Annotated in this window: 51 protein-coding genes and 3 pseudogenes; 33 read left to right on the forward strand and 21 right to left on the reverse strand. The window is 65.2% G+C overall.

From position 1 onward, the window contains the following. The 5 genes and pseudogenes from QTI68_RS36720 to QTI68_RS36740 all read right to left on the reverse strand — a co-directional run. Nucleotides 1-156 (reverse strand): annotated as a pseudogene (locus QTI68_RS36720) (4-hydroxyphenylpyruvate dioxygenase); the annotation flags it as partial. 26 nt (nt 157-182) lie between these two features. Beyond that, nucleotides 183-707, reverse strand: coding sequence for a gamma carbonic anhydrase family protein (locus tag QTI68_RS36725; RefSeq protein WP_286529158.1), 525 nt, complete (start codon nt 705-707; stop codon nt 183-185). Nucleotides 708-732: 25 nt separating this feature from the next. Then, on the reverse strand, nt 733-1,713 hold the full coding sequence (locus QTI68_RS36730; protein ID WP_286529159.1) for a Bug family tripartite tricarboxylate transporter substrate binding protein: 981 nt from the start codon (nt 1,711-1,713) through the stop codon (nt 733-735). A 32-nt stretch (nt 1,714-1,745) separates the two neighbouring features. Continuing rightward, a complete protein-coding gene (locus QTI68_RS36735) occupies nt 1,746-2,900 on the reverse strand; it encodes a CaiB/BaiF CoA transferase family protein (RefSeq protein WP_286529160.1) in 1,155 nt (384 codons plus the stop codon). Between the two features lie 18 nt (nt 2,901-2,918). Then, the gene (locus QTI68_RS36740; protein WP_286529161.1) at nt 2,919-3,875 is read right to left on the reverse strand and encodes a hydroxymethylglutaryl-CoA lyase; all 957 of its coding nucleotides are present in this window, start codon (nt 3,873-3,875) and stop codon (nt 2,919-2,921) included. A 131-nt stretch (nt 3,876-4,006) separates the two neighbouring features. Between QTI68_RS36740 and QTI68_RS36745 the strand changes: the two genes are divergently transcribed. After that, nucleotides 4,007-4,924 (forward strand): LysR family transcriptional regulator, encoded by a 918-nt coding sequence (locus tag QTI68_RS36745; RefSeq protein ID WP_286529162.1) that lies wholly within the window; start codon nt 4,007-4,009, stop codon nt 4,922-4,924. A 12-nt stretch (nt 4,925-4,936) separates the two neighbouring features. Here QTI68_RS36745 and QTI68_RS36750 read toward each other — a convergent pair whose 3' ends face one another. Beyond that, nucleotides 4,937-5,416: an Lrp/AsnC family transcriptional regulator gene (locus tag QTI68_RS36750; protein ID WP_286529163.1), complete on the reverse strand. Its 480-nt coding sequence runs from the start codon at nt 5,414-5,416 to the stop codon at nt 4,937-4,939. 148 nt (nt 5,417-5,564) lie between these two features. Here QTI68_RS36750 and hppD point away from each other — a divergent pair, with 148 nt between their 5' ends. The 5 genes and pseudogenes from hppD to QTI68_RS36775 form a co-directional block, all read left to right on the forward strand. After that, nucleotides 5,565-6,653 carry a 4-hydroxyphenylpyruvate dioxygenase gene (hppD, locus tag QTI68_RS36755; protein WP_286529164.1) on the forward strand — a complete coding sequence of 363 codons (1,089 nt, stop codon included), beginning with the start codon at nt 5,565-5,567 and terminating at the stop codon, nt 6,651-6,653. A gap of 29 nt (nt 6,654-6,682) precedes the next feature. Next, the gene (locus QTI68_RS36760) at nt 6,683-6,988 is read left to right on the forward strand and encodes a 4a-hydroxytetrahydrobiopterin dehydratase (RefSeq protein WP_286529165.1); all 306 of its coding nucleotides are present in this window, start codon (nt 6,683-6,685) and stop codon (nt 6,986-6,988) included. Between the two features lie 22 nt (nt 6,989-7,010). Continuing rightward, entirely contained in the window at nt 7,011-7,943 is a 933-nt protein-coding gene (gene phhA / locus QTI68_RS36765; protein ID WP_286529166.1) for a phenylalanine 4-monooxygenase, read from the forward strand. A gap of 363 nt (nt 7,944-8,306) precedes the next feature. Beyond that, nucleotides 8,307-8,600: pseudogene (locus QTI68_RS36770) on the forward strand (LysR substrate-binding domain-containing protein); the annotation flags it as partial. Nucleotides 8,601-8,606: 6 nt separating this feature from the next. Continuing rightward, nucleotides 8,607-9,110: pseudogene (locus tag QTI68_RS36775) on the forward strand (tripartite tricarboxylate transporter substrate-binding protein); the annotation flags it as partial. On the opposite strand, the gene QTI68_RS36780 reads toward QTI68_RS36775, so the two are convergent. Both QTI68_RS36780 and QTI68_RS36785 read right to left on the reverse strand, forming a co-directional pair. After that, a complete protein-coding gene (locus tag QTI68_RS36780) occupies nt 9,091-10,449 on the reverse strand; it encodes a class II 3-deoxy-7-phosphoheptulonate synthase (RefSeq protein WP_286529167.1) in 1,359 nt (452 codons plus the stop codon). The pseudogene QTI68_RS36775 and the gene QTI68_RS36780 sit on opposite strands and share 20 nt — an antisense overlap. A gap of 145 nt (nt 10,450-10,594) precedes the next feature. After that, nucleotides 10,595-11,500 (reverse strand): LysR family transcriptional regulator, encoded by a 906-nt coding sequence (locus tag QTI68_RS36785; protein WP_286529168.1) that lies wholly within the window; start codon nt 11,498-11,500, stop codon nt 10,595-10,597. Nucleotides 11,501-11,701: 201 nt separating this feature from the next. Here QTI68_RS36785 and QTI68_RS36790 point away from each other — a divergent pair, with 201 nt between their 5' ends. After that, a complete protein-coding gene (locus QTI68_RS36790; RefSeq protein WP_286529169.1) occupies nt 11,702-12,247 on the forward strand; it encodes a VOC family protein in 546 nt (181 codons plus the stop codon). Nucleotides 12,248-12,322: 75 nt separating this feature from the next. Here QTI68_RS36790 and QTI68_RS36795 read toward each other — a convergent pair whose 3' ends face one another. After that, the gene (locus tag QTI68_RS36795) at nt 12,323-13,684 is read right to left on the reverse strand and encodes a DcaP family trimeric outer membrane transporter (protein WP_286529170.1); all 1,362 of its coding nucleotides are present in this window, start codon (nt 13,682-13,684) and stop codon (nt 12,323-12,325) included. A gap of 226 nt (nt 13,685-13,910) precedes the next feature. Between QTI68_RS36795 and pgaA the strand changes: the two genes are divergently transcribed. Genes pgaA through pgaD form a run of 4 tightly spaced genes read left to right on the forward strand, consistent with a single transcriptional unit; the run spans nt 13,911 to nt 19,591 of the window. Further along, nucleotides 13,911-15,959 (forward strand): poly-beta-1,6 N-acetyl-D-glucosamine export porin PgaA, encoded by a 2,049-nt coding sequence (gene pgaA / locus QTI68_RS36800; RefSeq protein ID WP_286529171.1) that lies wholly within the window; start codon nt 13,911-13,913, stop codon nt 15,957-15,959. Continuing rightward, nucleotides 15,956-17,749, forward strand: a complete 1,794-nt coding sequence (gene pgaB, locus QTI68_RS36805) for a poly-beta-1,6-N-acetyl-D-glucosamine N-deacetylase PgaB (RefSeq protein ID WP_286529172.1) — start codon at nt 15,956-15,958, stop codon at nt 17,747-17,749. The genes pgaA and pgaB overlap by 4 nt, the downstream gene beginning before the upstream one ends. 19 nt (nt 17,750-17,768) lie before the next feature. Further along, nucleotides 17,769-19,022, forward strand: a complete 1,254-nt coding sequence (pgaC, locus tag QTI68_RS36810) for a poly-beta-1,6-N-acetyl-D-glucosamine synthase (RefSeq protein WP_286529173.1) — start codon at nt 17,769-17,771, stop codon at nt 19,020-19,022. A gap of 14 nt (nt 19,023-19,036) precedes the next feature. Then, the gene (gene pgaD / locus QTI68_RS36815; RefSeq protein WP_286529174.1) at nt 19,037-19,591 is read left to right on the forward strand and encodes a poly-beta-1,6-N-acetyl-D-glucosamine biosynthesis protein PgaD; all 555 of its coding nucleotides are present in this window, start codon (nt 19,037-19,039) and stop codon (nt 19,589-19,591) included. A 36-nt stretch (nt 19,592-19,627) separates the two neighbouring features. Here the strand turns inward: pgaD and QTI68_RS36820 are convergent, their stop codons facing one another. From QTI68_RS36820 to QTI68_RS36850, 7 genes are all read right to left on the reverse strand, one after another. Next, the gene (locus QTI68_RS36820) at nt 19,628-20,830 is read right to left on the reverse strand and encodes a BamA/TamA family outer membrane protein (RefSeq protein ID WP_286529175.1); all 1,203 of its coding nucleotides are present in this window, start codon (nt 20,828-20,830) and stop codon (nt 19,628-19,630) included. Between the two features lie 89 nt (nt 20,831-20,919). Then, the gene (locus QTI68_RS36825) at nt 20,920-22,416 is read right to left on the reverse strand and encodes a hypothetical protein (RefSeq protein ID WP_286529176.1); all 1,497 of its coding nucleotides are present in this window, start codon (nt 22,414-22,416) and stop codon (nt 20,920-20,922) included. Nucleotides 22,417-22,961: 545 nt separating this feature from the next. Continuing rightward, the gene (locus tag QTI68_RS36830) at nt 22,962-23,882 is read right to left on the reverse strand and encodes an SMP-30/gluconolactonase/LRE family protein (protein ID WP_286529177.1); all 921 of its coding nucleotides are present in this window, start codon (nt 23,880-23,882) and stop codon (nt 22,962-22,964) included. A gap of 17 nt (nt 23,883-23,899) precedes the next feature. Next, a complete protein-coding gene (locus QTI68_RS36835; protein ID WP_286529178.1) occupies nt 23,900-24,868 on the reverse strand; it encodes a tripartite tricarboxylate transporter substrate-binding protein in 969 nt (322 codons plus the stop codon). A gap of 31 nt (nt 24,869-24,899) precedes the next feature. Beyond that, a complete protein-coding gene (locus QTI68_RS36840) occupies nt 24,900-25,883 on the reverse strand; it encodes a Bug family tripartite tricarboxylate transporter substrate binding protein (protein ID WP_286529264.1) in 984 nt (327 codons plus the stop codon). A 73-nt stretch (nt 25,884-25,956) separates the two neighbouring features. After that, nucleotides 25,957-26,952, reverse strand: coding sequence for a phosphoglycerate dehydrogenase (locus QTI68_RS36845; protein WP_286529179.1), 996 nt, complete (start codon nt 26,950-26,952; stop codon nt 25,957-25,959). After that, nucleotides 26,952-27,641, reverse strand: coding sequence for an RraA family protein (locus tag QTI68_RS36850; RefSeq protein WP_286529180.1), 690 nt, complete (start codon nt 27,639-27,641; stop codon nt 26,952-26,954). Before QTI68_RS36850 ends, QTI68_RS36845 begins: the two co-directional genes overlap by 1 nt. Nucleotides 27,642-27,776: 135 nt before the next feature. Here QTI68_RS36850 and QTI68_RS36855 point away from each other — a divergent pair, with 135 nt between their 5' ends. After that, nucleotides 27,777-28,679, forward strand: a complete 903-nt coding sequence (locus tag QTI68_RS36855) for a LysR family transcriptional regulator (protein WP_286529181.1) — start codon at nt 27,777-27,779, stop codon at nt 28,677-28,679. 259 nt (nt 28,680-28,938) lie between these two features. Continuing rightward, nucleotides 28,939-30,393, forward strand: coding sequence for an MltF family protein (locus QTI68_RS36860; RefSeq protein WP_286529182.1), 1,455 nt, complete (start codon nt 28,939-28,941; stop codon nt 30,391-30,393). Between the two features lie 63 nt (nt 30,394-30,456). On the opposite strand, the gene QTI68_RS36865 is transcribed toward QTI68_RS36860, so the two are convergent. Further along, the gene (locus tag QTI68_RS36865) at nt 30,457-31,260 is read right to left on the reverse strand and encodes a universal stress protein (RefSeq protein ID WP_286529183.1); all 804 of its coding nucleotides are present in this window, start codon (nt 31,258-31,260) and stop codon (nt 30,457-30,459) included. A gap of 311 nt (nt 31,261-31,571) precedes the next feature. Between QTI68_RS36865 and QTI68_RS36870 the strand changes: the two genes are divergently transcribed. The 5 genes from QTI68_RS36870 (at nt 31,572) to dctA (ending at nt 37,299) form a co-directional block, all read left to right on the forward strand. Then, nucleotides 31,572-32,432, forward strand: a complete 861-nt coding sequence (locus QTI68_RS36870) for an HTD2 family dehydratase (protein ID WP_286529184.1) — start codon at nt 31,572-31,574, stop codon at nt 32,430-32,432. A gap of 32 nt (nt 32,433-32,464) precedes the next feature. After that, on the forward strand, nt 32,465-33,655 hold the full coding sequence (locus QTI68_RS36875) for a CaiB/BaiF CoA transferase family protein (RefSeq protein ID WP_286529185.1): 1,191 nt from the start codon (nt 32,465-32,467) through the stop codon (nt 33,653-33,655). Nucleotides 33,656-33,665: 10 nt separating this feature from the next. Further along, nucleotides 33,666-34,496, forward strand: coding sequence for an HpcH/HpaI aldolase/citrate lyase family protein (locus tag QTI68_RS36880; protein ID WP_286529186.1), 831 nt, complete (start codon nt 33,666-33,668; stop codon nt 34,494-34,496). Between the two features lie 40 nt (nt 34,497-34,536). Further along, the gene (pcaB, locus tag QTI68_RS36885; protein WP_286529187.1) at nt 34,537-35,883 is read left to right on the forward strand and encodes a 3-carboxy-cis,cis-muconate cycloisomerase; all 1,347 of its coding nucleotides are present in this window, start codon (nt 34,537-34,539) and stop codon (nt 35,881-35,883) included. Nucleotides 35,884-35,964: 81 nt separating this feature from the next. Further along, nucleotides 35,965-37,299, forward strand: coding sequence for a C4-dicarboxylate transporter DctA (dctA, locus tag QTI68_RS36890; RefSeq protein ID WP_286529188.1), 1,335 nt, complete (start codon nt 35,965-35,967; stop codon nt 37,297-37,299). A gap of 39 nt (nt 37,300-37,338) precedes the next feature. Here dctA and QTI68_RS36895 read toward each other — a convergent pair whose 3' ends face one another. Beyond that, a complete protein-coding gene (locus QTI68_RS36895; RefSeq protein WP_286529189.1) occupies nt 37,339-38,268 on the reverse strand; it encodes a LysR family transcriptional regulator in 930 nt (309 codons plus the stop codon). Between the two features lie 211 nt (nt 38,269-38,479). Between QTI68_RS36895 and QTI68_RS36900 the strand changes: the two genes are divergently transcribed. Together QTI68_RS36900 and QTI68_RS36905 are read left to right on the forward strand one after the other, a co-directional pair. Continuing rightward, on the forward strand, nt 38,480-39,400 hold the full coding sequence (locus QTI68_RS36900; protein ID WP_286529265.1) for a Bug family tripartite tricarboxylate transporter substrate binding protein: 921 nt from the start codon (nt 38,480-38,482) through the stop codon (nt 39,398-39,400). Nucleotide 39,401: 1 nt separating this feature from the next. After that, nucleotides 39,402-41,426, forward strand: a complete 2,025-nt coding sequence (locus QTI68_RS36905; protein ID WP_286529190.1) for a 4-oxalomesaconate tautomerase — start codon at nt 39,402-39,404, stop codon at nt 41,424-41,426. A 68-nt stretch (nt 41,427-41,494) separates the two neighbouring features. Here QTI68_RS36905 and QTI68_RS36910 read toward each other — a convergent pair whose 3' ends face one another. Continuing rightward, the gene (locus QTI68_RS36910; protein WP_286529191.1) at nt 41,495-42,046 is read right to left on the reverse strand and encodes an OmpA/MotB family protein; all 552 of its coding nucleotides are present in this window, start codon (nt 42,044-42,046) and stop codon (nt 41,495-41,497) included. Nucleotides 42,047-42,201: 155 nt separating this feature from the next. Continuing rightward, nucleotides 42,202-42,432, reverse strand: coding sequence for a hypothetical protein (locus QTI68_RS36915; protein WP_286529192.1), 231 nt, complete (start codon nt 42,430-42,432; stop codon nt 42,202-42,204). Nucleotides 42,433-42,517: 85 nt separating this feature from the next. Here QTI68_RS36915 and QTI68_RS40405 point away from each other — a divergent pair, with 85 nt between their 5' ends. From QTI68_RS40405 to QTI68_RS36970, 11 genes are all read left to right on the forward strand, one after another. Next, nucleotides 42,518-42,892: a hypothetical protein gene (locus QTI68_RS40405; RefSeq protein WP_503011803.1), complete on the forward strand. Its 375-nt coding sequence runs from the start codon at nt 42,518-42,520 to the stop codon at nt 42,890-42,892. 115 nt (nt 42,893-43,007) lie between these two features. Next, complete coding sequence (locus QTI68_RS36925) at nt 43,008-44,834, forward strand: sensor histidine kinase (RefSeq protein WP_286529194.1); 1,827 nt, start codon at nt 43,008-43,010, stop codon at nt 44,832-44,834. Nucleotides 44,835-44,854: 20 nt separating this feature from the next. Continuing rightward, nucleotides 44,855-45,448, forward strand: coding sequence for a response regulator transcription factor (locus QTI68_RS36930; RefSeq protein ID WP_286529195.1), 594 nt, complete (start codon nt 44,855-44,857; stop codon nt 45,446-45,448). A 251-nt stretch (nt 45,449-45,699) separates the two neighbouring features. After that, nucleotides 45,700-46,086 carry a response regulator transcription factor gene (locus QTI68_RS36935; RefSeq protein ID WP_286529196.1) on the forward strand — a complete coding sequence of 129 codons (387 nt, stop codon included), beginning with the start codon at nt 45,700-45,702 and terminating at the stop codon, nt 46,084-46,086. Between the two features lie 85 nt (nt 46,087-46,171). After that, on the forward strand, nt 46,172-48,649 hold the full coding sequence (locus tag QTI68_RS36940) for an arylsulfatase (protein WP_286529197.1): 2,478 nt from the start codon (nt 46,172-46,174) through the stop codon (nt 48,647-48,649). A 14-nt stretch (nt 48,650-48,663) separates the two neighbouring features. After that, nucleotides 48,664-48,948, forward strand: a complete 285-nt coding sequence (locus tag QTI68_RS36945; RefSeq protein ID WP_286529198.1) for a hypothetical protein — start codon at nt 48,664-48,666, stop codon at nt 48,946-48,948. Between the two features lie 22 nt (nt 48,949-48,970). Then, nucleotides 48,971-49,297 (forward strand): hypothetical protein, encoded by a 327-nt coding sequence (locus QTI68_RS36950; protein WP_286529199.1) that lies wholly within the window; start codon nt 48,971-48,973, stop codon nt 49,295-49,297. A gap of 28 nt (nt 49,298-49,325) precedes the next feature. Continuing rightward, the gene (locus QTI68_RS36955; RefSeq protein WP_286529200.1) at nt 49,326-49,712 is read left to right on the forward strand and encodes a hypothetical protein; all 387 of its coding nucleotides are present in this window, start codon (nt 49,326-49,328) and stop codon (nt 49,710-49,712) included. Nucleotides 49,713-50,110: 398 nt separating this feature from the next. Continuing rightward, nucleotides 50,111-51,751, forward strand: coding sequence for a PEP-utilizing enzyme (locus tag QTI68_RS36960; RefSeq protein ID WP_286529201.1), 1,641 nt, complete (start codon nt 50,111-50,113; stop codon nt 51,749-51,751). After that, a complete protein-coding gene (locus tag QTI68_RS36965) occupies nt 51,748-53,013 on the forward strand; it encodes a PEP/pyruvate-binding domain-containing protein (protein ID WP_286529202.1) in 1,266 nt (421 codons plus the stop codon). The genes QTI68_RS36960 and QTI68_RS36965 overlap by 4 nt, the downstream gene beginning before the upstream one ends. A gap of 37 nt (nt 53,014-53,050) precedes the next feature. Continuing rightward, the gene (locus QTI68_RS36970; protein WP_286529203.1) at nt 53,051-53,611 is read left to right on the forward strand and encodes a dihydrofolate reductase family protein; all 561 of its coding nucleotides are present in this window, start codon (nt 53,051-53,053) and stop codon (nt 53,609-53,611) included. A gap of 145 nt (nt 53,612-53,756) precedes the next feature. Here the strand turns inward: QTI68_RS36970 and pdxR are convergent, their stop codons facing one another. After that, complete coding sequence (gene pdxR, locus QTI68_RS36975) at nt 53,757-55,199, reverse strand: MocR-like pyridoxine biosynthesis transcription factor PdxR (RefSeq protein ID WP_286529204.1); 1,443 nt, start codon at nt 55,197-55,199, stop codon at nt 53,757-53,759. A gap of 207 nt (nt 55,200-55,406) precedes the next feature. On the opposite strand from pdxR, the gene QTI68_RS36980 reads away from it, so the two are divergent. Together QTI68_RS36980 and QTI68_RS36985 are read left to right on the forward strand one after the other, a co-directional pair. Continuing rightward, complete coding sequence (locus QTI68_RS36980; protein ID WP_286529205.1) at nt 55,407-55,856, forward strand: VOC family protein; 450 nt, start codon at nt 55,407-55,409, stop codon at nt 55,854-55,856. Between the two features lie 4 nt (nt 55,857-55,860). Beyond that, on the forward strand, nt 55,861-56,145 hold the full coding sequence (locus QTI68_RS36985) for a DUF4287 domain-containing protein (protein WP_286529206.1): 285 nt from the start codon (nt 55,861-55,863) through the stop codon (nt 56,143-56,145). Nucleotides 56,146-56,333 lie beyond the last annotated feature (188 nt).

Consider the following 56,333-nt stretch of genomic DNA (forward strand, 5'->3'; position numbering starts at 1 on the left):
CTGCCGGTACAGCACCACGTCCTTGGAGCGGTGCTTCGCCACCAGCGTGAAGCCGAGCTTCTCGAAGAAGGGCTCCAGCGTGTCGGGCGTGGGCGAGGCGAACTCGACGAATTCGAAGCCCATCAGGCCCATCGGGTTGTCGAACAGATCGGTCATTGCATTCTTCCTTGAACAGTGAGGGTTCAGTCGACGCGCTGCAGCTCGCTGCCGTAGGTCGCCGCGCGATCCGCATAGCTGGCGGCGCTGGCCATCAGCTTGGCGACGTCTTCGTCAGTCAGCTCGCGCACGGCCTTGGCGGGTGCGCCAAGGATCAGCGAGCGGTCCGGAAAGACCTTCTTTTCGGTGACGATCGCGCCGGCACCCACGAGGCAGTTCTTGCCAATGAGGGCGCCGTTCAGCACGACCGCCTGGATGCCGATCAACGAGCCTTCACCGATCGTGCAGCCGTGCAGCATCGCCTGGTGACCGACCGTGACATTGCGCGCGATGTCCAGGGGGAATCCGGGGTCGGCGTGGAGCACGGCACCTTCCTGGATGTTGCTGGCTTCGCCGATGCGGATGGGTTCGTTGTCGCCGCGGATCACGGCGCCGAACCAGACGCTGACGCGTTCGGCGAGCTCGACCTGCCCGATCAGGCTCGCGCCCGGCGCGACGAACGCGGTTTGCGCAATGTGCGGCGCCTTGCCGCCGATGCTGTAGAGGGCCATGTCAGACTTTCAGAAGTTCGGCAGCTCAATCGGCCACGATGTTGGCCTTCTTGACCAGCTTGGCGTAGCGCTCCTGCTCGGACTTGAAGTACTGGGCCGAGGCCTCGGGCGTCATGGGCTTGATGATGTTCTCCTGCTTGGCCATCGCCTCCTTGGTTTCGGGCGTGTTGAAGGCGGCGACGATCGCTGCATGGAGGCGCTTCACCTCGGCCGGCGGCATCTTGGCCGGGCCGACGACGGCAAACCAGCCCCCGACGTCGACCGTCGGGAAGCCCTGCTCGGCGATGGTCGGCAGGTCGGGCAGGGAGGGGACGCGGCTTTTGCCCATGACGCCGATGGCGCGCAGCTGGCCGCTCTTGAGCTGACCCTGCACCGCGGGCAGGGCGACGACGCCCATTTCAACCTGGCCGCCGATGATGTCGGCCACCATCGGGCCCACGCCCTTGTACGGGATGTGGCGCACGTCGACGCCGGCCGCATCCATGAACATCGCGCCGGCCAGGTGGATGATGGTGCCGTTGCCCGAGGAGGCGTAGTTGTAGCCGTCGGGCTTGGCCTTGAGCAGCGCCTGCAACTCCTTGGCATTCTTCGCCGGCACCTTTGGGTTCACGACCAACACGAAGGGGGTTTCGCCAACGACCGAGATCGGGGTGATGTCGTTGATCGCATCGAAAGGCATCTTCTTGAAGACGCTGGGATTGACCACGTGGTTGTTCGAGACCACGCCGAGGGTCTGGCCATCGGGCGTCGCTCGAACGACGACGCTGGTCCCGGTGATGCCCCCCGCGCCGGGGAGATTTTCGATCACCACGGCTTGGCCGCCCAACGCCTTGGTGAACGAAGGCGTGGCCGCCCGCATGATGGTGTCTACGCCAGAGCCCGCACCCACTGGAAGGACCACGCGGAGCGGTTTGTCAGAGGCCTGTGCCAAGCTGCCCGTTGCGCTCAGCACCAAAGTGGCGGCGATGACTGCGGCGATGCCGCGGCGTTGGATCTTGAGGTTCATACTTGTCTCCGTAGGTCTTGGTTGGGTATCTGCTACGCGGCAACGCGAGTGGCCAGCCTGGCCAGAATCTCTTCGGTGTGCTGACCGACGCTCGGCAGCGCATGCCGCACCCCGGGGCGGCGGCCGCCCATCAACAGGGGTAGCAGCACCACGTCGGTGGTCTCGCCGTCGTCGCATTCCATCGGCACCAGGCCGCCGCTGGCCTTCAGGTGCGGGTCGTCAACCAACTGGTCGGGCCGCACGATTGGCGCGTAGGGGATGCCGGCGGCCTCGAGCTTCGGCGAAAGCTCTTCGACGCGGTGGTGCTGGAGGATCTCGCCGAGCTTCGCCAGCAGGGCAGGGCGTACCGCCACGCGCAGCGCGTTGTTGGCCAGCGCCGGATCGGCCGCGAGCTCGGGCGCCTCGATCACGCGGCACAGCGTCAGGAACTGCTTGTCGCTGACCGCGCCGATGAAGAGCTGCTCGCCATCGGCCAACGTGAAGACGTCGTAGACGCTCCAAGCCGAGACGCGCGAGGGCATCGGAGGCGGCGGTTCGCCGGTCATCGCGTACTGCTGCATGTGCTGCGAAGAGAGGAACACGCAGTTCTCGAACAGCGCGCTCTGCACCTCCTGGCCCTTGCCGGTCGTGTCGCGCTCTCGCAGCGCGGCCAGGACGCCGATGGCACCGAACATGCCACCCATGATGTCGTTGACCGAGGTGCCGGCGCGCAGGGGCCGCCCGACCGGGCCGGTCATGTACGAGAGGCCACCCATCATTTGCACCACCTCGTCGAGTGCCAGCCGGTTCTCGTAGGGGCCGGGCAGGAAGCCCTTGTGCGTGACGTAGATCAGGCGCGGGTACTTCTTCGAGAGGGTCTCGTAGTCCAGGCCGAAGCTGGCCATCAGCCCGGGACGGAAGTTCTCCAGCACCACGTCGCACTGGCCTGCGAGTTCAGCGGCAGTGGCGCGGCCTTCTTCGGTGCCGATGTCGATCACCACGCTCTTCTTGTTGCGGTTGAAGGAGCGGAAGAAGCCGATGCCCAGGCCCGGCAGCTTGCGGGTCTTGTCGCCGCCCGGAGGCTCGACCTTGATGACTTCGGCGCCGAGGTCGGCGAGGATCATCCCGCAGGTCGGGCCCATCACCATGTGGGTGAACTCGAGGACGCGGACGCCGGCCAGCGGCAGGGAAGAGGAGGTGGTGGTCATGTGGAGGTCTCTGGTTGATCAGGCTGAAACGGCTTGGGTGGTGAGGCCGAAGGTCTTGGGCAGGCCGGCCTGCCAGAGCGATCCGTGCAGCGTCTCTCCTTCCAGCCATCGGGCAACCTGCGCACGAAGTGCGAGCAACTTGTCGATGTCGATCCCTGTCTGGATGCTCATGCTGCCCAGCATGTAGGCCAGGTCTTCCGTCGAGACGTTGCCGCTGGCGCCCGGCGCGTGCGGGCAGCCGCCGATGCCGGCCAGGCAGGCATCGAAACGATTCACCCCGACTTCGAGCGCGGCATAGACGTTCGCCAGGCCAAGGCCGCGGGTGTCGTGGAAGTGGCCGCACCAGAAGTGGTCGCCGGCGAGCTTGACGGCATCCTCGAACAAGTCACGGACCATGCCCGGATCGGCGTAGCCCACGGTGTCGGCCATGCTCACGCGGTCCGCTCCGGCGTCGAGCAGTGCCTGCATCAGACGCAGCACCTCGCTCTTGTCGACCAGACCTTGCAGCGTGCAGCCGAAGGCGGTGCCGACCCCGCCCTCGATCAGGGTTCGAGATCCTGAGGCATCGCGCGCCGCGCGGATCCGCGCGACTTCAGCCACCACATCGTCCGGGGTCTTGCGCAGGTTGGCCAGGCTGTGGGCATGGCTGGCAGAGAGCGGGACGATCATCAGGTCGGCCTTTGCAGCGATCGCGCTTTCGGCGCCGCGGAGGTTGGGCACGAGGACGGACGTGAAGAGGTTCGGCAGCGTCTTGGCGAAGGCGACCAGTTCGGCCGTGTCGGCCAGTTGCGGCAGCAGTCGTGCAGGCACGAAGGAGCCGACCTCGATCTCGCGCTGGCCGGCCTCGTAGGCGGCGCGGATCCATTCGATCTTTTGCGCGGTAGGGAGGATCGTGGCGATGCTCTGCAGACCGTCGCGCAGGCCGACCTCGCGGATCACGGCGCTGCGCGGCAGGCGGGCGGAAGGAAGTGTCATGGGTTGTCTCCAGGCTCTCGACGTACGGTTTGCCGTCGTGGGGGAGACTGTAGGCATTCCATCTTCAATCGAAAAGCGGTAAATTGGAACGAACAACGTTCCATTTCGGAATCCCACACCACGGCTGCCCCATGCACGACCTCGATCTCACAAGTCTTCGGCTCTTCGTTGCGGTCTGCGAGACACGCAATATCGCGCGCGCCGCTGAACAGCATCACATCGTCGCGTCCGCCATCAGCAAGCGGATTGCACAGCTGGAGAGCACGTTGGGCAATGTGCTGGTGGAGCGGAATCGTCGCGGGGTCGCGATCACCGGCGCCGGCGAGATCCTGCTGGAACATGCACGCGGCATGCTGGCGGGCGCGGATCGCGTCGCGCGCGACATGGCTGCCTTCGGAAAGGGGATCAAGGGCCAGGTGCGTGTGCTTGCCACCGTCTCATCGATCGCCGAGTTCCTCCCTGACGACATCGCCTCGTTCCTGCAGGTCCCGGAACATCGGGAGATCCGGATCGACATCGAGGAGGCGCTCAGCCGTCATGTGGTCAGCGGGTTGCGGGAAGGGTTGGCGCCTCTTGCTGTCTGCTGGGACGCGGCGGACCTCGAGGGCTTGCAGACACGGCCCTATCGCAACGACCATCTTGCGATCATCGCCAGCCCGTCACACCCGATCGCGAGCAAGAAGCGCTGCGCGTTCGAGGAAACGCTCGACTACGACCATGTCGGTCTCCCCGCGTCGACGGCCGTGCACACGATGCTGGCGCGCGCTGCCGCCATCATCGGCAAGCCGATCAGCTATCGCGCCGTCGTTTCGACCTTCGATGCCTCGTTGCGCTGTGTCCGCGCCAACCTCGGGATCGCGGTGGTTCCGCGCGAGGTCGCGGAGCCGGTGGCTTCGACCTACGGACTGAAGGTACTGCCGCTGTCCGATCCATGGGCGCAGCGCAGCTTCGCCATCTGCTTTTACGACGAGAAGCGCCTGTCACCTGCGGCCAAGGCGTTGGCTGCGCATCTGCAGGCGTTGGCGACGACTCGCCGGGACGCCACGTGACGCGTGCGTCAGTCACACGAGTGTCATCGTTGCTTTGACTGGCCGCATCACGAAGCTAGTCTTGCAGTCCTGAACGCTCGGATGCTTGAGCAGCGTGTCCATCACAAAGCGTGTGTAGTGGTCCATGTCCGCCACGACGATGCGCATCAGATAGTCCATCTCTCCCGTCAGGGAGACACAGTCGATGACTTCCGGCCAGGTCTGCACGGCGGCCGCGAAGAGATCCATGGGGCTGCGCTTGTCGCCGCCCGTGTGCTTCTCCATCCGGACGTTGATGTAGGCGGTCAGGCCCAAGCCAATCCTCTTGGCCCTCACCAAGGCCACGTAGCCCGCAATGACTCCCGTTTCCTCGAGTCGCTTCACCCTCCGCAGCGCCGCCGAGGCGGAGAGCCCCACCTGCGTTCCAAGTTCTTCGTACGACAGCCTGCCGTTCAGCTGCAGGACCGAAATAATGCGCTGATCTATCGAATCGAGCGTCGTTTCTATCGGCATTAGCGGATTGTCACATGAATCGTGCGTAGATGGCGCGAATCCGCCTCGATACGCACAATCCCTGCACCCGAATCTGCCTACAGTGATGAACCACGACGGGGCCGGCATGCGGTCCCGAACCACTATCAACCGCCCTGGAGCATCCGCCATGACCACCGACCTCTTTGAAAACCCAATGGGCCTGATGGGCTTCGAGTTCGTCGAGTTCGCCTCGCCCACGCCCGACACGCTGGAGCCCTTCTTCGAGAAGCTCGGCTTCACGCTGGTGGCGAAGCACCGCTCCAAGGACGTGGTGCTGTACCGGCAGGGCGACATCAACTTCATCGTCAACCGCGAGCCGAACAGCCCGGCGGCCTACTTCGCCGCCGAGCACGGTCCTTCGGCCTGCGGCATGGCGTTTCGCGTTCGGGATTCGCACAAGGCCTATGCGCGGGCGCTGGAGCTCGGCGCGCAGCCGATCGAGATCGCCACCGGCCCGATGGAACTGCGCCTGCCCGCCATCAAGGGCATCGGCGGTGCGCCGCTGTACCTCATCGACCGCTTCGAGGACGGCAAATCGATCTACGACATCGACTTCGAATTCGTCGAAGGCGTCGAGCGGCATCCTGCAGGCCATGGCCTGAAGGTGATCGACCACCTGACCCACAACGTCTACCGCGGCCGCATGGCGTTCTGGGCCAACTTCTACGAGAAGCTCTTCAATTTCCGCGAGATCCGCTACTTCGACATCCAGGGCGAATACACGGGCCTCACCTCGAAAGCGCTCACCGCGCCCGACGGCAAGATCCGCATCCCGCTGAACGAAGAGTCGGCCAAGGGCTCGGGCCAGATCGAGGAGTACCTGATGAAGTTCAACGGCGAGGGCATCCAGCACATCGCTCTTCTCAGCGACAACCTGATCGACACCATCGACCAGCTGGGCCTGGCCGGCGTGCCGCTGATGACCGCGCCCAACGACGTCTACTACGAGATGCTCGAGACGCGGCTGCCGGGCCACGGCGAGCCGATCCCCGAACTGCAGGCGCGCGGCATCCTGCTGGACGGCACCACCGAAGGCGGCACACCGCGCCTGCTGCTGCAGATCTTCTCGGAGACGGCCTTCGGCGGCCCGGTGTTCTTCGAATTCATCCAGCGCAAGGGCGACTACAGCGAGGGCTTCGGCGAGGGCAACTTCAAGGCCCTCTTCCAGTCGATCGAACGCGACCAGGTGCGCCGCGGCGTTCTTGCTACAAGTTGAGCGTCTTCGCCTGATCTTCGAAGCATGTCATGAACAGACTCGAGATTTTCCATGCCACTGAACTGCTTGCAGATCTTCCGGGGTGGCGCTGCGAGGACACCCGTGGGGGCCTGATCAAGCGCCAGCTTGTTTTTGCCGACTTCAGCCAGGCGTTCGGCTTCATGACCTGCTTGGCCCTCGCGGCGGAAAAGGTCAACCACCATCCCGAATGGTTCAACGTCTACAACCGCGTGGACATCACCTTGACCACACACGACGTCAGCGGCATCTCGATGCGAGACATCGAGATGGCGCGCCTGGCAGCACGGCTTTACGAAGCCATCGCGGCGTCCTGAAGACAGAAACCGGAGAACTCTCATGCAGCGACAACTCAATGAACAGTCCGGCGAGGCAACGAAGCATGGCCTCGCCGCTGACGACGTACAGCCTCACCGGCCCGACTGGACCATCGATCAGGGGTGGTCGAACTACTCGGTCGAAGAACATGCCGTCTGGAGGACGCTCTTCGACCGTCAAAGCAAACTGCTGCCAGGGCGCGCTTGCGACGAGTTCGTGGAGGGCATGAAGAATTTGCCAATTGGCCCGGAACAGATCCCGAACTTTGAGGCATTGAGCGAAGTGCTCATGAAGAAGACCGGGTGGCAAGTGGTTGCCGTCCCTGGTCTCGTCCCGGACGATGTGTTTTTCGACCACTTGGCGAACCGGCGATTTCCCGCTGGACACTTCATCCGCAAGCCCCACGAACTGGACTACCTTGAAGAGCCAGATGTTTTCCATGACGTGTTCGGTCATGTCCCGATGCTCATGAATCCTGTCATCGGTGACTACATTCAGGCCTATGGTCTGGGCGGCCTTCGCGCGAAGGAACTGGGAGTGCTCGACAAGCTGGCGCGCGTCTATTGGTACACGGTCGAATTCGGACTGGTCAAGCAGGCCGATGGCATGCGGATCTATGGCGCGGGCATTGCGTCGTCTTTCACCGAAAGCGTGTTCGCGCTTGACGATCTGTCACCCAATCGCATCGGCTTCGACCTCGAACGCGTGATGCGCACGCACTACCGCATCGACGATTTCCAGGAGAGCTATTTTGTGATCGACAACCTTGATGAGCTTCTTGCGCTCGCACGCATCGACTTCGCTCCAGTCTACGAGCACATCAAAGGCCTTCCCGAGCACCAGCCGGGAACGGTACTGGCGACCGATCGAATCCTGTCTCGAGGATCCGGGCGCTATCACCGACAAAAGCAGGAAATCGTGCAAGGAGGAGCTTCCGCGACAAGACAGTCCTGATCACGGGCGCCGCGGGCAACCTGGGGCCACGTCGTGGCGAAGAGCTTTGCTGACGGGGGCGCACAGCTGGTGTTGGTGGACCAGCAAACCGTCAGCTACGACAGCGAATTCCCAGTAGGGAGCGCATTTTGTTGTCGGAGTGAACCTGCTGCGGGCTGGCGAAGTCATCTCGGCAACCGTAGGCGATCGGGCGCTTCGGCCGGATCGACTTGCTGTGTAACCTCGTGGGTGGGTTCCGGATGGCACGGAGGTGGGGCACTTGGCACGCGGCCAATCGTTTGCGATTGGCGTTAGGCACCGCTTCCCGCTCCCGGCCTAGTGGCTCAAGATCGAGGCCGAAAGCTCCGCCGTGGTGACACCATCATCGCCAGCCCGTCACACCCGATCGCGAGCAAGAAGCGGTGCGCGTTCGAGGAAACGCTCGACTACGACCATGTCGGTCTCCCCGCGTCGACGGCCGTGCACACGATGCTGGCGCGCGCTGCCGCCATCATCGGCAAGCCGATCAGCTATCGCGCCGTCGTTTCGACCTTCGATGCCTCGTTGCGCTGTGTCCGCGCCAACCTCGGGATCGCGGTCGTTCCGCGCGAGGTCGCGGAGCCGGTGGCTTCGACCTATGGACTGAAGGCGCTGCCGCTGTCCGATCCATGGGCGAAGGCCACCGGCATCACATGGACACACGTTCCCTACAAAGGCACCGCGAACGCGATGACGGACCTGATCGGCGGCCAGGTCGACGTACTGTTCGGAATGCCGTCCAGCGTGACGCCGATGGCGGAGGCCGGCAAACTGAAGATTCTCGCCGTGACCTCGTTCGAGTCGTTCCCGCTGCTGCCCGGCACACCAACCGTCGCGCAGACCTATCCCAAGGTGGGCATGGCGACGGTGGACATGGGCCTCGCGGTTCCGCGCGGCACGCCGGTGGCCATCGTGCGCCGTCTTCATGACGAGGTTCAGCGATCCTTGGCCGATCCTGGCGTGCAGAAGGTGATCCAGCAGAACGGCATGGTGGCGCTGCCGGGAAGCACGGATGAGTACATCAAGAGGATGCGGGTCGCCCGATCAGAACGCGAAGTGATGATCCGCGAAGCGCGGCGTGACCTCCGACTAGGCGAATGGCAACGGTGCATCGCCGCCATGCCGTACGCTATCGACGCGCAGCCTTGAGAACGTCGGCGATCATGAATGCAAGCTCCAGGCTCTGAGAGCCGTTCAACCGGGGATCGCAGGCGCTGCGGTAGCGCGCGGACAGCGCCTCGTCCGTCAACGCTTGCGCGCCTCCGCGGCATTCCGTGACGTCCTGACCCGTCATTTCGAAATGAAGACCTCCGGGATAGGTGCCCTCCTGCGCGTGCGCGGCGAAAAAGCCTTGCAGTTCCAACAGGATTCGCCCGAAGTCTCGGGTCTTGTAGCCATTCGACGAGGTCACCGTGTTGCCGTGCATGGGATCGCAGCACCATACGGGCGTGCGCCCGGCACGACGCACGGCACGCAAAAGCGGCGGCAGGCGCTCGGCAACTGCGTCGCTCCCCATGCGAGTGATCAACACCAGACGGCCGTCGCTGGCATCGGGGTCCAGCACATCGATCAACCGGAGGACGTCGTCCGGGCTGGCTTTCGGGCCCAACTTCACCCCGACCGGGTTCTCGATGCCGCGCAGGTATTCGACATGGGCACCGTCGAGCTGGCGAGTCCGCTCGCCCAGCCACAGCATGTGGGCGGAGCCCCCGTACCAGCGCCCGGTCCGCTCGTTGAGTCGCGTCAGCGCCTCCTCGTAGTGAAGGTGCAAGGCCTCGTGCGAGGTGTAGAACTCCACCGCGTGCAACTGCGGCGCACGTGCGGCATCGAACCCACAGGCCTCCATGAAGGCGAGGGATTGTGTGATGCGGTCGGCGAGCTCCTCGAAGCGCTCGCCTTGGGGGCTCGAGCGAACGAAATCTGCCGTCCATCGATGCACCTCATGCAGGTCGGCGAACCCGCCTTGGGAAAGCGCTCGCAGCAGGTTCAAGGTGGTTGCGGAATGCGAGTAGGCGCTGAGCAGGCGCGAGGGGTCGGGCTCGCGATCCTTCGCATTGAAGGCGCTGCCATTGATGATGTCTCCCCGGTAGGAGGGAAGCGACTTGCCATCCTGAACCTCGATCTCGGAGGATCGCGGTTTGGCGAACTGGCCCGCGATGCGTCCGACCTTCACGACGGGGCATGCCGCGGCATAGGTCAGCACCACAGCCATTTGAAGGATCACCCGGAACGTCGATTCCACGGGCTGCTGTCCGAACTCGTCGAAGCTCTCGGCGCAGTCCCCGCCCTGCAGCAGGAAGGCCTTGCTGCCGGCGACGGCGGCGAGCCTTGTGCGCAACTGCGAAACCTCGCCAGGGAAGATCAGCGAGGGCAGGCCCGAAAGCCGGCCTTCAGTCTCGCGCAGCGCAACGGGGTCGGCATATGTCGGCAGTTGCATCGCGGGTCGGCCGCGCCAGGCGTCGGGACGCCAATTGTGTTCAGAGGGCATCGTCTGTTTCCAGTTTCGGGCGATTGGACCAGGGCTGCGGACGGGCATGGCCTGAGGATAGGGCAAGCCTACAGGCCAGGCGCGATCACAGGGTTTCCGAATCGGAACGATGAGGCTGATGAATGATCGTAGCGCTGGTGCCCCGTCATCGAAGATGCGGCATGGCCCTGATCCTGGGCCCGATGAAGTGCAAGAAACTCTCGGCGGCGGGGGAGAGGGTGCGTCCCCGGAGGGTAAAGACATCAAAGCTCCGACGCACCTCCGGCCCGCCCAACGGACTCATCTGGAGCCCGTAGACCTCAATCAGGGCCGCGGCGTACGGGATGCAAAGCGCCACCCCCAAACCCGCCTTGACCATGGACAACGCCGTCGACATGTAGGCTACCTCGGTGGCCGGCGCAAATACCAGATCCGGCGCGCCTGAGCGAAGGTCCTGGAGCAGGCGCTCGGTGAATTGCCCCTGCAATGTGATGACCGAGTACGGAGCGAGATCCTTCCAGCGCAGGCGCTTGCGCTTTCCCAGTGGGTGTTCGTGTGGAAAGACCGCCATGAACGGTCCGTCGAACAACCGAGTGGACGTGATGTCGGAGTTGGGCTCGCGTTCGGGCCCGATGCCCAACTCCGCCTCGCCGGCGAATACGCGAGCCATGACTGCGGCTGCCGGAGTATCGATCAGCCTCACGTCGATCGAAGGATGCTCGGCCTGGTAAGCGGCAATCAGATCGGGCACCAGCGTGGAGGCCAGCAACTGAGAGGCAGCGACCCGGACCAGCCCCTTCTTCATCGCTCGATGATCATGCACCTGCTGCAGTACGCTGTCCAAGTCATTGATCACACCGTCCAGCATGGGATGGAGGCGCTCGCCGATGTCTGTGAGCGAAACGCGTCGCGTACTGCGATCGATCAGGCGTGCACCCAGCGCCTGTTCCAGTTCCTTGATCAGCCCGCTCAAAGCGGACTGGGTGACGTAGAGGCTTTCAGCTGCGAGCGTGAAGCTGCCTGTGCGGGCCACTGCCAGGAACGCGCGTAGCTGCTTGAGCGTGGCATTCATCGGATTCTCTGCTTAATGCATCAACAAAAACGGTTTGAATGATATGTCAAAAGCCAGTTCAATTGAGGTGTGGAGAGGAAGCAGGACAGTTGGCCTATTGCGTGAACATGGCCTGCCATGGACAAAAGCGCTGCGGCGGTGACGTCGCGAAGCACTACCGCCTCCCCATCGCATGGCCATTCAATTGACGGAGAAGCTCATATGAAGATCGATCGAATTCACCACGTCGCATACCGGTGCAACGACGCGAGGGAAACTGTTCTTTGGTACAACAGGATGCTCAAGATGGACTTCGTCCTGGCGATCGCGGAAGACCAAGTCCCGTCGACCAAGGCGCCCGATCCCTACATGCATGTGTTCCTGGATGCGGGCAATCAGAATGTGTTGGCGTTCTTCGAACTGCCCACACAGCCGCCCATGGGGCGGGACCCAAATACGCCCGAATGGGTGCAGCACATCGCCTTCCGCGTCAAGGATCGTGAGGAGCTTCTTGAGTTCAAGGCCCACCTGCAGGACAACGAGGTGGAGGTTCTTGGCGTCACGGACCATGGCGCCTTCCACTCGATCTATTTCTTCGATCCGAATGGCCACCGCGTCGAGTTGGCCTGCCCAGACCCCGACGAGGCGGCAATGATTCGAAGGCTTGATGCAGTGAAGTGGGAGATGCTGGAGGATTGGTCAAAGACGAAGCGTGCGCCCAAACACGCATCCTTTCTGCACGCGCGTGAGTTTCGGGCATTGGCCTGACAGGCCGTTCAGCACGGCTCCCCGGCGCCTTAGCCGTGGCGCTGCGCGAGGGCCCCTGGCTCGTGACGGTCCACGTCAGAACGTGACCTTGGTCGAGAACTGCAGCCGGTAGTCGTCTGCCGACAGTCCGAACTTGTTTTCGAGGCGCCCCCAGATGAATTCGCCGCCCAGCAGGATGCTTCGAGAGGCGGCATACAGCAGGTTGACGGACGAATAGCTGCCCTTGTGGAAGGCGGTGGCAAGCTGTCCGGCGGTATTGTTCTGCCGATGCTCGCTGTAGCCGATGGCGCTGCTCCACTTCTCGCTCCAGGCGTGGTTGTAGTAGACGAGCCATCCCAGAGACCCCACCGTTTCGGCCTGCAGGTTCGCGCCCGGGGCCAGGTCCACGCCGCCGTCGTTCATGTAGCTCGCGATGGCTTGCCCGCCGACGACCTGCGCGCTCAGCCTGTCCTCGCCGAACACGTTGTACGTGCCGCTGAGATTGAGCCCGTACCCGGTCTTCGAGCCGGACGGCTCGCTGTTGAAGCTGATCGTGTTCTGGAAGCCGACCTGTCGCACGATGGCGGCGGCCCGGACATGGCCCCAGTCGCCGTCCATCTGCAGGCTCGCGACGGCGTCCGGGGCACGGTTCCAGCCGGTGATGCCGGCGCCCAGCGCCGGGTCCACCCGTGTGATCCGACCGGTATCGATGGCGGAACTGGGCGCCTCGAGCGAGAAGGCCGCGGTCAATCCATCCTGGCTGTAGGGCGTCAGACGCAGCTGAGGATTGCGCACGAAGACCATGCCGCTCGGTCCCCAGTAGTCGATGATGTTCGGAAACACGTCGATGTCCATGAAGTTCGAGTAGGTCTGGCCGGCGCCATACATGCCGAGTTCGGCCCACGCGTTCAGCCAGTGGATCTGGGTCCCGCCGTTGGTCGCGAAGAGGTCGAAGCTCAGGTCGGTCTTGACCAGGCCGAGGCTCGTCGGGATGAAGGACTTGAACCCGAGGCTCGATTGCCGCACGCTGAAGACCGTCGTGCCATCCTTGCCGCATCCTGGCGATCCCGGGCAGATGATCGGAATCTGCGATGGCCGCAGGGTCGCCTGCCAGTCGGGGTTCATGCGCTTGAAGTCGTAGATCGTGTCGATCATGGCCTGGCCGTAGAACTCGACCCTGGCCTTGTCCGGGTCCGGGACGCCGTCCTCGGCCCTCGTGCCCACCGAGACGACGGGTGCCCAAGCGGCGGCAGCGGGCGCGGCCACGGCGGCCGGCGCCGGGGCGGCCGCCTTTTGCTGCTCGAGGGCCGTCATGCGCGCCTGCAGGTCCTGGATCGTCTTCATGGCCTGCTGCAACTCGGCTTTCAGTTCGTCGTACGACGCCTGGTCGGCCGCGCAGGCCCCGGGAGCGGCGTGAATGGCCCCGACGACCGCAAGCGTCCAAAGCGATTTCCTCATGACACCCCCTCTGTGGTGGAGTTGACAGGTCGCGTTTGACTGGCAAATGGCGCAACGAATCTCAGGAGCCGGGTGTTTGACGGATTTGGTTGCCACGTTTAGGCTGAAACAAGCAGGCCCCGGCCGCATTCAGGAGTGCCGAATTCTCCGACATTCTTCCACCTTGGGTCTTCGCTCCACCGCCCTGGCCGGGGTGGTGGCATGCGGCATCGCAGCAGGACAGGGCGTGACTGCGCCCGGTGCAACGCAGGCCCCTCGGTCACCGTCCAGGCCCGGCGCGCAGGCCGACGCAGCGGTGGCAGCGCAGGCGCTGCTCGAGCGCGGTCGCGCCTTCCTGCGCGCGGGCGATCGCTATGCCGCCCTTGGCGCGATCGCGCAGGCTCGGCGCCTGCAGCCAGACAATGCCGAAGTCACCCAAGCCCTGGCCGATGTGCTGATGGAATTGGGCGCCCCGAGCGCCGCCGCCCACGCGCTGGGCGCCCGCGCCGACCCGGGCGTGCGCAGCCGCGTCGCCGGCCAGCGCCTGCGCTGGGCGATCGACATCCCTCCGCGGGAGCCCGATCCCCGACGGCGTTTCGACGCCGTGGACCCGGCGCTGGCCCGTCTCGACGCTTTGTTGGTCGAGGCACGTGCCGCCGCACCGCCGGACCCGGGTCTGGTCACGCGTCTGCAACGCGACCGTGCGGTGGCCCTGCGCCACCGCGAGCGCTGGCAGGACGCCGTGGACCAGGTGGAGGTGCTGCGTGCGGCGGAAGATGCCCTGCCGGCCTATGTCCTCGAAGCCGAGGCGGACGCGCTGCTGGCTCTGCGCCGCCCCGCCGATGCGCGCCGCGTCTACGACGAAGCCCTGCAGCGCCTGACGCCTTCGCAGCGCGCCGACGACGAGGGTCCATGGCGCTCGATGATGATGGGCCGTGCCTATGCAGAGACGGAAGCCGAGGATTTCGACGCGGCCTTCGCCACGGTCGACGCCCTGGTGGCCGCTGCGGGACCGCCCTGGCGCCGTGCAGGCGAACAGCAGACGCCGCGCGAAAACGAAGTCTGGCTCGAAGCGCAGGCCTTCGACGCTGCGGTGCACAGCTATGCCGACATGCCGGCCGCCGCGTGGCAGCGCATCGCGCCGCTGGAGCGCGGCGCCCCGGCTCTCCCCTGGCTGCGCGCGCAGGCGGCCGATGTCGCTGCCCAGCAGGGCTGGCCGCGCCGGGCCGAAGACGGCATCGATACCGCCGCCGCGCTGGCGCCGGAGGACTTCGGCATTCGCGTGCAGCAGGTGGACTCGGACACGCGACGCCATCGCTTGCTGCGCGCCGAGGAGCGCCTGGCGCCGCTGCTGGAAGAAGGCGCGGACATTCCACGCGTGCAGCAGGCGCGGCGGGAACTCGACGCCGCCATGGGCCCCAGCGTGCGCTTCGCGCTGGGTGGCAGGCATACCGACAACCAGGCGCTGCAAGGGCCCGGCAATGGCGGCGAAGCCAGCCTCCAGGTCGAGTCCTCGACCTTCGCGGGCAGCTGGCGGCTCATCGGACTGGCCGACAGCAGCGCCGACTCCATCGAGGAAGGCCGCGCCGAACGCCATCGTTTCGGCGGCGGTGTGCAGGCCCTCTGGCCCGACTGGAAGGTCAACGCGCTGGCATGGTCCCAAACAGGCTCCCTGAACACATCGGGCGGCTCACTCGCCGCCCAGTGGCAGCCGACCGATCACTGGACGTTCCTGGCGGATGCCGCGAAGCATTCGCCGGACGCCCCGCTGCGGGCGGATTTTCATGGCATCACGGCCGATGCGGCAAGAGGTGGCCTGCGTTATGCCTGGACCGAATCGACCGAGGCGGGCCTGAGGGCGCAATACATGGACTTCAGCGACGGCAACAGGCGGGAGCAGGTGACGATCGACGGCGCCCTCACGCTGCTCGATCGGCCGCACCTCGACATCGTGGTCAGGCCGCGCGTCGAATGGCAGCGCAACAGCCTGGCCGTTACGCCGTATTTCAACCCCAGGGAGTCATGGCTGCCTTCCGTCGAGGCGCAGCTTCAGCATGTCCTGGGGCGTGTCTACGAGCGCGTGCTGCTGCAGCGGCTGCGACTGACCATCGGCATGTTCGACCAGCGCGACTTCGGCGGCTACGCGGTGGGCGGCGCCGCCTACGAGCAGACCTGGCGCCATGATCCCTGGACCGAACTGACCTGGGGCATCGAATGGGCGAGCAACGTCTACAACGGCCAGCGCGAGCGCACGCTGAACGGCTACCTCAAGCTCGAGCACAGGTTCGGAAGATGAACACGAGCCGGCCCGCCAACAAGGCGATTCGCATGCTGGCGATGTCGCTGCTGCTCCTGTGCCTGGCCGCCCGGCCCGCGTTCGCGCAGCAGCCGTCGCCTGCATCCGGATCGGCCGCGACCTTCGCGACGGTGGGCCTTCATGACGTGGTGGACGCTCCGGGCGACCTGGACGACGACGCGGTCACTGCGGATCGTCTGGTGAGCTTTTTCGACTGGCTGCGCGGCAACGACTGGACGGCGATCTCGCTTGACGACATCGCACGCGCGGGCCGCGGAGAGAAGGCGCTGCCCGCCAAGGCCGTGCTGATCACCTTCGACGACGGCTACCGCAGCCTGTACACCCGCGTCTACCCGCTGGCGCTCGCCTATGGCTTCCCGATCGTCGCGGCCCTGGTGGGCGAATGGATGGAACCACCTGCAGGCTCGATGGTTCGCTATGGCGGTCGAGCGGTGCCGCGCGAGCGCTTCATCACCTGGGATCAGGCGCGCGAGATGCAGCGTTCGGGCCTGGTCGAGTTCGCGCTGCACAGCCAGTCGCTTCACGCCGAAGTCGTCGGCAACCCGCAGGGCAACACCATGCCGGCGGCGGTGACGCGCCGCTACACCCCCGGCATGGGCTACCAGAGCGAAGCCGACTTTGCGGCGGGCGTCCGCGCCGACTTGGCGGCCGGGCGGGCAAGCCTGCAGCGCGAACTGGGTCGCGCGCCGCGTGCGCTGGTGTGGCCCTACGGCCGCTACGACAGCATCGGCATGCAGGCGGCCCGCGACCTGGGCTTCGCTTTCGCGCTCGTGCTCGACCAGGGACCCTCTCGCCTGGACCAGCCCTTCAGGCTGGCCCGGTTGCTGCACAGGCACAACCCGCCGCTGCCGGACCTGGTGCAGAGCCTGCGTCCCGATCCGAACGAGCGGCGCCTGGATCGCCTGGTCTGCCTCGACCCGGCGGCCCTGTGGACCGACAGCGCGGAGGCCAGCAACGAACGCCTGGGCCTGGCGATCGAGCGCGTGCGGGCGCTGGGGGTGACCGGCCTGGTGGTCGACGCGGTTCGCCGCGATGCACAGGGGCGGATCTCCGCCGCCTGGTTTCCTGCCCGGGAGCTGCCCTTGGCGGGCGACTGGCTGTCGCGCATCGCCTGGCAGATGAACACGCGCGCCGGCGTCAAGGTCTATGCCCGCCTGCCGCATCGCGAGGCACTCGCGGCGTTGGGCGACGACGCGCGCGTGCAGCGCCTCTATGAGGACCTGGGTGCCAGGGTGCCGCTGGACGGCTGGCTGCTCGAGGACACGCAGGCGCTGGCGATTCACTTCGACGGTCCGCCGCCGCTCTTCGCGCACCGTCCGGGCATTTCGCTGGGCTGGTCATCCTGGGTGATACGCGAGCGGCGACAGTCGATGCTCGCGAACCTGGGGCGTGCGGACGGCATCGACGCGCCGGGATGGCGGGCCTTCGCGGCCCTGGACGCCGCGCGACCCGGACTGGAACTGGTGTGGGTCGCGCCACGGCATCCCGTCGCAGCGCCGCACCCGCTGGCAGACATCACCCTCGTGCCTCGAGGCGTCGACGACCCGGTCGCCGACGACCGCCTCTCGCCTGTCGATCCAACGCTCCTGAGATGGTTCACCGGCGTGGCGCCGCCCGACGCCCGGGTACTGGTCCGCAAGGCCCTCGACTTCCAGCGCCGCGGCGGCGTTTCGTTGGGCTGGTGTCCGGACGATCCCGTCGCGGATCGGCCCGAAGCGGCCATCGCGGCACCCGCGGTGTCGGGATCGATCTTTCCGATGCAACGTTGAAGGAAGGAGCTGAACATCCATGTACTTCAACGAACTCATCGCCGCCTTCTGTTTCGGCTATCCCTTCGTGATGGCCCTGTTCTGGATGACGGGTGGCTTGCTCTACGTCGGATTGCGCGGCCGCCATGAGCCGCGGCCGGAGCATCCTCCGGTGCTCCCGTCGTACCCGGGCGTGTCGGTGCTGGTGCCTTGCCACAACGAGGAGCGGCAACTGGCCGAAACCTTCGGGGCCCTGTCGTGCATCGACTACCCGGACTTCGAGATCATCGCGATCAACGACGGCTCCACCGATCGGACCGGGGCATGGTTGGAGGCCCTGATTCCGCAGCTGCCGATGCTGCGCGTCGTGCACCTGGAAAGCAACCAGGGCAAGTCCACCGCGCTCAACGCCGGCGCGCTGGCCGCCCGGCATGAGTTGCTGGTGTGCATCGACGCCGATGCGCTGCTCGAACGCCATGCGCTGACATGGCTGGTGCGTCGGTTCCAGACCGATGAAGGCATCGGCGGGCTGACCGGAAATCCGCGGGTGCGCAACCACGCCACGCTCCTCGGGCGCCTGCAGGTCGGCGAGTTTTCGTCCATCGTGGGGCTGATCAAGCGGGCCCAGACCGTGTATGGATCGCTGTTCACCGTCTCCGGCGTGATCTGCGCCTTCAGAAAGCGCGCACTGCAGGACGCCGGCTGGTGGTCTCGCGAGGCCATCACCGACGATGTCGACGTCAGTTGGCGCCTCCAACTCGCCGGCTGGCGGCTGGCCTTCGAGCCCAAGGCACTGTGCTGGATCCTGATGCCGGAGACCTTCCGCGGACTGTGGCGCCAGCGCCTGCGCTGGGCCGAGGGCGGCGTGACCGTCATGCTCAAGGTTCTTCCCAAGCTGCTGGCGCAGCCGCGCATGCTTCCGGTATGGATCAACTATGTCGTCGCGGTCGCCTGGGCCTATGCGATCGCAGGGGGCTTCCTGGCATGGGGCGTGGGCCCGTTGCTGCGCTTCTGGGGCATCGCCCTGCCTGAATTCTGGCCAGCCTTCGGACCATTGCCGCGCGGCTGGGGCCAGGTCCTGGCGCTGACCTACCTCGCGCAGGCCGTGACGAGCGCCTGGATCGACGAGCGCTTCGAGCGCGGCATGTTCCGATCGCTGTTCTGGGTCGTCTGGTATCCGCTGGTTTTCTGGGCCGCCCAGGCCGCGACTTCGGTCGTCGGCCTGCCGCGTGCCATCCTTCACATCGGCAGCATGCGCGGAACCTGGGTGAGCCCCGACCGCGGCCTGCGTTGACGCGGGAGCATTCAATGATGCAGAAGACGCTTGCTACGCCGGGGGACGACGACGCTTCGCCGCCGGAACTGGCCCCGCCGCGCGATTGGCCGCCGCGAATTCAGCGGGGACGCACGCAGTGGTGGATGCGCGTGCGCGACCTGGTCATGACCTTGCTTGCCTGGATGGCCTATCTGTGGTTTCTGAGAGAGCCCGTCATCGCCGGCGTTGCATGGCTGAGCCCGTCGGCGGGGACCTATCTCGGGAACCTGATCGAAGCCCCGCTCGCCGTCGACCTGCGTCCCTATCTGTGGATGGCGGCGGGTCTCATGGTGTGGTTGGGCCTGGCGGGCCTTCGGCAGCGGCGTCGCCTGCGTCAGCAGCCCAGTCGCGACCGGGAAGTTCCGCCGTTGCTTCCCGACGAGCAGTTCGCGGCGGCCGGGGTGGCACTCCCGGACCAGCCCCTGTGGCGCGAAGCGCGCTGCCTTCGCGTGCAACATGACGATCAAGGGCGTGTGTTTGGCGCGGTGCGAACGCCGCACCTTCATGAGGGTGCCAGGTTGCCTGTGCCGGCGGAACCAAGATTCTGAACGGCGTCGTTTCGACGCGGCGCGGCCGATGCTCGCTCAAGGACGGAACCAGCTATTTCCCACCACCAGATACACCGCCGTCGTGCCCGGGCTGTGGGCCACGTCGATGCCCACATCCAGACCGAACTTGCGTGCCAGCTCGTAGCGAAAGCCGAAGCCGCCGCTGCCCACGTTCTGCGTGGCAGAAAAATTCTCGCCGGTGGTGCGTGTTGTCCCACCCCCGCCGAACAAGACACCGCTCCAGCGGCCAAAGAGGCGCCAGCGCGCCTCCATTTCGAGGGACGCCACCTGGTCGCCCTGGTATCGCATCGCGGGGACGCCACGCAGTTGGACGAACGGCCGCAAGAAGAAGGGGGTGCCGTCGGACGACCAGGCATAGCTTCCCCGCGCGCCCAACGTGACGCCATGTGCCAATGGCTGCCAGCCCATCAAGATCTGCTGGAAACGCTCGAAATCATCGGTCGAGCCCAAGGCCTCGCGTGATGCCAGCCAGGACGTTTCGGCATAGATTCCGCGCGTGGGCGTGAAGATGTTGTCCCGCGTGTCGTACTCGAGAATGGCGGTCGGCGCGGAGATCTTCACGCGGACACTGTCTGCCGGACCGGCAGGCTGGGGCCCCTCGCGCAGCTTCGGGTCGACGTCGGCAAAGACGTAGCGCATGCCGATCGCCCACGGCGACTTCGGCGCGAGCTGCCAATTGACCTGTGCGACGGCGCCTGCGAATTGCAGCGAGTAGCGCACCTTCTGGTCCAACGATGGCAATCCGGGGCCCAGGCCGTAGAAGTCGAGGTTGACCTGTCCGGTCGCGGCGCCGAACAGGGTGCGCAAGCGCCCGTCCATCCAGCGGCTGGCGTCCCCCGCGAACGCACCTTTCGTCCCGTTCTCGGTGGCGAATGCCCCGATGCCCGAGATGTCGGGGCGCGCCCAACCTTCCTCACCCGCTTCCTTGCGTGGCCGCAGGAACATGCCGGCGGCGCCGCCGCCATAGCCGACGGCCGGCTCCGTCACGACGATCGGGATCGGCAGGAAACCGTGTGGATTCTCGAGGAAGCTGCTCAGGTCGAAGGCGCCATCCTCGGGATCGAAGAACCGTTCGCGACCTCGTGGCGCGGGCTCTTTCATGGTCTCTGAAGTTAGCGCACCCTCATCGCGCAGTGGTTCGGGCGAGGCCTGAGCGGCGACGTCCGCCGAAGCGACCATGGCCAGCGCAGGAAGCAGGGCGTGCGGCAGCAAACGCATCGTTGAATGTCCAGACGGGGTGTGGAAACGTGGCGACGAATCCCCATTGGAACCGAGCGGCGTCGAACCGTCGAGATGCGAGAACGTGCCTACTGGAACGCGAAGTTCCGTGCGTTGGCGGCGTTGAATCGAATCTTCTTCACCTTCCAGTCGGAGGCGACCACCGTGCCGCTGTCACCGAGCACGACGATCGCGCCGCTGTAGGGCTTGCCGCAAGCGGCTGGCTTGTCGCCTGCCAATGCGGCGGTCGTGTCGCACTGGGCATCGCTCTTGTCGCGGTACATGCCGCCGTCGCCGGTGACCCCGTCGACGATGCAAGCGTTCGGATAGGTGGCGAAGTCGAAACTGGCCAGCGTTTCGTTCCCGATGTAGTCCGGATTCAAGGCGACACCGCTTCCCACGGGCGTGCCCGCGGATACCCGCCATCCCGGTGTCGCGCGGCTGAACTTCACGGTGCTGAAGGCGCTGTCGGAGATGGTGTTGTCCTGCTGGACGAACTTCGCGAACGGGTCGAAGATCACGATCCGACGCTTCTTGCGGACATCGGCCAGCGTCGCATTCGCCGCAAGCGGCGAGCCGTCGCAGGTCAGGTCGACGGTGAAGTTCACGTAGGCATAGACATTCCTGCCACCGGAACTGGTCGCTCCCTTGACGTCCATGGCCATGTCCTTGAAGTCGATGAGCTTCGTACCGGCAAGGCCTGGCAGCTGGAGGACGGCCTTGTTGCCGTTGCCGCCGCCGACGAAGCTTCCCACCGCATTGGCGCCTGCGCCGAGGGTCATCGAGAGTTCGTCACCGCTGGCAGAGATGGAGGCCTTGTTCAGTTGGGGAATTGCGGCGAGTTCCGCAGTCTTGAAGACATGCGTCAACGGGATCGACACATCGGCGTCGCCTGCGGCTGCGATCGACGAGAGCATCTCGTCATAGGCGATGTTCTCGTCGGCGAGGGAGCGCATGAGGGTCGAGATCAGGTCATCGTGCGCGTCGCCGGCACTCGGCTGGAATGATGTCGTGAGCGGATTGCCGGCCAGCGGCGTGTACCCTGAAGCCTTCAGACTCGCGTTGACCTTTGCCAGTCCTTGCTCGAGGGCGCTGGAAGCCGACGAAGCGAGCGAAGACGCAGTGATCGTCGACGGATCGGCATGAAGCCCTCCCGCCACCACGAGGCCGGTCAGCGGGGTCACGTTGAGGTCGGAGGCGTCGAGTGCGACGGAATAGAGCGACTGCCCGGCGGGTACGGTGCCGCCGCTGACGGTGACCAGGCACGGGAACGTCTGGCCGGTCAACGTGGCGCTCCACGCGCCCGTGGCGCCGGTCGTCGTGGCCACGGCAGCACCCGTCGCGCACTGGACTGAAACGCTGCCGTTCGCAACGGGTGCGCCGACGGCAGCCAGACCACCGAGGCGGGTGGTCGAGGCTGTATTTGCATCGGGCGTGGCGAGGCGGCTTTCCGCGGGGCGGGTTGGCGGGTTTGCGGAAGAAGCTTGGGTCGGGGTGGCAAAGCCACCGTTTCCGCCACCGCCACCGCAGGCGGTAATCGTGAGGACGGCGGCGGCGACGAGGGAGCGTGAAAGAATGCTCAGCATTGAGGATGTCATGTGGATGGGTTGGTGCGCGAATTCGGCGAAGCGCGTCCGCGCGCAGGCGCAGTGGACCCCGGCGCGGGACGCGTCGCACGGGCAGGATTTTCCAATCCACACGGCCCTCGCGCCCCCTCCCTGAAGGAGGGGTCCCCATCACAGCAGCACTGCTGCTGCGGCGGCGGTCGCGTCTGGCAGCACGTCGTAGGTATAGGCAAGCAGCGACGCCGCCACCTGGGATCACGGCGATCTTGCCGTCCGAAATCGCCATGCCGGCCGCCTGCGATTCGCAATAGTGTGCAGGATGCGATCACGGACCAACTCGCGAAGCCCCACGCGCGGACGTGGATCGCGGGCTTCTCGACATTCCTGGCGGCGCGGGAAGGCGCCGAGGTGCTGCTGTTCACTCGCTACGCCGCTTCGGCCCATCGCTGCCGGTCAACTCGGAGGATCCTGGGTTGGCATCTCCTGCCGCCTGCGCCCGAGTTCCATATTCGCGAGCATAGCGGTCATGCGCTCGGGATCACGGGAGGTGTCGCGACGCCTCGATTTCAAGTGAGCAAATGCGAGAAAAGCACAGTGCCAGGTACCGGCATAGTGGCAGTGTGGATGTTCGCGCCCACCGAGTCGACCAGGAAGAGCCGATGGTGGTCCCCGGTCCCGAAGGCGAGGTTCGTCCACAGCACTCCGGCGGGAGAGCGGACCACATGGGTCAGCAGGCCCAGCGCGTCATAGCGCAGCACGCCGAGGCCGACCTGGCAGACCAGCACGCCGCCTTCGGCGTCGAGGGCAAGACCATCCGGACCGGCAATGCCCCCGCTCAACTGGATGAACAGCCCGACCTTGCTGACTTGGCCCTCCTTCAAGAGGGGCAGTCGCCAGATTGCGTTCCCTCGTGTCGCCGCGACGAAGATCTGATCCTGGGCCAGATTGGCAACGATGCCATTGGGGCTCGGGACCGTGGCCACCAGCATCGCCAGCCGGCCCTCCGCGTCCATCCGGAAGACCCGGCCCGTCGGATCGTGCAGGCCGGTCTGCCCTTGGTCGGTGAAGTAGAGCGCCCCGTCGGAGGTGAAGAACAGGTCGTTGCAGCCCTTGAATCCTTCGGAGTCTCGCGTTTCGAGCAGGAACTCCGGCTCTCGTGTGGTCGGGTCGATCCGCACGATTCCACGACGGTAGTCGGCCACATAGAAGTCCCCGTCACGGTGGATCTTGAGCCCGTTCGGCCAGCCGTCGTACTGTGCGAAGAGCTCCCAGCCCCCGTCTTCCGAGATCCTGAAGATTCTCCCGTTCGGAATGTCGACCACATGCAGCTGGCCATTGCGATCGAAGCTCGGCCCCTCGAGGAAGGAGTCGATCGCCCGCCCCCCCATGTTGGCAAGGCTCCACGTGCTGGTCTCCGCAACCCTGAAGTGTGCGGGAAGCGTCGTGAAGAGCGATGCGTCGATGGTTTCAGGGAGGTTGAAGATCATTCCGTGCGGTCTCGCGATCAGGTGTCCTGCTTGAAGCCGATCTGCTTGACGAACGAGCCCCATTCGTCGAACTCGCGGCGCAGCCGCGCCTGCAGCTCTGCCGGATCGGATGGCGCGGCTTCCATCCCGAGGGTAGCAAAGAGGGTCTGGGCTTCCGGACTCTTCAACGCCGCCGTCATCGCCACCCGCAGCTTCTCGACCTGCTCCGCACTGGCATTGGCCGGAAGATAAAGACCGAAGTTCTCGTTGATCACGACGTTGTAGCCGGACTCCTTCAGCGTCGGGGCCTGCGGCAGGAACTTGCTGCGCGCCGACCCCATCGTGGCCAGGACTCGCAGCCGGTTCGCGAAGGGCGTGACGGTGGGCACCACGCCGACGTACGCCGGCACGGACCCGCCGATCAGATCCGTCACCGCGTTGCTTCCATTGGCGTAGCCCACGTGGGTCATCTTGACCCCTGCCTCCATGCCCAGCTTGATGCCGGCGAAATGAAGCTTGGAACCGGTCGCGCCCGTCGCAAAGCTGGCCTTGTCGGGATTGGCCTTGCACCAGGCCATGAACTGCTGCACCGAGGTGATCTCGTGCGGTACCGCAGGGCCCACCGCCAACGCAAAGTCCGCGGTGACGCAGTTCCCCACCGGCTGCAGATCCTTGAAGGGGTCGTAGGCCACCTTGTTGAAGGTGTGCGGATTGACCGAAAGGATCGACATCGGGCAGATCAGCATGACCGAGCCATCCGGACGCGCGCCCTTCAAGGCCATCACGGCGATTTGGCCACTGGCCCCGATGCGGTTCTCGACCACCAGCGTCGTCGCGTAGCCGCCGCGCAGCTTCTCGGAGAGCATGCGAGAGAGCGCATCGGTCGCGGTGCCGGGCGCGAAGCCCACGATGATGCGTGTCGCATCCGTCTGTGCAAGGACACGCGCACTGGCAGAAAGAACTGCGATGCCCGCAGTGGCCCTCAGAAGCTCACGTCGTTGAATCATTGCGTTGTCTCCAATTATTGAAAAGGCCGGACTACTCCGCCTTGATTCCAGCTGCCTGCACCACAGCGGACCACTTCTGAACCTCGGCTTTCTGAAACGCGGCGAATTCGTCAGGGGTAGTGCCCGAGGGAGTCATGCCCAACTGCTCGAGCCGTTGCTGCACTTCGGGAGTCTTCAAGATCGCGGCGATCTCTTTCTGCAGGCGCTGGAGTACGGGTTTGGGGGTACCGGCCGGCGCGAACACGCCATGCCAGGCCAGCACCTCGAAGTTCGGTACACCGGCCTCTTCCATGGTCGGGACATCGGGCAGTTGTGGCAGGCGCTTCCTGGAGGTGACGGCCAGGGCGCGCAGCTTGCCGCCCTGGATCTGCGCGAAGACCGCCGGTCCCTCGAACATCATGTTGACGTGGCCGGCCATCACGTCCGTCAGCGCCGAGCCGCGCACGTTGGGGCTGTGAATGAGCTTGACGTTCGCGCGGGCCTGGAACAGTTCGCCCGACATATGCTGCGTGCCGCCGATGCCCGGTGATCCGAACGACAGCGTTCCAGGGGCAGCCTTCGCGGCTGCAATAACGTCCGCAACGGTCTTGAACGGACTGTTGACAGGCACGACCAGCACGTTGTAGTTCGCGCCGATCATCGTGACCGGGGCAAAGTCCTTCAGCACGTCGTATGGAATGTTCTTGCTGATCAAGGGCGCGATCGCATGCGAGGCGATGCTGCCTCCAAGCAGCGTATAGCCGTCCGGCGCCGCCTTCGCGACGAAGGACCCCGCGATCGCGCCGGAGGCGCCGGGCTTGTTTTCCACGACGACCGGCACCTTGAGCGCGCTGCCGAGCGGCTGCCCGATCACCCGCGCCAGGACATCGGAGTTTCCTCCGGGTGCAGTGACTGCCACCCAGGTGATGGCCTTGCTGGGCCAGGCATCGCCTTGCGCGAAGGCAGGCAGAGCGTAAGCACTGATCGCAACGGCCAGCGCCGGCAGCGTCGAGCGGATGAGTTTTGCGCGTGTGATGGACAAAGGGGTCTCCAATGATTCCTTGATGTGATGACAGGGAAGCCGCGGCATCCCCGTTGTCGCAGGGCGGTCAGTGACTTCGGCCGTCGGCAACGATGCATTGCGCTGGAACAGCGCGACCCTCGATGGCCGCGATGACGCACTGCGCCGCAAGCAGGTTCGATCGGGCGAGGCCCTCGCGGCTCGAGCCGGCAGCGTGCGGCGTACACAGCACATTCGGCAATGACAGCAGCTTCTCGGTGATCGGCAGCAGCGCCGGGTCTCGTTCCGATCCGACGACGTCCAGCCCCGCACCGCCGAGCTGTCCACTCTGCAGCGCGGACAGCAAGGCAGCGTCGTCGATCAGTTCGCCGCGCGCGGTGTTGATGACGATGGCGCCCCGCTTCATGCGGGTGATCGCCGGCTCGTCGAGCAAATGGCGGGTCTGCGCGGTCAGCGGTGCATGCAGGCTCACGATGTCGCTTCGGGTCAGCAGTTCTTCCAGAGTGACGTACTCGACGCCGGCCTCTGCAGCATAGGCGCCATCGCGCGTCACGTCGAAGGCGAGCACACGAACATCGAACCCTTTCAAGCGCTTGACGATCTGGCGCGCGATCCGGCCGAGACCGACAAGTCCCACCGTTTTTCCGTACAGCTCGGTGCCCACGAGCACGGTCCAATTGCCAGCCCTGGCGCGCTCATGCGATTCGACCAGGCGTTTTGCTACGCCCAGCATGAGGCCGATGGCATGGTCCGCGACCGATGGCTCGTTGCCACCCGGCGTGTTCGTCAGCAGCCTTCGGGCGCTGCGAACGGCGTCCACGTCGATGGTGTCGTAGCCCACGCCGCGTCGCGCAAGCGCCACCATTCGCGGGTACCGATCCAACAGTTCGCGAGTCACGGGCGCGATGCCGATCACCCAGGCCACTGCACTTTCGAGGGCCACGTGCATGGCAGGCGAAATGACGGAGTCGACGCCGTCGTAGGGCACGTCGGCGGTGACCACGCGCAGTCCGTGATCGCGCAACAACTGTTTGGCGTCGTCATCGAAGAAACGGGCCGTGACCAGGACGTCTTTCGAAGCCATCAAAGTGCCTCTCCATCGGCGAGCATGCCGACGCTGCGCAGCGACTCCGACACCCAGCCGTTCTTGACTTCGCCGCTCGCGAGCGATGCCAGGAAGCCTTGCTCGAAATCCAGCTTGGCCTGCGCGGCGGCGATGGTCAGTGCCGCGGTTTCCTTGGGAATGACCACCACGCCATCGGCGTCGCCGATGATGAGGTCGCCCGGGTTGACGCTCGTGCCGCCGACGCAGACCGGCCAGTTGACACGCCCGCCGAGGCCCTTGGTCGGGCCGTTCGGGTTGGCTCCCGCAGCGAAGACCGGGAAGCCGCTCTCGCTGATCTCTTCGGTGTCTCGCACGGCGGCGTCGATCACGAAGCCGCCAAGCCCCGCCGCCTTGGCTTGGCTGACCATGAGGAAGCCGGTCAACGCACAGGTCAGGTCGGCCTTGCCGTCGACCACGATGACGTCGCCTGGCTGCGCTTGCGCCAGGGCCGCATGCATCATGAGGTTGTCACCGGGACGAACCTCGACGGTGAACGCCGGGCCAGCGATCTTCATCCTCCGGTCGACGCCCTGGATGCGTCCGTTCATCGTGCCCCGGCGTCCGGCGACGTCCGCCAGGATGGAGGCGGCGAATGTGGCGGCCTTGGCAATCAGTTCCGGCGATACGCGTTCGATGTCTCTGCGGATGGCGGGCAGCTCTTGGCTCATTCTTCATCACCTTTGCGTTTGAACGCTTGTCTCGATGGCTGAAGTCTAGAAATTTGCGATCATTTCGAAAAGCGATAAAAATACCGGTTGCAACAGGAGATTTATTCTTGATGCTCCCTGGAGTAGCCCCATCGCATGAACCCCACCCTCAAGCAGTTGGAAGCCTTCCACTGGACGCTCAAGCTGGGCAGCTTCCAGGCCGCAGCGATCCGCTTGCACACCACTCAATCCGCCGTCTCCAAGCGCATCGCCGAGCTGGAAGGCATCTTCGGCGCCGAACTGTTCGACCGGACCAAGCGCAGGGCCAAACCCACCCAAAAGGGGAACATGCTCGCGCGATCGGCGGAGGAGATGCTCACGCTGAACGAAAGAATGATTTCGGGCATGGGCGCGCCCGCCACCTTTCATGGGGTGCTGCGCTTTGGTGCGACCGAGCTCATCGGTCAGACGTGGCTGCGCTCCCTTGTCCGACGAATCAAGGATGAATACCCAGCGGTGGACATCGAGCTTGACGTCGACCTCGGTGGCACCCTGTTCGAGCGTTTGTCGCGAGGCTTGATCGATCTTGCGCTGATCCCGGGCCCCCTGTGGGGCAAGCAATTCGAGGCCATCCCGCTCAAAAGCCTGGAATGCAGCTGGATGGCCAGTCCGGCTCTGGGCGTTCCACGCAAGGTCTTGAGTGCCGAGGAACTCTCCGCCTATCCCATGCTGAGCAAGGCTGCGGAGTCGGGCATCACGCAGTTGTACAACAGCTGGTTTCAGCAACACGGATTCGTGGCGCGGCGCACGGTCATGACGAACAGCTTCTCCACCCTCGGCGAGCTGACGATGGCGGGCCTTGGCATCAGCCAACTGCCGACGCTCTACTATCGCGAGCACGTACGGCAGGGCAAATTGGTGAAGCTCAGGAGTTCACCCGCGTTGCCGCTGGTCAACTACTTCGCTGTCTACCGCAAGGAGTCCGCGGGCACCTTGGCGGAGGCCGTCGGCCACCTGGCCCAGGAAGTGTGCGATTTCGGCCTATCTTCACTGACGTGAACCGAGAGCTGATCGCAGCCGGTCGGAATCTTTCACTGGGCGGTGGCGCATATTCAATTCCGCCAATGGCGGATCAAAAATGGTCGCCCTCAACTTGATGGAGATCGTCACAAGAAGGCGTCGCTCGCGAGAGCCAGTATTCCGGCGCATACTCGCGACAGTAGTTGCTCCGGAGGCACGACCAATGGTTCGATGTCAGGCGACTGAAGGTTCGCGGCGGCTGGCGATGCTTCATGCGGCGCGTCTCGCGGCAGGGCTGATGCTGATGGCTGTCTGCGGCAGCGGACTCGCGGCGGCGACGGCGAGCACGGCGGGTGCGACCAGGCTTCTCGCGGCGCCGCGCCGGCTGAACGTCGCGAGCAAGCCGTGGTCCGGCGACTTCGATGCGATGCTTGCGCGCCGCTTGATCCGCGTCGACGTACCGCTGAGCCGTTCGCTGTATTTCGTCGACAAGGGGCGCGAACGCGGGCTCTCAGCCGAGCTGGTGCGCGACTTCGAGCGCTGGGTCAACAAGACCTACACCAGGCAGCTCGGCAAGCGGCCGCTCACCGTCTACATCATTCCGACCACCCGTGACATGCTGCTCTCGAGCCTGGCTGCGGGGCTGGGCGACATAGCGCTCGGCAACCTGAGCGTCACCGACGAGCGTAGGCAGCTCGTCGACTTCGTCGCGCCTGACCCGAACTGGACGAACGTCGAAATCCTCGTCACCGGGTCCACCGGACCGACGATCGCCGCCCTCGACGACCTGTCGGGCCAGGACGTGCACGTACGTGAATCGTCGAGCTACCACGCGAGCCTGGTCGCGCTGAACGAGCGCCTGCGCGCGGCCGGCAAGGCGCCGGCGACGCTTCTGCTGGTGCCCGATGCGCTCGAGGACGAGGACATGCTTGAGATGGCGAACGCCGGGTTGATCGGCGCGATGGTCGTCGACAGCTGGAAGGCGAGGATGTGGGCGCAGCCCCTGTCCAGGCTCGAGGTGCACAGGGACATCGTGCTGCGCGAGGCGACGCCGGTGGGCTGGGCGATCCGCAAGAACAGCCCGCAACTCGAGGCGGTGCTGAAGCGCTTCTACACCGACTGGGCGAAGAAGTCGGGCGTGATTCCGTACCGGATGAAGCAGTACCTGAAGAACATCAGGGCGATGCACAACGCCAGTGCCAGCGCCGACCAGCAACGCTTCGATCAGACGATCTCGCTGTTCGAGAAGTACGGTCAGATCTACGGCTTCGACCCGCTGATGCTGGCCGCACAGGGCTACCAGGAGTCGACGCTCGACCAGAACCGCAAGAGCCATGTCGGCGCAATCGGCGTGATGCAGATCATGCCCGCCACCGGCAAGGGCATGCGGGTGGGCGACATCCGCCAGCTCGAGCCCAATATCCATGCCGGCACGAAGTACATGGACCACCTGATGACGCGCTACTTCAATGACGCGAACTTCAGCGAAGGCAACCGCACGCTGTTCGCCTTCGCAAGCTACAACGCCGGGCCGGGCAACATCGCGAAGATGCGCGCCGAGGCGGCCAGGCGCGGGCTCGATCCGGACAGATGGTTCAACCACGTCGAGCCCGTCACCGCCGAGAGGATCGGCATCGAGACGACGACCTACGTGCGGAACATATACAAGTACTACGTCTCGTACAAGCTGTCGGTCGAGGCGCAGCAGCAACGCGACACGCTGAGGCATCATGTGGCACCGGCGAAGAAGTGAACGCTCCGCGCCGACGTTGGGGCGTGGATGGGGACGTTCGAACGGCCGGTCGGGCCCCGCCCGTCAGGGCAGGCGCGTGAATACCAGCACGCCGGCGTCGCGAAGGCATTGAGCGGTCACACTGCCAGTGACGACACGCTGTAAGCCAGTCCGGCCGTGCGTCGTCATCGCCAGCATCGCGTCGCCGAGCCCGCGAACGAAATGTGGAATCACCTTCTTCGGGTCGCCGTGCAACACTTCCCAGCCGACCTCCACCCCGTAGCGTTCGGCGATGTCGCGGGCGCGCCCGTTGACGTAGCCCGATTCCTGGACATCGCCCGACGGGACGTTGGGATCGCGCTGCATCGACGGCTCGATCGCCGAGACAACGATCACCCTGGCGCCGAGCCACTTTGCCAGGGCTGCCGCCTGGGGCACGATGGCCTCGGAAACATCGCTGCCGTCGAGCGGCAGGACGACGCGGCCGATCTTCGACGGAGCGGCCGGGCCCGTCGGGTCGGGCCGGAAAACGACCAGCGGCGCGCCCAAGCCGCGCAGCACTTCAAGCGCGACGCTACCGAGGATCGCCTGCATCGCACCGCCGCGGGCGTGTGTGCAAATCGCCAACAGCGTGGCCGGCACCTGTTGCGCTTCTTCGCGGATCGCCGCTGCGACCCCCGCGCTGGCGCTCGTGCAGACCGCCTTCGCACCGGCGCCCGCCGCGAGCCTCTCGACATATAGCCTCGCCGCCTCGTAGTCCTCGGCATTCCCGACGACGCGAAGGAGGGCGAGTTCGGCGCCGGTGGCCTTGGCGACCACGGCTGCCGGGCCGATCAATTGTTCGGAAAACGTGGAGCCATCGACGGGAACCAGGATTCGCGTGTACATAGTCGGCACTTCCGGGTTGGGGGATCTTGGATGGGGATCGTGCGGGCGAAAATCATAGGCCGAATCCTGCGGATTGGGGGCCTGAGGCCAACACCCGTCTTTTGCGGTCGCCCATGACAGCGGCCATTCGGCGCCGATCTCGTCCCGAGTATCAAGCGATTTCCGAGCTCCTGGTTCACTCGGGGGCAAGCCGTTTATTGCGCTGGGTGCATCAATAGGACCAAACATTGCAATTCCGCTAACGTAGCCTGCGTCGCACACTTGCTCCCCAGAACTGCTGCCGCTTGGTGCAGTCAGCAAAGGAGACGACATTGGACGCACAGAAGGATCAGCTGCAATCGTGGGTCGGACGCAGCGAGAGAATCGAAGACACCATCAACCCAACCCCCGTCATCGCACTGACCGCGACTCTGGACCATCCTGCGACGCCGGTCATTGCTGGCACCACGCTTCCCCCACTTTGGCATTGGCTGTACTTCCTGCCGATGCATCGGCAGAGCGAAATCGGCGCCGACGGCCATGCCAAGCGCGGCGGCTTCCTTCCGCCGGTACCCCTGCCTCGACGCATGTGGGCCGGCAGCCAGTTCGAGTTCCGCTCCCCGATCCGCGTGGGCGACCGTGTTGCGCGCACCTCGACCATCGACGACGTCACAACGAAGGAAGGCCGCACCGGCAAGCTCGTATTCGTGAAGGTGCGTCACGAAGTGCGCTGCAACGAGGCGGTCGAGCCGGCGCTGGTCGAGTTCCACGACATCGTCTACCGCGAAGCACAGGGCCCGCACGATGTCGTGCCACCACCCCAAGCCGCACCAGCCGAGGCCGCATGGCGCCGCCAGATCGTGCCGGACGACGTGCTGCTGTTCCGCTACTCGGCGCTCACCTTCAACGGCCACCGCATCCACTACGACCGCCAGTACGTGACGCAGGTCGAAGGCTATCCCGGCCTGATCGTGCACGGCCCGCTGATCGCGACACTGCTGATGGACATCCTGCGCCGCCAGTTGCCGGACGCCGACGTGGCGAGCTTTCGCTTCAAGGCCGTTCGACCGACTTTCGACCTGAACGCTTTCCATGTCAGCGGCCAGCCGCAGGCCGATGGCAAGACGATCCGTCTCTGGGCCTCGGACCACGAGGGCTGGCTGACGATGGACGCCACCGCAGTGCTGCGCTGACCCACCGCCACAACATCAAGAGAGACAAACTCATGCAGCCACTCAAGGGCATCACCGTCGTCACGCTGGAGCACGCGATTGCCGCGCCCTTCGCCACTCGCCAGTTGGCCGACCTCGGCGCCCGCGTCATCAAGATCGAGCGCCCAGGGTCGGGCGACTTCGCCCGCGGCTACGACGAACGCGTTCGCGGTCTGGCGTCGCACTTCGTCTGGACCAACCGTTCCAAGGAAAGCCTCACGCTCGATGTGAAACACCCCGATGCAGACCAGGTGCTCGAACGGTTGGTGATGGAGAAGGCCGACGTCGTCGTGCAGAACCTGGCACCGGGCGCCGCAGCGCGCCTCGGCCTGGGCTATGACAAGCTCTCCGGCGCCAAGCCAGGCTTGATTGTTTGCGACATTTCCGGCTACGGGGACGACCCGCACAATCCTGGTCCGTACCGCGACAAGAAGGCCTACGACCTGTTGATCCAAAGCGAGGCCGGCTTCGTCTCAGTCACTGGCACGCCCGAAGAGCCCTGCAAGGCGGGCCCCTCGATCGCGGACATCGCCGCCGGCATGTACGCGTACAGCAGCATCCTCGCGGCACTGTTGCAGCGCGGCCAGACAGGCAAGGGGCAACGCATCGACATCTCGATGCTGGAGTCGCTGGCCGAGTGGACCAGCTACCCGCTCTACTACGCCTTCGAGGGAGCCGCGCCGCCGCCGCGCACCGGCGCCAGCCACGCGACGATCTACCCGTACGGTCCGTTCCCTGCCGGCGACGGCTCCACCGTGATGCTGGGCCTGCAGAACGAGCGCGAATGGGTCAGCTTCTGCGACAAGGTGCTGGAGCAGCCCGATCTCGCGAAGGACCCCCGGTTCACTGCCAACTTCAAGCGCGTGGCGGAGCGGGTCGCACTGCGCCAGATCATCGTGGACGCCTTCCGGCCGCTGACCGGCAGGCAGGTGGTCGGGCGACTCGAGCTCGCGCAGATTGCCAATGCGCAAGTCAACACCATGAAGGAAGTCTGGGCGCATCCGCAGCTCCAGGCACGTGGGCGCTGGACCGAGGTGGGGACGGCCATGGGGCCGGTGCCCGCCATGCTGCCGCCCGGCACCTGGGATACCGGCCCCCGCATGGACCCGGTGCCCGCACTTGGCGAACACACGGACGCGATCCTGGCCGAGCTTGGCTACAGCGCGTCCGAAATCGCCGGACTGCACACATCCAAAGCCGTCTGAGGTCGCCGTCATGCCCGCCGAACTGCTGCCTCCCGCGCGCACCTACCTCTTCGTGCCGGGAACGCGCCCGGAACGTTTCGACAAGGCGCTGGCCAGCGGTGCCGACAAAGTCGTTCTCGACCTCGAGGACGCGGTGGCTGCCGACGACAAGGCCACTGCACGCAGCGTTGTCGCGACATGGCTGCAACGCGCAACGCCCGCGGGCCGATCGCGCATCGTCGTGCGTATCAATGACGCCAACTCGTCCTGGTTTGCCGCAGACCTTGCGGCCTTGGGCGACGCGCATGGGATCGGCGTGCTCTTGCCCAAGGCCGAGTCGGCCGCGCAGATCGCCGAGACCCAGGCGGCGTTGCCCCATGCGGGCATCCTGGCGCTCATCGAAAGCGCACGCGGTGTGTCTGAAGTCGACCGCATCGCCGCCGCCGGCGCGCAGCGTCTGGTGTTCGGCACTCTCGATTTCGCCCTCGATCTCGACATGGACATCTCGACGGACGGCTCCGGTCTCGGCTACGCAGCCAGCCGCATCGCGATCGCTTCGCGCCTGGCCAGCCTGCCGGCACCGGTAGCAGGCGTCACACCGCAACTCGACGACCAGGCGCGGCTGCTGTCGGATCTTGCCGATGCGCGCAGGCTTGGCTTCGGCGCCAAGCTGTGCATTCACCCACGCCAGGTACAGCCGATCCACGCGGCGCTGCGTCCCAGTGCGGAGGCACTGGATTGGGCCCGGCGCGTCCTGGTTGCCGATGCCGCGTCGCCCGGCGCCGCCCGGCTCGACGGACGCATGGTCGACCGGCCCGTCGTCCTGCAGGCACAACGCACGCTGGCACTGGCCCGCAACTGACCCCCTTGACAACCTCAACAGCAGAAAGAGACAACACATCATGGCCTCCACCATCATCGACTCGCGCATCTTCGGTGACATGTTCAGCGACTCGCGCATGCGCGACGTCTGGTCCGACGAGAACCGCACCGCGAAGTACCTGGACATCGAGCGTGCCCTCGCGAAGGTCCAGGGCGAACTCGGCATCATCCCGAAGGAAGCGGCGGACGAGATCGTCCGCAACTGCAACCTGTCGCAGATCGACTGGGCCAAGCTGAAGGCCAAGACCGAGCAGATCGGCTATCCCATCATTGCCGTGGTCAACCAGATCAATGCGAACTGCCGGGACAAGCTCGGTGAGTATTGCCACTGGGGTGCCACCACGCAGGACATCACCGACACGGCCGCCGTGCTCCAGATGCGCGAAGGCCTCGCACTGATCGAGCAAGATCTCGACGAGATCGGAGCTGCGCTCGCCGCCCTGGCAAGGAAGTACCGCGACACCCCTGTCATCGGGCGCTCCAATCTCCAGCAGGCGACGCCGATCACCTTCGGCTACAAGATGGCGAGCATTCTGGCCGGCATCGATCGTCACCGTGAGCGCCTGCAGCAGCTCAAGCCACGCGTCCTGATGGGCGAGTTCGGCGGTGCGTCGGGCACCTTGTCCTCGCTCGAGAAGGGCGCCATGGAAACCCAGGCCGGCCTGATGAAGGAGCTTGGGCTGGCCCAGCCGTTGATCTCTTGGCACACCGTGCGCGACACCATCGCGGAGGTCGGTGCCTTCCTCGGGCTGGTCGGCGGCTCGCTCGGCAAGATCGCGATGGACGTCAAGCTGATGATGCAGACCGAAGTGGCCGAGGTCTTCGAGCCATTCGCGCCGGGTCGAGGTTCGTCGTCGACCATGCCGCAAAAGCGCAACCCGATCTCTTGCCTCTATATCCACGCCAACATCTCGGTCGCGCGCCAGCATGTGGCTGCACTGATGGATGCAATGGTGGCTGACCACGAGCGCTCGACCGGGCCGTGGGAAATCGAGTGGGTGTCGCTGCCGGAGATCTTCTGCCTGATGTCAGGCGCGCTGAAGCAGACCAAGTTCATTCTCAAGGGCCTGGAGGTCGACGCCACCCGCATGCGCGCCAACATCGACATCACCAACGGGCTCGTGATGTCCGAGGCCGTGATGATGGGTTTGGGCCCGTACATTGGCCGTGAATACGCCCACGACCTGGTCTATGACCTGTGCCGCCAGGCACTGGCCGACAACCGACCGCTGGTCGAGATCCTGGTCGCCCACCCGGAGATCAACAAGCACGTCACGCGAGCCCAACTCGATGCGATGTGCGACCCGGCAAACAACCTCGGCCAAGCCGGCGTCATGGTCGATCGCGTGCTCAGCGCACGCGGCTGAGACCGTTTTCGTCCAACGCTTCCGACCGAACCGGCGCAGACCGGTACGCATTTGTGCGCCTCTCAAACCGGAGACAACGTCGTGAACATCCGCAAGCTCTTGAAGCTCCTCTACGTCCAGGTCCTGATCGGCCTGATCCTCGGCATCACCGTAGGCCACTATTGGCCGGACTTCGGCGCCAGCCTCAAGCCGCTCGGCGACGGCTTCGTCAAGCTGGTCAAGATGATGATCGCCCCAGTAGTGTTCTGCACCATCGTCACCGGCATCACCTCGCTGGGTGATTCGAAGGAAATCGGCAAGACGCTGCTGAAGGCGATGGGCCTGTTCTACGCGCTGACGATCCTTGCGTTGATCACGGGCCTCGTCACCGTGTTCGTGATGCAACCGGGCGTCGGCATGCACATCGATCCGAAGAACCTGGACGCCTCGGTGGCGACGCGGTTCGCGAACGAGATTCACATCCATGGCTTTACCGACTTCGTGCTTCACATCATCCCCAACGCCTTCTTTGGTGCGTTCGCCGACGGCGAGGTACTGCCGGTGCTGCTGCTCGCCGTGTTGTGCGGCTTCGGCCTGACACGCATCGGCACGGCGGCCAAGCCGGTGCTCGACGGCATCGACGGCTTCTCGCACATGCTTTTCGCGGCCTTCAGCATCATCATGCGGCTGGCGCCCATCGGTGCTTTCGGCGCGATGGCCTTCACCGTCGGGCGCTACGGCATCAAGTCGATCGGATCACTCGGGCTGCTGATCGGGACCTTCTATGTGGCCTGCATCTTCTTTGTCGTCGTGGTTCTCGGCGTGCTGTCGCGTCTGCACGGGTTCAAGCTGTGGCAGCTGATGCGCTACATCAAGGAAGAACTGCTCGTGGTGCTCGGCACCTCGTCGAGTGAACCTGTGCTGCCCCGCCTGTTGCTCAAGCTGGAGCGCCTCGGTTGCAAGAAAGGCGTGGTCGGGCTGGTGCTGCCGACGGGCTATTCGTTCAATCTCGACGGGACGGCCATCTACCTCACGCTGGCGTCGATGTTCATCGCCCAGGCCTGTGACATCCACCTGTCGTGGCTCCAGATCGCCTCGATGCTAGGCATCATGCTGCTGACCTCCAAGGGCGCAGCCGGGGTCACCGGCAGCGGCTTCGTCGCCCTGGTCGCCACGCTCACCGTCATGCCCGAACTGCCGGTTGCCGGCGTGGCGCTCATCGTGGGTATTGATCGATTCATGTCCGAGGCGCGCGCGCTCACCAGCACCATCAGCAATGCCGTGTGCTGCATCGTGGTCTCGATCTGGGAAAACGCTTGCGATCGAGATGTGCTGCGGCGCGAGTTGGCCGCGAACTATGCCAACACCGAGCACGATCTCGAAGAGGGAACCGGAGAATTGCATCTGCCGCTTGGCCAGGTCGGACCGGCGCACTGAGCCCGAGGGTCAGCCCGAGCACGCCCGGCCTCGAGATACTCAGCTTACCGCGCGGCGGCCTTCCGGCTTGCCGCGCTTTGCCTTCATCTCGGAGAAAAAGGCGTAGAGCTGCTGTGCCGCCGGCGACAAGGTCCGGCCTTTGCGCCGGATGAGGCCGATCTTGCGGGTGATCACCGGGTCGTAAAGCGGAACGCTCACAAGCAACGGATGGTCCGCGTCCGGCATGGCGATCGAAGGCACCGCAGCCACGCCGAGGCCCGCCTCCACCAGGCCGAGCATCGTGGTGACGTGCTGGGTCTCGTAGATGCTCTGCGGACGGCCAGGCAGGCCCGAAAGCGCCTGGTCCAGCAGCAAGCGGTTGCCCGACGCCTTGCTGACCGAGATGTAGTCGTACTGCGCCAGTTCGGTCCAGCTCACGCGGCGCTTCTTGGCCAGTGGATGGTCACGCCTGCAAGCCGCGACGAAACGTTCTTCCAGCAAGGGCTTGAATTCGATGTCCGGCTCCTTGCCGCCGACGAAGTTGAGCCCGAAGTCCGCCTCGCCGCGCGACACCGCCGACAACACCTCGTTGGCGCTGGCGTCGAACACCTTGACCCGGATCTTCGGGTAGCGCTCGTGGTAGCGCGAGATCACCTGCGACAGAAAGTAGTAGACGGTCGAAGGCACGCAAGCAATGGTCACTTCGCCCATGCGCGTGGCCGCCACACCCCGGATTCCCAAAAGCGTGTGGTCGAGGTCGTCCAGAAGTTGCTGCACTTTGCGATCGAAGTCGCGCCCGACCGAGGTCAGGCTCACACGCCGGGTGGTGCGGTCGAGCAGTCGCACGCCCAACGCCTCCTCGAGCTTTTCGATACGCCGGCTGAAGGCCGGCTGCGATACATGCAGCGCCTCGGCCGCCTTGCGGAAGCTGTTGAGCTCGGCCACCGCCCGGAACGCCTGCAGATCGTTGAGATTGAAGTTGATGGCCATGCCGCATGGGCTCCTCGGACAGTTTCACTGATCCACAGTGTGCATCAATCGATCCTAAACATGCAATTCACAGAAGTCCTCCAAGAGCGGAACATTCGACCAAGGCCAAGCAAGAGCCTCGCAGGCATCCAGTTCTCGACAATCCACCGGAGTAGACAAATTGAAGATCCAGAAGATTCGCCTCGTTGGCGCTGTGGCGCTGGCGGCGTCCATGGCTTGCGGCAGCGCAGTCGCCGCCTTTCCTGAAAAGTCGATCACCCTCGTGGTCCCGACGGCCGCAGGGGGCGCCAACGACGCCATGGCGCGAGTGATCGGTCAGGCCATGTCGGTCATCCTCAAGCAACCCGTCATCGTCGACAACAAGGCGGGCGCCAACGGCGCGATCGCCAGCGAATATGTGATGCGCGCCGCGCCCGACGGCTACACGCTCATGCTGGGCTACGTCGCAACGCATGCGATGAACCCGGCGCTGCAAAAGCTTCGCTACGACCCGGTCAAGGACTTCGAGCCCGTCGGCATGGTCGGATCGTCGGCCACGGTGATGGTGCTCAATCCTGCCGTCAAGGCAGGCAACGCGAAGGAAGTCGTCACGATGCTCAAGGCCGCTCCGGACAAGACCAGCTACGCCTCGGCCGGCAATGGCACGGCGCCGCACTTCGCCGCCGAGATGTTCAAGCTTTCGAGCGGGACCAGCATGCTGCATGTGCCCTACAAGGGTTCCGCGCCGGCCATCACGGACACCATCGGCGGCCAGACGCAGGTGATGTTTCCCAGCCTCTTCACAGCCATGCCGTATGTCAAGGCCGGCAAGCTCAAGGCAGTCGGCGTTGCGGGCACCAAGCGCTCGGCGCTGATGCCGGACGTCCCAACGCTCCAGGAGCAGGGCATCGCCGACGTCGACGTTTCGCAGTGGTACGGCATCTTCGCGCCTGCGAAAACGCCCAAGCCTGTGATCGAACAGCTCAACAAGGTACTCAATGAGGTGCTGGCGGACAAGAGCGTGATCAAGCGCCTCGAGGACCACGGCGCCGAGGTGTCGACCATGACGACCGACCAGATGCGCACTTACGTCGCGCAGGAGCAGGTCAAGTGGAAGAAGGTGGTTCAGGCCGCCAAGATCACCGCGGATTGAGATGAAAAGGTCGATCCCCTGTGTGCTGATGCGCGCCGGCACCTCTCGCGGCCCTTTCTTCCTGCGCGAGTGGCTGCCCGACGGCGACGAGGCGCGTGACCAGGCTTTGATCGGCGCCATCGGCGCCTCCGATCCCCTGCAGCTCGACGGTGTGGGCGGCGGCAGCACGTTGAACAGCAAGGTCGCCATCGTGTCGCGCTCGTTGCAGCCGGGCTGTGACATCGACTATCTCTTCGCGCAGGTAGGCGTCGGCCACCGGTCGGTGGACACGCGGCCGAACTGCGGGAACATGCTCTCGGGCGTTGCGCCATTCGCCATCGAGCAGGGTTTGATTCCTGCGACGGACGGGACCACCAGCGTACGGGTCTACAACGTCAACACCGGGTCGCGCATCGACGTGACGGTGCGAACGCCCGGCGGGCGGGTGACCTATGAGGGCGATGCGCGCATCGATGGCGTGGCCGGTACCGCGGCGCCCATCCTGCTCAACTTCCTCGATGCGTGGGGTGCGGTCACCGGGCAGGTCTTCCCGACAGGCAAGCGGATCGACACGATCGACGGCATCGAGGTGACCTGTATCGATGCGGCCATGCCGCTGATGATCGTGCGCGCGGATGACCTCGGTGTCACGGGGCGCGAGAAGCCGGCAGCGCTCGACGCGAACACTGCGCTCCTCGAACGGCTGGAAAGCCTTCGCCTCGAAGCTGGACGCAGGATGGGCCTCGGCGACGTCTCAGACAGCGTCATTCCAAAGCCAGTGCTCGTCAGCACGGGCGAGACGAATGACAGCATCACCTCGCGCTACTTCACGCCGCGCAAATGCCATGCGTCACATGCCGTCACGGGCGCCATTGGCGTCGCCAGCGCCTTTGCCTTGCCGGGAACGGTCGCGAGCGGGGTGGCGCGCGAACCGGGACGCCATAGCCTGGTCGTGCTGCATCCCGCCGGGCAGATCGATGTCGAAGTTGAATTGAAGGGCAGTGCAGACGCCGCGACGGTTGAACGCGCTGCCCTCGTTCGCACTGCGCGAAAGATCATGCAGGGCGAACTGCATCTGCCCGACTACGTGTTCTCACGTCCAGAAGCACGGGGCGCCGAGTCGTCAGATCCCCCGCACAGAGCCCTGACCATCATCGTGCCGACGCGGGCAGGTGGCGGCAACGACACGATGGCTCGCATCATCGCCGCCAAGTTGAGCCCGCTGCTCGGCCAGGAAGTGCTGGTCGACAACCGCGCCGGGGCGAACGGCGCCATCGCAAGCGAGTACGTGGCGGGGTCCGCGCCGGACGGACACACCTTGATGTTCGGCTACGTCGGTACGCACGCGATGAATCCAGCGCTGCAAAAGCTGGGGTATGACCCGGTTGAGGACTTCGCTCCGGTCGGACTTGTGGGTTCTTCTCCGACCTTGATGGTCACCCATCCGGAAAAGGGCGCCCCCGACCTGCACACGCTCATCGCCCGGCTAAAGGGCGCACCTCGGTGTTTCAGTTACGCTTCCGCCGGCGACGGGACGCCGCCGCACTTCGCGGCCGAACTGTTTCAGCTCAGCAGCGGAACGTCGATGGCCAGCGCGACGTATGAGGGCGCCGCGCCTGCGATTGGCGACACGGTCAACGGACGATCGCAGATCATGTTTCCCAGCCTGTTTACGGCATACCCATTCTTGCGTGCAGGACAGTTGCGCGCCTTGGCGGTGGCAGGGCCGAAGCGCCTGGAAGACCTTCCCGGCGTGCCGACGCTCGCCGAGTTGGGCGTTCCAGGGGTGGATGTCGTGCAGTGGTACGGGCTGTTTGCGCCGGCCGGTACGCCCGCGGCAGCCATCGATCGCCTCAATCGGGCGCTTAACGAGGTATTGGCCGATCCGGAGGTTGTCGAACGTTTCGAGAGGCATGGTGCTCGCGCCGAGCCGGGAAGCGCCGACTCGCTTGCGCAGAGGATGCAGGCGGATCTTGCCCGCTGGCGCCAAGTCGTGGCTCAGGCCGAGCTTGCACCGAGAGAGTCGCGCCAACTCGCGCTGGATTGACGCGTGAGGCGAGCGGAAGACATGAATCTTCCGCGGCCGATGGCTTCAGATGCGGCACGAACGACCTGCTACGGCCGGTTGGCCGCCGTGATGACGATCTCGACGCGACGGTTCTTCGCCTTGCCCTGTGGCGTGTCGTTGCTCGCCACCGGTCGTGCCTCGCCGAAGCCTTGCGCCGAGATCGAGTTCTGCGGCACACCCTTCGAGGTGAGGAAGCGCGCGACGTTGTCCGCCCGCGCCGACGAGAGTTCGAGGTTGGACGGGAAGCGTGCCTTCAGCGCCGGACCGATGGGTTCGTTGTCGGTGAAGCCCTGGACGACGATTTGCTGGCCCGGCAGGTTTGAAAGCGTCGGTGCGATTGTGCCCAGCGCCTGTTCACCCTTGGGACTGAGCGACCAACCGCCTTCGGGGAAGAGCACCTCGTTGACCATGGTCACCTTGAGCTGGTTCTGCAATCGCGTGATCTGTGCCTGGTCGCTGCTCAACTGGCTCGAGAGCTTCTGGTCGAGCGCCGCGTACGTGTCTGCCTTCTGCACTTCGGTGTTGTAGGTCTTGTCGGTGACGCAACCTGCAGCGAGCACGGCGGCGCACAACACCAGATTGAGCTTGATTGAGTTCATGCTTTCTCTCCACTGTGGTTGAACAAACACGATGTGGCCCTTTCAAGTCGCGGCCTTCGAACGGAAAGCGCACGTCCCCATCCGACGCGATCACCGTCGTGAACTGCGGCGCGTTGGAGCGGCGACGCGGACAAGCCTCTTGCAGTCGCGTGTCGCTAGTAGCGTCTGCGAACCGCTGCGCCATTGGGTCCGACGCAACCCTCGCGGTAAACGCCCTTGGCGCACGTGACCTGCGCCGGCGGTGGCTTCTTGACCACTGCGGCGCCGTTGGGGCCGGCGCAGCCAGCGCGATAGACGCCTGCCGCGCAGGTGACCGCCCAGGACGCGGACGGAACAAATCCGAGAAGGCCCAACGCGGCTGCTGCGGCGAATATGTAGCGCTTCATGACGATCTCCTTGGGTTGTGCCTATGGCGTAACGGCTACGGGAATCCGGATGGCTCGATGAATTTGCTCGACCGGCAGAAAGGGATTGCCCGGTATCTTCATCAGCATCATCGCTCGATCATGGGTCACTGAGAATGGGGTCGAAGGGCAAGGCGATTGCCCGAAAGTGAAGCTGGCTGAAGGCCTTGAAGGGGTCCGCGCCGACGACATCGGCAAACGGAAAGTAGATCGCAGCGCTGTCGAAGGCCCGCCTGAGCATGGCGTCGATAGTGGACGGCGCGGGCGCCACGGCGACCAGGTTCTCGGCCGGCGCGTACGCCGTCAGTGTCTTGCCGTCGTAGTAGTATTCGATTCAGCCTTGGGGCAAAACGCTTGCCCGAAAGGGCAACGCAGTGCTTTAGTTCTGTGGACTTACAAGCGCGTTGCGCGGATCATCCCGGTCCCGACGCTTGCAAAGTGATCGAACGATGGCCATTCAGACAGAGGAGCCTTCACGAGGCGATCCTCGCGCAGGACGCTCGACCGCAACGCTTCGGGGTGGGCGCTGGCACGGGTGGCTCGTTGCAATCTTCTGCGTGCTGGTTGCCCCGGCCGGCACGGCCGCCGACGCCCGGAACGTGCTGGTGCTCTATTCCAACGGCCGTCTCGTGCCTGCCAACGTCGACGTCGAGCGAGGATTCAAAAGTTCGATCGTGGATTCCGCCGATCGGCCGGTGGAGATCTTCAGCGAGTTTCTCGACTATCCGGAGTTCGTCGGCGAAGACTACGAAAACACCGTCACGACCTACTTGCGGAACAAATTCGCCAAACGTCCGCCGGACGTCGTCGTCGCCGTTGCGAGGCAATCGCTCGACTTCCTGCTGCGCCACCGCGCGCAACTGTTCCCCGGGGTTCCGATCGTTCACGCGGCGGCCTTCAGGGCGTATCCCAATCCGTTCCCGACGCTCCCCGCGGACGTGGTCGGCGTGCCGGTTGAATACGATCCCGCCGGCACGGTGGAGCAGGCGCTGCGCTGGCATCCGAAGGCCCGCCATCTGCTTGTCGTGACCGGCACAACGCCGCGCGACCGTGAGTGGGAAACGTTGCTGCGGGAAGGCCTCGCTCACTTTGAAGGCCGAGTGACCATTGAATTCCTGACCGGGTTGCCGACCGACAAGCTCCTGGCGCGCCTGCGCGGACTGGACGAAGAGTGGATTGTCTTCACGGCCGGCTTCTACCAGGTCGGCGACGCGCTCAAATACACCCCGCGCGAATCCGTCGAGATGATGGCCAAGTCGGCCAACGCGCCTGTCTACGGCACATTCAGCAGCTTCGTCGGTACCGGGGCCGTGGGCGGCCGTGTCCCGAGTTTCGCGGCCACGGGTCAGCAGGCAGGGTCGATCGTCAACAGCCTGCTCGACGGCGTATCGCCCGCGTCGCTCAACCTGCCCAAGGTCATGCTCAACGAGCTGAATGTCGACATGCGGCAGACACGCCGCTGGGGAATCGCAGACAAGGACATACCGGCCGAGGCGGTGGTGCAGTTCAGGCAGCCCACGTTCTGGGAGGCGTACCGGACGGTAGCGATCATCGGCGGTACCGTGATCTTGCTCCAGGCCGGGCTCATCGCCGCGCTCCTGCTGGAGCATCACCGTCGTCGCAAGGCCGAGATGGCGCTGGTGCAGCGCGGAGGCGAACTCGCCCACGCGTCTCGCCTGGCTATCGCCGGGGAACTGACGGCTTCGATCGCGCACGAGATCAATCAACCGCTGGCGGCCATCCTGACCAATGCCGACGCCGCTGAAATGATCCTCCATTCCGAGGTCGATCGGAGGGAGGACCTGCAGATGATCCTGACCGACATCCGGCGTGACGACCTGCGCGCCAGCGATGTCATTCGTCGCCTCCGGACGCTCCTGTCCAACAAGGCGATCGAGCGCCAGTCATTCGACCTCACCGAAATCGTCAGTGATGCGTGTGCCATCCTCCAGGCCGAGGCGCGGCGCAGAGAGGTGACCCTGGTCGTACGAAACGCAGCGACGCCCGGCTGTGTCTTCGGTGATCCGGTCCAGATTCAACAAGTGCTCATCAATCTCGCGCTCAATGCGATGGACGCTGTCGCAGGATTGCCCGGGGATCGGCGTACGATCGTGGTGTCGGTCGAGCCAGAGGCCGGAGCGCTTGCCTTGACCGTGCGTGATCGAGGCCCAGGCGTTGCGCCCGAACACCTCCCCAAGCTCTTCGATTCGTTCTTCAGCACCAAGCGCCGAGGCATGGGGCTCGGGTTGTCGATCGCGCGGACCATCATCGAAGCGCATGGAGGCCGCATCCGGGTAGACAGCGATCCCGGCCATGGCACCGTGTTCCACGTCTTGCTGCCCGTACACGGTGAAAGCACCATTCCGACCACCACCCTCGCATGAACACCTCTCCGCTCATCCACGTGGTCGACGACGACGAGTCGCTGCGCACTGCGCTGCTGAGGTTGCTCGACATGGCGGGCTTCGAGACGCGTGGTTACGCTTCGGCTGGCGAATTCCTGCTTCGCCCGCCACCCGATCGTCCGAGTTGCCTGCTGCTCGATGTGCGCATGCCCGGCCCATCGGGCTTGGACCTGCAGGGCGCGTTGGAGGAACGCGGCGTCGCGCTGCCGATCGTCTTCCTGACGGGCCATGCAGACGTGCCTTCCTCCGTGCAGGCCATGAAGGGCGGGGCGGTGGATTTCCTGGAGAAGCCGATCCAGCGCGACGCCTTGCTCGCAGCGCTAGAGCGCGCGCTCGCTCGCGACGCGGTGCGGCGGGCCGCCAGCACCGAGGCCTCGCGTCTTCGCGCGCTGTTCGCCACACTGTCGGAGCGCGAACGAGAGGTCTTCGATCGCATCGTCGTGGGCAAGCTGAACAAGCAGATTGCCGACGAACTCGGCAGTAGCGAGCGCACGATCAAGACGCAGCGCGCACACCTGATGATCAAGCTGGGTGTGGACTCGGCGGCCGAACTCGGCGCCCTGGCCGAAAAACTGAGCCGCAGCCCTCCATAGGGAACTGACGCAAAGGGCGCGCTTGTCGGCTCGTCGGCCCTGTGGCCCCTGAAGCCCGACACCGAATCCGCGCTCGGTCTTTCGGGCAACGGATTTGCCCTTTTGCCGGATTCACGTGTCGATCCGACCGCGGGATCATGGCCCCGTAACCCTTAATTGCGATCACTCGATGACAGCTTGAAGGCCCGTCGACACACAGTCGGGTCAGGGCAGGTCCACGGGCTCCATCAGAAGTCGCACGGAGATCCGTGATGGCGACGATCGAAGGCAGGGTGGTGATTGTGGTGGAGGATGACGACAGCCTGCGGCAGGCCCTTGGGCGTTTGCTCGAGATCGCAGGCTTTCGAGCGGTCAGCTTTGGATCGGCAGAAGCACTGCTGTCGACCGGTGGCGTCGAGGGTGCGGTGTGTGTGGTCAGCGACTTCAAGCTCCCGGCCATGTCAGGCCTCGAACTGACGACCGAGCTGGCTGCACGCGGGGGATGGCCATCGGTGATCTTGATGACGGCGCACGACTCGCCAGAGGTACGCGATGAGGCGAAGCGCCGTGGCGCTTCGGGCTACCTGGTCAAGCCATTTCACGGAAGTGTGCTGTTGGCTGCGATAGCGCGCGTGGCGGGTCCGACACATCCGCCCTGAGGCCGATCGTCTGATGGCGCCCGGCAAACAGGCATGAATCCGCCGACCCTCGGGCGGCCGGTCACTAGCGAAAGGGGAAGATCAAATGAAGAAGCAGACACGAAAGGCACGGGTCGCGGCGAATGCCGTGGCGATTCTGGTCGCGGCAATGGTGGCCACCGGTCCGGCAGTCTCCCAGCAGATTACCGGCGTGCCGGGCTCGCCGAGCGCCACGTCCACGATCGAAGGCGGACAGATCCCGCCCCAGCCGCCGAAGTTCGGCGGCGTGATCAAGGAAAGCGCCAAGGACTCGAAGACCTGGTGGCCGCCGCGCGTCGTGCCACCCAAGGGTGCGCCCAATGTGCTTCTGATCATGACCGACGACCAGGGCTACGGGGTGAGCGGCACATTCGGCGGCGTCATTCCGACGCCGACCCTGGACCGCATCGCGAAGGCCGGCTTGCGCTACACGCAGTTCTGCTCAACCGCTCTGTGCTCGCCGACACGGGCTGCACTGATCACCGGACGCAACCACCACTCGGCCGGCTTCGGTGTCATCACCGAACTCTCGACCGGCTTCCCGGGCTACGACTCGATCATCACGCCGGACAAGGCGACCATCGGCACGATCCTCAAGGGCAATGGCTACGCCACGTCCTGGTTCGGCAAGAACCACAACACGCCCGGGTTCCAGTACAGCGCGTCCGGCCCCTTCGATCAATGGCCATCGGGAATGGGTTTCGACTACTTCTACGGCTTCATGGGCGGCGAAACCGACCAGTGGGAGCCGTACCTGTTTCGCGATCACTCGCAGATCTTTCCGTGGGTGGGCAAGGAGGGCAGCTACAACCTGACCACCGACATGGCGGACGAGGCGATCACCCATATCAAGAACCTCGATGCGGCATCGCCCGAGCAACCCTTCTTTGTCTACTACGTGCCTGGCGGAAGCCACTCGCCGCACCAGCCGACGAAGGAATGGATCGACAAGTTCAAGGGCAAGTTCGACATGGGCTGGAACGTCATGCGCGAGCAGATATTTGCCAATCAGAAGCGGCTGGGTGTCGTGCCTGCCGATGCCAAGCTGACCGATTGGCCCGACAGCCTGCCGAAGTGGGAGACCCTGTCGGCCGACGAGAAGAAGCTGTTCGCGCGCCAGGCCGAGGTGTTCGCGGCCTACACGGCCTACACCGACTACGAGATCGGCCGCGTGATCCAGCAGGTCCAGGACATGGGAAAGCTCGACAACACGCTGGTCATCTACATCAGCGGGGACAACGGCACCAGCCCCGAAGGGACCACGCTCGGAACGCCCAACCAGTACACCGCCTACAACGGCATCCTCGACGTACCGGTGCAGGAACAGCTCAATTTCTACGACGCCTGGGGTTCGTCGGCCACCTACCCGCACATGGCGGTCGCTTGGTCGTGGGCCTTCGATACGCCCTTCAAATGGACCAAGCAGGTGGCATCGCACTTCGGCGGCACGCGCCAGGGCATGGCGATCTCGTGGCCCGCACGCATCAAGGACGTGGGCGGCGTACGCAATCAGTTCCACCACATCATCGACATCGTGCCCACGATCCTGGAAGCCACGAGCATCAAGGCGCCGGACGTGGTGAACGGCATCAAGCAGAGTCCGATCGAGGGCGTGAGCATGGCCTACACCTTCGACAAGGCCAATGCCACGGCGGCTTCGAAGCGCACGACCCAGTACTTCGAGTTGATCTCCAACCGGGGCATCTATCACGAAGGCTGGTACGCCAATACGACGCCGCCGGTGGCGCCGTGGGTGCTGAACGCGCCAATGCCACCCGTGAACGAGTACAAGTGGGAGCTGTACAACCTCGCCGAGGACTACTCGCAGGCGAATGATCTGGCCGCGAAGATGCCCGACAAGGTCAAGCAGATGCAGGCGATCTTCGACCAGGAGGCGGCCAAGTACCAGGTGCTTCCGCTCGACAACTCGCAGTTCGCCAGGGCCATCGCGCCGCGCCCGAGCGCGGTCGCGGGCAAGACCGTCTTCACCTACACCGGCGAGAACTGGGGCATACCGCTCGGCAATGCGCCGAACATCCTGAACAAGTCGTTCAAGATCACGGCCGAGGTCGATGTCCCGCAAGGTGGCGGCGACGGCATGCTCGTGACCCTGGGTGGACGTTTTGGCGGCTATGGGTTGTACCTGCTCAAGGGCCAACCGGTCTTCACCTACAACATGCTGACGCTGTTGACGGCCCGGTGGGCCGGCGATCAGCCGCCGCTCACGCCCGGCAAGCACACCATCGTGTTCGACTTCAAGTACGACGGACCGGGTATCGCAAAGGGTGGCACGGGCGTGTTGTCGGTGGACGGCAAGACGACCCGCACTCTGTCGGTTCCGAAGACGGTGCCCTTCCTGATGCCGGCCGACGAGACTTTCGACGTCGGAGTCGACACCCGCACGAGCGTGAACGAGCTCGACTACAAGGTGCCGTTCCGCTTCAACGGGAAGATCGACAGGCTCACCTTCAACCTCGGACCGTCGCAGCTCGTCGCCGCGGAGGAGAAAAAAGTTCAGGAAGCCGTTGCCAAGGCCAAGGATTGAAAGGAGCGTGCGACATGAGACGAATCCCTGCGTTGATCGCTGTGTGCGGCCTGGTTGGCGCCGGCATCGCCGCCGCGCAGCAGAACATGCTGCTGGACTACGCGGCCAGCCAGATGGTCCAGAAGTTCCAGACCGCGAGCTGCGAACAGTTGAAGGCGCAAAAGGGCGCGCCTCAGACCGACAAGCAGAAAGAGGTCAAGGAGTTCCTGCAGAACGATGCACAAGCCCGGGCGGCCTTCGTGAACAAGGTGGCGGCTCCCGTGCTCAACAAGATGTTCGTGTGCGGAATGATTCCATGAGCGCAGGTGAGAGGAGCACATCATGAACCAAGCAGACAGGTTGATCGGAATCGTCATCGCGTTGGTTATGGCGGTCGTCTTGGGTGGCTGGCCGGGGCGCGGCAATGCCTTTGACCTCCTGGGTGAGGCCGAGGGCAAGGCCGTGGACCTTGCCGCGGCTGAGGTGATCAAGAGGTTCGAGGATGCAAGCTGCGAGCAGATCAAGGCCCGGAAGGACGAGCCGCCCACCATGGCCAAGAAGGCAGCCATTGCGCTGCTTCGCGACAACGTCAAGGCTCGCGTGGCCTTCATCGACAAGATCGCCGCACCCGTCCTGAACAAGATGATCGAGTGCGGCATGGCGCCCTAGCGCGCTCCAATGGCCTGGGACCCTTCCCGTGAGCGACTCGAACTTCAACACCCTGGGCAAGGTCCTTGCTGTCGCGTCGATCGCCGAGGTCGCCACCGGCGTCGCATTGCTGATCGTTCCTGCCCTGGGTACCCTGGCACTGCTCGGCGTCGAAGGCGCGATCGCTGAGGCGCTCGCGCGCTTGGTCGGAATTGCGTTGCTCACGCTGGGTATCGCATGCTGGCCTGTGCAGCGGCATGCGCGGGGCGATTCGGCGGCTTACTGGGCCATGCAGAGCTACAACGCATTGATTGCGCTGTATCTGGCGTACCTGGGCATCGGCGAGCGCCTGGGCGGTGTGCTGTTGTGGCCGGCCGTCGGGCTGCATGCAGTGATGTCGCTGTTGCTGGTGGGCGCCCGGCGAACCGGACTCTAGCGTGCGCCCCATCGCCGTGGTCAGCCGGGGCCACGCGGATCTTTTTTCAACGTCGACCGCTTTCGACATCTAAGTGGAAACCCTAGGAGGCGGCCATTGCTACGATTGTCGTCGGTCGAGATGGAGCGACGAAGAGTTGAACTACGGTGCGCGCCAGGCCCTCGTGCCGTGTCGGTCGCAAAAAGGGGGGCGCCAAGTTGGAAGCTCACCCGCTCGCCATCGGGAGATCCAGTCGTGATTGCTGCGCCCAAAACCGTGCCTACGCGCTATTCTTCATGGCTGCTGGAAGACCAGGTGCATGTGTTGTTCAGGTCGGAGCGGCGATGAAGCCGTGACGGCTGCTCGCCCTTGAGCGGCATGGGCGCAGGTACGAGCCGATCCTCACGAGGAGATAGCACATGACAGTACACGACCTGAGCATCAAGCTGCCCATCGAGCCGCCCGGGCCCGGGCCGTGGAAACAGGACGGCGTGCACTTCCCGCGGCCTATGACGCGCTACTTCCAGGAGATGCACCCAGACCCGTTCCGCGCCGGCACGCAAGCCTTTGCGCACTACTACGGCATGCTCATCGACGGCCTGCAGATGGCCTACGTGCAGGGCTTCGGCTACAGCCAGGTGGTGCCGGCACCGGAATCCGAGCTGCCCGAACGCTTCCAGCGCGCCGAGCAGGTCTATGCGCAAAAGCTCTGGCGCGAGCAGCTGCGCGAATGGGACAACCAGTGCAAGCCCGCGGCCATCGCGATGCACCGCGAGCTGCAGCTTGTCGACGCGGACGGGCTGTCCGACGCCGAGCTGGTGGCCTATCTGCGGCGCTGCCGCGACCATCACGCGGCGATGATCACGCAGCACATGCGCTTCACCGGTGGCGCGATGCTGCCAGTCGGCGACTTCCTTGCCCACGCGGGCGCCTGGACCGAGTTGCCACATTCGGAGCTGCTGGGCCTGATGCGCGGCTCGGCCGAGGTCTCGTCCGGCGGCTCCGACGAGATGGTGCGCCTGAAGGGCGCCTTCGCCACGGACGCGGCGGCACGCACGCTGCTTGCCAGCGACGTCGACCCGGCGCTGCTGCTCGAACGTCTGCGCACGCTCGGCGGCGACGCCGGCGCGGCGGTGCGCGGCTATCTCGACCTGGTCGGTCACCGACTGATCGACGGCTTCGACATCGCCGAGCCTACGGCACTGGAGCTGCCTGACGCGCTGCTCCGCTCGCTTCGCATCGCGTTGTCGGGCGAAGCCGTGGTCGCGTCGGAGCTCGACGTGCGTGTCGCCGAGGTGCGTGCCCGCGTGCCCGTGGCGCACCAGGCGCAGTTCGATGAATTGCTGGGCGAGGCCCGCTTGATGTACCGGCTGCGCGACGAGCGCGGGGTCTACAGCGACATCTGGGCCTCTGGCCTGATGCGGCGCGCGGCGCTGGCGGCCGGCCGGCGAATGTCGGCGCGCGGCCGCATCGCCATCCCACTGCACATGCTGGACGCCGGCATCGACGAGATGTGCGCGCTGGTTGCCGCCAGTGGTGGCCCCACGGCTGAGGAGCTGGCACAACGCGCCGCCTATCGCGTGGCGCACACCGCCAAGGACGTGCCGCCGCTGCTCGGCCCGCCGCCCCCGCTGCCGCCGGACCTGGCGGCGCTGCCGCCGCATGTGGCTCGCCTCATGCGCGCGACCTTCATCGCGCTGGACCATGTGTTCGGCAGCTCCCAGGCCACCAACGAAGGCAAGATGCTCTACGGGCTGGCCGCCAGCAAGGGGGTCTATGAAGGCCCGGCGCGGCGCGTCTCAGGCCCGTCGGAGTTCGGCCGCATCCAGCAGGGCGACGTGCTCGTCACCGAATCGACGACCGAGGCTTTCAACATCTTGCTGCCGCTGCTGGGCGGCATCGTCACCGACAATGGTGGCTTGCTGTCGCATGCGGCGATCGTCGCGCGCGAATACGGCATACCCGGCGTGGTCGGCACGCGCGAGGCCACAGAACGCATCAGCGACGGCATGCGACTGCGCGTCGACGGGGATGCCGGCGAGGTCACGGTGCTCGGGTGAAGCAGCAAGTCGTTCCTTTTGCGAAAGCGCGCGACGCTGCGCTCTTCGGCTCCAAGGCGGTGGGCCTCAGCCATGCCGTGCATCACGGCCTGGCGGTGCCGCCAGGCGTGGCGCTGTCGGGCGACTTGGTCGAGGCTGTCGCCGGCGGCGACGAGAAGGCCATCCAGAGGCTTGCAGCGGCAATCGCCGAGCTGACGGCGCCGTTCGCCGTGCGCTCCTCGGCGGTCGATGAAGACGGCGCTGCAGCCAGCTTTGCCGGCCAGCACCTGACGGTGCTCAATGTGCACACGCCCGCCGACGTGCCCGGCGCAGTGCGCGAGGTGTGGTGGTCGGCCAATTCAGATTCGGCCATCACCTACCGCCAGAAGGTGGGACTTTTCACCAGGCCGAGTGTCGGCGTGGTGGTGCAGACGCTGCTCAATCCCGATGTGGCCGGTGTCATGTTCACCGAACACCCGGTCACCGGCGCTGACGAGCGTCTGATCGAGGCCAGCTGGGGCCTGGGCGAAGCGGTGGTTGCCGGCCTGGTGGTGCCCGACCACTTCCGCCTCGATCGCGCCGGCCTGGTGCTGGAACGCAAGCCCGGACGCAAGCGCATCGCCGTGCGCTCGCTGCCCAACGGCGGGACCTTCGAAGAGCAGGTGCCGGCGGCGCAGGTGACGCAGTTGTGCCTGGACGATGCGCAGCTGGCGTCGCTCGCCGGCCTGGCACTGCAGTGCGAAAAGGCTTACGGCCCGCGCCGCGACATCGAATGGGCGATGCAGGACGACAGGTTGTACCTGCTGCAATGCCGCGCTGTGACCACCGGCCAGTCGCGCAGTGAGGCCGCATTGCCCGGCCCACCGCCGCGCGACCCGGTGGGCGCTCTGCAGCGCGTGCGCTTCTTCGTCGACCTGGACCGGCGCCAGGCCGAGCAGATTGCGCGGCTGCTGAAGCAGCGCCATTTCGTCCAGGGCGAGACCGTCATCCGCGAGGGTTCGGGCGCGGCTGCGTTCTTCATCATCGAATCGGGCGAGGCCGCGGTGTCGAGCAAGGGCGTGGCGATCAACACGCTGGGCCCGGGCGATCATTTCGGCGAGATCGCGCTGATCGACGGCGGGCCGCGCTCGGCCACCGTCGTCGCCACCACCGAGTTGATGTGCTACGGCCTGACCTTCTGGGAGTTCCGCCCGCTGATCGAGCGCAACGGTGCCATCGCCTGGAAGCTGTTGCAGGCGCTGGCGAAGAGGCTGCGCGTGGCTGAACAGGGCCAGAGTTCATGAAGGTCTCAACTGCCCAACTCGGAGTAGATTCGCCGCCATGGGACTCTTGACATTCAGCATCAACGTCACCCTCGACGGTTGCGTCGACCACCGGGAGGGAGTCGCCGACGATGAGACACACGCTTTCTTCACTCGCCTCATGGACGAGGCAGGGGCGATGCTGTGGGGCCGCGTCACCTACGAGATGATGGAGAGCTACTGGCCGGCGGTCGTCCGCGGCAATCAGGAGGCGCCGCCTGCGATGCGCGAGTGGGCGGTCAAACTGGAGGCGAAGCCGAAGTATGTCGTGTCGTCGACGCGAAAGACCTTCCCGTGGACTAACAGCCACCTCATCGCTGGCGACCTGCGCACCGGCGTGCAGAAGCTGAAGGACGCGACCCCGGCCGGCGTGCTCCTCGGTAGCGGCAAGCTCGCTGGCGAACTCGATCGGCTGGATCTGATCGACGAGTACAAGTTCCTCGTGCACCCCAGGATCGCCGGCCACGGCCCGACCCTGTACCAGAGCGGGCTGCCCAGCACGCGACGGCTCGAGCTGGTCTCGGTGAAGCCGCTCCGCAGCGGCGCGGTCGCCATGCACTACCGGCGCGCGGCCGGCTAACAACCCGTTGCAGCGGACGATTGCTAGCTCGGACCTCGATGCCGGTCTCGTACGTCGAAGACCTGCGCCTGACCCGCGCACACGAACCTTCCGCAGACAAGGCCGCGGGCTTTCTGCACGGAGAGGACGACTACCCAGAGTGCCGCTATGCTGTTTGGTCAGCAATCTTGCCCAGGCACTCCCCCAGCAGTGCCGTTGCTGCGCGCAACTGTTTGGCGGACAGTGCGGCGTACCCCAGGAGCAGGCCCTGCGGTGCGGGTTGACGCCGATAGTGTGGTGCGATCGGATGCAGCCCCAAACCGCGCTCCGCGGCGTGCGCGGCCAGCGCTTCTAGCTGGCGCGAAGTCCAGCCCGGCAGCCAACCAACCACATGCATGCCGGCGCGTGAGTCGTTGACCACCAAATGCTTGCTGCAATGCTCGCGCAGACCGTCCAGCAACGTCGCGCGGCGGCGGCGCAATTCCGCTGAAGCATGCCGCAAATGACGATCGAACGCGCCGCTTTGCATCAGCTCGGCCAGTGCTTCCTGCTCCATGCTGCCGCAACCCAAGTCGTCGTGCAGCTTGGCGGCGACGAGATCATCGCGCACGCCTCTTGGGCAGACCACATAGCCAAGGCGCAACCCCGGGAAAAGCACCTTCGAGAAGCTGCCGACGTAGATCACCCGGTCGTGGACATCGATCGATCGAAGTGCCGGGATGGCGACACCGTCATAGCGGAACTCGCCGTCGTAGTCGTCTTCGACCACCCAGCAGCCGCGTTGAGCAGCGTATTCGAGCAAGGCTGTTCGCCGCGCCAGTGACATCACGGCGCCGGATGGGAATTGGTGCGACGGCGTAACCAGGATCATGCGGACGCCGCTTCTCCGCGGCAGGACCTCAACCCGCAAACCTTCGGCGTCGACCTTTACCGGCAGCAGGCGCGCGCCATGAGCCTGCAACGCACGCGAGACGAGTTCGTACCCGGGATCCTCGATTGCGACGACCGACCCTTCGTCGATCAACACCCGGGCGAGCAGAGAGACTGCCTGCTGCGTGCCGCTGACGACCACCACGTCGTCGGCGTCGCACACGACGCCGCGCCGCCGTGCGAGATACTCGCTGATGGCTTGACGCAGCACACGCAGGCCAATGCTTGGCGGGTAACCCCAATCCCTTGCGCCCACCGCCTGTGACAGCTCGCGCCGCCACGCGGTGACCAGTGGCGGGTCGACCAAGGGCTCGCCGTAGTGCAGGTCGTAGCGCAGGCGATGAGCGACGCGGCGAATCGTCAGCGCCGGCAAGGCCCGTAAGCGGGCGGCGTAGCGTGTCTGGGCCGGAACCTGCGCCTTGATCGACGGCCTGTCACCCAAAACCGCCGGGGTCGCCACAAAGGTGCCGGAGCCGACCCTGGCCACCGTCAACTGCTCAGCACACAGCATCTCGTAGGCTGTGAGCACGGTATTGCGCGACAGCCCCAACTCCGCGGCCAGCACGCGCGTCGCAGGCAGTGCTGCACCAGCCTTCAGCTGGCCATGAAGGATTGCACGCTTGAGTGCCCGCGCCAGCTGCGCGTAGAGCACGCCATTGCCATCGAACTGCAAGAACATGATTCAGAGACGCTTTTCGAACTGGTGCTGCCCAGCATACCGATGTGGCAGGCCAATGGGGCCACTTCAGCGCAAGTTTGACCCGGCCTTTCGGCCCCATCAATTGGCACCGAAGCGTCGGCGTGGATTGGTACTTTATTCATCGGCCTGAATGCGTAATCTTGGTGCCACTAGACGGGCCATGTCGGCCCATCCCGGGAGCACACCATGTCCACGACCCTGACCCCCTACTTGAGTTTCGGCGGCAACACGCGCGAGGTCTTCGCCTTCTACGAGAAGGCGCTCGGCGCCAAGATCGAAACGATGATGAGTTACGACGACATGCCCGCATCACCCGCGGGCGCCGACGGCTGCGGCGACGGCCCGCGGCCCACCGGCACCAGCATCATGCATGCCTGCCTGGCGTTGCCCGGTGGCGCGAAGCTGTTCGCCGGAGACGTGCCGCCCGGCATGCCGTACGAGGGCGTGAAGGGCGCAATGCTGGCCGTCCAGTACGACACCGTCGACCAGGCGCACGGTGCCTTCCACGCGCTGTCGCAGGGCGGTCAGGTGACGATGCCACTGGCGCCGGCGTTCTGGGCCAAGACCTTCGGCATGCTCACCGATCGCTTCGGCGTGTGCTGGGGTGTCAATGGGGAGTCCATTGCGTTCGGATGAGCACATGACGTTCGAGGCGTACATCACCAACATCCGGGCCAAGACCGGCAAGGATCCGAAGGACTTCTTCGACGAGGCCGTCCGCAGCGGCGTTTTGCATCCCGAGACGAAGACGATGCAGTTCATCGCGTGGCTGAAATCCACGTCGGGGCTCGGTCATGGGCACGCGATGGCGGTCTGGGAAGCCTTTCGGCGCAACGGCTGGGTTCCGCTCGCCCAAGGAGCAGCGCCGGCGCCCCGAGCCCCCAGCAGGAAGCGCACCTCACGACCGTCGCGAATCCGAAAATGACGGGCGCCTCGGGCACCCACACAGTGGTGCCAGCGTGGCAGGTGCGTCTTGGGCCCGTCCTGCCTGTGCTTGCGACTCTGTTCTTCCTGCTCGATGCCGCCGGCAAACTGTCCGCTCGAGCGCGAGAGGCGATCTCGGCCAAGCGCAGGCCGTTGCCGCCCTTACCTGCTTGGTTTGCCGTCAGTCTG

This window comes from Variovorax sp. J31P207 (assembly GCF_030316965.1).
Classification (GTDB): Bacteria; Pseudomonadota; Gammaproteobacteria; order Burkholderiales; family Burkholderiaceae_C; genus Variovorax; species Variovorax ginsengisoli_B.

What these genes read in the sequence shown, in the direction of transcription:
- QTI68_RS36910 (WP_286529191.1), bottom strand. Translation starts at nt 42,046, where the DNA reads ATGAACTCAATCAAGCTCAATCTGGTGTTGTGCGCCGCCGTGCTCGCT.
- pgaD (WP_286529174.1), top strand. Translation starts at nt 19,037, where the DNA reads ATGATGCAGAAGACGCTTGCTACGCCGGGGGACGACGACGCTTCGCCG.
- QTI68_RS36970 (WP_286529203.1), top strand. Translation starts at nt 53,051, where the DNA reads ATGGGACTCTTGACATTCAGCATCAACGTCACCCTCGACGGTTGCGTC.
- QTI68_RS36835 (WP_286529178.1), bottom strand. Translation starts at nt 24,868, where the DNA reads ATGATTCAACGACGTGAGCTTCTGAGGGCCACTGCGGGCATCGCAGTT.
- QTI68_RS36750 (WP_286529163.1), bottom strand. Translation starts at nt 5,416, where the DNA reads ATGCCGATAGAAACGACGCTCGATTCGATAGATCAGCGCATTATTTCG.
- phhA (WP_286529166.1), top strand. Translation starts at nt 7,011, where the DNA reads ATGCAGCGACAACTCAATGAACAGTCCGGCGAGGCAACGAAGCATGGC.
- QTI68_RS36850 (WP_286529180.1), bottom strand. Translation starts at nt 27,641, where the DNA reads ATGAGCCAAGAGCTGCCCGCCATCCGCAGAGACATCGAACGCGTATCG.
- QTI68_RS36760 (WP_286529165.1), top strand. Translation starts at nt 6,683, where the DNA reads ATGAACAGACTCGAGATTTTCCATGCCACTGAACTGCTTGCAGATCTT.
- QTI68_RS36825 (WP_286529176.1), bottom strand. Translation starts at nt 22,416, where the DNA reads ATGCTGAGCATTCTTTCACGCTCCCTCGTCGCCGCCGCCGTCCTCACG.
- QTI68_RS36940 (WP_286529197.1), top strand. Translation starts at nt 46,172, where the DNA reads ATGAAGAAGCAGACACGAAAGGCACGGGTCGCGGCGAATGCCGTGGCG.
- QTI68_RS36905 (WP_286529190.1), top strand. Translation starts at nt 39,402, where the DNA reads ATGAAAAGGTCGATCCCCTGTGTGCTGATGCGCGCCGGCACCTCTCGC.
- pcaB (WP_286529187.1), top strand. Translation starts at nt 34,537, where the DNA reads ATGGCCTCCACCATCATCGACTCGCGCATCTTCGGTGACATGTTCAGC.
- pdxR (WP_286529204.1), bottom strand. Translation starts at nt 55,199, where the DNA reads ATGTTCTTGCAGTTCGATGGCAATGGCGTGCTCTACGCGCAGCTGGCG.
- QTI68_RS36900 (WP_286529265.1), top strand. Translation starts at nt 38,480, where the DNA reads ATGGCTTGCGGCAGCGCAGTCGCCGCCTTTCCTGAAAAGTCGATCACC.
- QTI68_RS36780 (WP_286529167.1), bottom strand. Translation starts at nt 10,449, where the DNA reads ATGCCCTCTGAACACAATTGGCGTCCCGACGCCTGGCGCGGCCGACCC.
- QTI68_RS36725 (WP_286529158.1), bottom strand. Translation starts at nt 707, where the DNA reads ATGGCCCTCTACAGCATCGGCGGCAAGGCGCCGCACATTGCGCAAACC.
- QTI68_RS36730 (WP_286529159.1), bottom strand. Translation starts at nt 1,713, where the DNA reads ATGAACCTCAAGATCCAACGCCGCGGCATCGCCGCAGTCATCGCCGCC.
- QTI68_RS36950 (WP_286529199.1), top strand. Translation starts at nt 48,971, where the DNA reads ATGAACCAAGCAGACAGGTTGATCGGAATCGTCATCGCGTTGGTTATG.
- QTI68_RS36960 (WP_286529201.1), top strand. Translation starts at nt 50,111, where the DNA reads ATGACAGTACACGACCTGAGCATCAAGCTGCCCATCGAGCCGCCCGGG.
- QTI68_RS36875 (WP_286529185.1), top strand. Translation starts at nt 32,465, where the DNA reads ATGCAGCCACTCAAGGGCATCACCGTCGTCACGCTGGAGCACGCGATT.
- QTI68_RS36855 (WP_286529181.1), top strand. Translation starts at nt 27,777, where the DNA reads ATGAACCCCACCCTCAAGCAGTTGGAAGCCTTCCACTGGACGCTCAAG.
- QTI68_RS36795 (WP_286529170.1), bottom strand. Translation starts at nt 13,684, where the DNA reads ATGAGGAAATCGCTTTGGACGCTTGCGGTCGTCGGGGCCATTCACGCC.
- QTI68_RS36740 (WP_286529161.1), bottom strand. Translation starts at nt 3,875, where the DNA reads ATGACACTTCCTTCCGCCCGCCTGCCGCGCAGCGCCGTGATCCGCGAG.
- QTI68_RS36735 (WP_286529160.1), bottom strand. Translation starts at nt 2,900, where the DNA reads ATGACCACCACCTCCTCTTCCCTGCCGCTGGCCGGCGTCCGCGTCCTC.
- QTI68_RS36785 (WP_286529168.1), bottom strand. Translation starts at nt 11,500, where the DNA reads ATGAATGCCACGCTCAAGCAGCTACGCGCGTTCCTGGCAGTGGCCCGC.
- QTI68_RS36985 (WP_286529206.1), top strand. Translation starts at nt 55,861, where the DNA reads ATGACGTTCGAGGCGTACATCACCAACATCCGGGCCAAGACCGGCAAG.
- QTI68_RS36915 (WP_286529192.1), bottom strand. Translation starts at nt 42,432, where the DNA reads ATGAAGCGCTACATATTCGCCGCAGCAGCCGCGTTGGGCCTTCTCGGA.
- QTI68_RS36830 (WP_286529177.1), bottom strand. Translation starts at nt 23,882, where the DNA reads ATGATCTTCAACCTCCCTGAAACCATCGACGCATCGCTCTTCACGACG.
- QTI68_RS36865 (WP_286529183.1), bottom strand. Translation starts at nt 31,260, where the DNA reads ATGTACACGCGAATCCTGGTTCCCGTCGATGGCTCCACGTTTTCCGAA.
- QTI68_RS36790 (WP_286529169.1), top strand. Translation starts at nt 11,702, where the DNA reads ATGAAGATCGATCGAATTCACCACGTCGCATACCGGTGCAACGACGCG.
- QTI68_RS36745 (WP_286529162.1), top strand. Translation starts at nt 4,007, where the DNA reads ATGCACGACCTCGATCTCACAAGTCTTCGGCTCTTCGTTGCGGTCTGC.
- QTI68_RS36935 (WP_286529196.1), top strand. Translation starts at nt 45,700, where the DNA reads ATGGCGACGATCGAAGGCAGGGTGGTGATTGTGGTGGAGGATGACGAC.
- QTI68_RS36980 (WP_286529205.1), top strand. Translation starts at nt 55,407, where the DNA reads ATGTCCACGACCCTGACCCCCTACTTGAGTTTCGGCGGCAACACGCGC.
- QTI68_RS36845 (WP_286529179.1), bottom strand. Translation starts at nt 26,952, where the DNA reads ATGGCTTCGAAAGACGTCCTGGTCACGGCCCGTTTCTTCGATGACGAC.
- QTI68_RS36895 (WP_286529189.1), bottom strand. Translation starts at nt 38,268, where the DNA reads ATGGCCATCAACTTCAATCTCAACGATCTGCAGGCGTTCCGGGCGGTG.
- hppD (WP_286529164.1), top strand. Translation starts at nt 5,565, where the DNA reads ATGACCACCGACCTCTTTGAAAACCCAATGGGCCTGATGGGCTTCGAG.
- QTI68_RS36880 (WP_286529186.1), top strand. Translation starts at nt 33,666, where the DNA reads ATGCCCGCCGAACTGCTGCCTCCCGCGCGCACCTACCTCTTCGTGCCG.
- QTI68_RS36820 (WP_286529175.1), bottom strand. Translation starts at nt 20,830, where the DNA reads ATGCGTTTGCTGCCGCACGCCCTGCTTCCTGCGCTGGCCATGGTCGCT.
- QTI68_RS36860 (WP_286529182.1), top strand. Translation starts at nt 28,939, where the DNA reads ATGCTGATGGCTGTCTGCGGCAGCGGACTCGCGGCGGCGACGGCGAGC.
- pgaC (WP_286529173.1), top strand. Translation starts at nt 17,769, where the DNA reads ATGTACTTCAACGAACTCATCGCCGCCTTCTGTTTCGGCTATCCCTTC.
- pgaB (WP_286529172.1), top strand. Translation starts at nt 15,956, where the DNA reads ATGAACACGAGCCGGCCCGCCAACAAGGCGATTCGCATGCTGGCGATG.
- QTI68_RS36945 (WP_286529198.1), top strand. Translation starts at nt 48,664, where the DNA reads ATGAGACGAATCCCTGCGTTGATCGCTGTGTGCGGCCTGGTTGGCGCC.